The following is a 57,671-nucleotide window of genomic DNA, read 5'->3' on the forward strand; positions in this document are numbered from 1 at the left end:
ACATCGTATTGCAATCATATATTGATGCAACCATGCAATACATGAAGGATTTTGAATGTGTTTGCTTCATGGTTCTATACGAGATTACCGGGTAGTACATGTGGAGTAACAAAAAGAGAGAAAGTGAATATTAACCCCAAAAACGAAAAGGAATGAACAAACGTCCGATTCTTGTCGCCTTCAGTAACCAGAAAGGCGGTGTGGGCAAGTCCACGGTAACGATAGTACTTGCCAGTTATTTCAATTATGTAAAAGGGTTGAATGTTGCAGTTGTTGACTGTGACTATCCCCAGTTTAGCCTGGACAAACTACGGGGAAGGGATTTGAAGAACCTGGAAAAGAGCGAGTATCACCAGCGGCTTTTCTGCCGCCAGTTTGAGAACAGCACTCGCAAGGCCTATCCGATAGTCACTTCTACTCCGGAAGAGGCCGCAAAGATTCCCGGCAGGCTGGAAGGTGATTATGACCTGATATTCTTCGATCTTCCCGGTACGGTCAATTCCCGTGGAGTGTTCGAGTCCGTCATGAACATGGATTTTATTTTCACCCCCATCGTGAAAGACCGGATGGTCATGCAGAGCAGTCTTTCCTTTGTTTCGACCGTGCAGGATTTCATTGGCCAGCATCCGAATGCTCCCTTGAAAGACATACATCTGTTTTGGAACCGCATGGACAGCCGCACGTCCAAGGAGCTCTTTGTGATGTACAATACCATCATATCCCGCATGGGATTGAAGGTGTTTGAGACCGTGCTTCCTGACCTTGAGCGATTTAACAAGGAGATGACTCCTTTGTCGAGGCAGCATTTCCGCTGCACTTTGCTTCCTCCTTCTGAAATTCTCCTAAAAGACAGCAGACTGGAAGCATTTGCGCAGGAAATGGAACGTATCATTTTTCCCGGATAAAAACTATGGCAAAGAAAAGAGAAATATTCAAGGTGAATGAAGATGCCCTGAAGGACATGATGGCCAGTGAGTCCATCTCATGTGCCAAACCAGAGACAGGCAGCATTGAAAATCTACCTTCCAGAGAATCAGAAAATGAAGTGCAAGAGGTGGAAAAACGTGAGCAGAAGAAGTTACGCAAAGCGGTACACACCGACCCGAATATGGATGAAAGGCTGGACCTGTATCGGACGCAGTTTTTGGAACGAAAAAAAACTGTCCAAAAGCGGCAAACCTATATCAGTTACGAAATCTATCAAAGATTGGCCCGTGCACTTCCCATTTTTAATGCAGATATGACTATACCCGCTTTTCTGGACAATGTGCTGACGCATCATCTGGATACTTATAGTGAAGAACTTGACGAGCTATTTCGTCGCAATACCCAAAAATCATTCTGATATGGAAGAACTGATATATCTTTGTGTCCGGATTGTATGCATCGTTTATCTGCTGTACAGCGTGTATCGCTGGCGGACACGTATCGAAACCGTCTGCACCCTGCTTTATGGAAAGCCACCCGTGAAAAAAGAAAAGCCGGAAGCCTCCGGAACGGGGGCTGTAGCTTCTGAGGATGAGGTGATGGGAAGCACCCGTTACGTCTACCTGGACGAGAATGCCGGCAAGACGGCTGCCCCTTTCATGAGCCAGCCCCTTGAAAAGAACTTCATCGGGGAAGAGGAGAATGTGGAACAGGAAGAGGTAGAATGCAATCTTGCCCTTGAAAAGATGAAACTCCTGCAGCAAGAGCAGGAAGAGCTGGATGCCGGGAACCCCGATGTGGAATCCGTTTCGCCGGTCCTTTCGAGCAGGGATATGGAAACGCTGGGGGAATACCTGGCCCGCAAGGGAGAGGTCGGTGAGGAAAAGGCCCTGCAGGCAGCCCGTATTGTATTCTCCATCCAGCAGAGCAACCTGATTGACATTTTCACGTCCAATGCGGAAAACGCAAAAATGGTGGACGAACTTCTGGACAGGTATCTGGATGAAGACGGAAATCCCAAGCCGCTTCCCCCGAAAGAAAACGAAAACCCTGCGGACGGATGGCGGAAATATATCTGACCATGCGCCATCTGATGCCATCCGGTGCCATCTAATGACACACCTGTCCAACCGCTTTCCTTTACTGATATATTTGTCACCGAAATCAAATTTATGTCAAACCTCAAAAACGATTCTATCATGAGAAAAAGAATCCTCTTATCCGTATTCAGCGTGCTGTTCGCAGCCGGTCTTTTTGCACAGGGCCAGGGTCTGGCCGGCATCAACGAAGCCACCAGCCTCATGACTTCGTATTTCGACCCCGCCACCAAGCTCTGCTATGCCATCGGTGCCGTTCTCGGTCTGGTGGGCGGCATCAAGACCTACGGCAAGTTCAGCAGCGGTGATCCGGATACGTCCAAGACGGCGGCGAGCTGGTTCTTCGCCTGCATCTTCCTGATTGTGGCAGCCACCATTCTCCGCTCATTCTTCCTTTAATCCATGGAGTACCGCATCAACAAGGGCGCCGGACGCCCGATTGAGTTCAAGGGACTGAAGTCACAGTACCTGTTCATTTTTGCCGGCGGTCTTGTATCGGTCTTTCTGGTGGTGGTCATCCTCTATATGGCCGGTGTCAGTCAGTGGGTCTGCCTCACGTTCGGGGCCTTCTCCGGTTCGCTGACCGTATGGATGACCTTCCGCCTGAATGCCCGGTACGGGGAACACGGACTGATGAAGGCGCTGGCCGAAAAAAGCCATCCCCGCTACCTGACTGTCCGCCGCCGGATAAGAAGCCTATTAACCCCCAAGAAGAAAAAGAAGAAATGAGAAGCGTATTGAAAATCGCTGAGTTGGAAAGCCGCTTTCCAATCCTGGCCGTGGAGAACAACTGCATCGTCAGCAAGGATGGCGACATTACGGTGGCCTATGAAGTGGAGCTGCCCGAACTCTATACCGTGACATCCGCCGAGTACGAGGCCATGCACGGCACCTGGGTGAAGGCCATCAAGGTGCTTCCCGCCTTTTCGGTCGTGTACAAGCAGGACTGGTTCACCCGGGAAAGCTACTCTGCGGAGGGAGACGTTGCGGAAAGCTTCCTGTCCCGGAGCTATGCCGGCCATTTCAACGAGCGCCCCTATCTGCGGCACCGCTGTTTCCTATACCTGACCAAGACCACGCGTGAGCGGACCCGCCGCCGGAGCGACTTCAGCACCCTGTGCCGGGGATACATCCTCCCCAAGGAAATCACGGACTGGGATGCCGTGGTGAAGTTCCTCGAAGCCGTGGAGCAGTTCGAACGTATCATGAACGATTCCGGCCATGTCCGGATGAAACGGTTGCGAACGGAAGAACTGGTCGGTACGAAAGACGCTCCCGGGCTGTTCGAAAAGTACCTGGCCCTGGAAATGGAAGACAGACCTCCCGTATTGCAGGACATCTGCCTCGATCCCGAACGGATGAGGGTAGGTGACAAACGTCTCTGCCTGCATGTCCTTTCCGATACGGAGGACCTGCCCGCAAGCGTGGCTACGGACAGACGTTATGAGCGTCTGTCCACCGACCGCAGTGACTGCATGCTTTCGTTCGCCGCTCCTGTCGGGCTGCTGCTTTCGTGCAACCACATCTATTCCCAGTATGTGTTCATTGACGATGCCCAGGAAATCCTGCAGCAGATGGAAAAGACCTCGCGCAACATGCTGTCCCTGTCCAGGTACAGCCGGAGCAATGCCGTCAACCATGAATGGACGGAAATGTTTCTGGACGAAGCCCATACCCAAGGACTGCTTCCCGTACGCTGCCACTGCAACGTGCTGGCCTGGGCGGATGACGGGGAGGAGCTCCGGCGCATCAAGAACGATACCGGAAGCCAGCTTGCCCTGATGGGCTGCGTGTCCCGTCACAACACGGTTGACACCCCCGTACTCTACTGGTCGGGCATTCCCGGAAATGCCGGTGACTTTCCGGCCGAGGAAAGTTTCCATACCTTCCTGGAGCAGGCCGTCTGCCTGTTTGCCTCGGAGACGAACTACCGCAGCTCTCCCAGTCCGTTCGGCATCCGCATGGCAGACCGCCGGAGCGGTGTTCCGGTCCACCTGGACATCAGCGACCTGCCCATGCGGAAGGGAATCATCACCAACCGCAACAAGTTCATACTCGGACCTTCGGGAAGCGGCAAGTCCTTCTTCACGAACCACCTTGTCCGGCAATATTACGAACAAGGATCCCATATCCTGCTGGTGGATACCGGAAACAGCTACCAGGGACTCTGCAACCTGATCCACAACCGGACCCGTGGGGAGGACGGCATCTACCTGACCTATGAGGAAGACAAGCCCATCGCCTTCAATCCGTTCTATTCGGAAACCCGGCAGTATGACGTGGAAAAGCGTGAGAGCATCCAGACCCTGATACTTACGCTCTGGAAGCGTGAGGATGAAACCCCGAAACGTTCGGAAGAGGTGGCGCTCTCGGGTGCGGTCAATGCCTATATCCGCAGGATTGCCGAAGACCGGACGCTGAAACCCAATTTCAACGGCTTCTACGAATTCGTGCGGGATAATTACCGCCGGATGATTGAGGAAAAGAAAGTGCGTGAAAAGGATTTTGACATAGACGGTTTCCTGAACGTACTGGAACCCTTCTACCGGGGCGGTGACTACGATTTCCTGCTGAATTCGGAAGAGGAACTGGACCTGACCGAAAAGCGCTTCATCGTATTCGAGTTGGACAACATCAGCAGCCACAAGGTTCTTTTGCCTGTGGTCACACTCATCATCATGGAAACCTTCATCGCCAAGATGCGCCGTCTGAAAGGCATCCGCAAGATGATATTGATTGAAGAGTGTTGGAAGGCGCTGATGTCCGCCAATATGAGTGGGTATATAAGGTATTTGTTCAAGACCGTCAGAAAGTATTTCGGTGAGGCAGTGGTGGTCACGCAGGAAGTGGACGATATCATCAGTTCGCCCGTCGTGAAGGAAGCCATCATCAACAACAGCGACTGCAAGATCCTGCTGGACCAGCGGAAATACATGAACAAGTTCGACCATATCCAGAAACTCCTGGGGCTGACCGACAAGGAACGGGGGCAGATCCTGTCCATCAACCAGGCCAACCACCCCGGGCGTATCTACCGTGAAGTATGGATCGGACTGGGAGGTACCCATTCGGCCGTATATGCCACCGAGGTCAGCGAGGAGGAATACGCCATCTATACGACGGAAGAATCGGAAAAGCTGGAACTTCAGAAGCTGACGGAAGAACTGGACGGCAATCTGCAGCTGGCTGTCAGGCAGCTGGCCAACCGTAGGAAAGCCGCCAGAAACAGTAACCTGTTAAACCAAGACAACCATGAATGACCCTTTTGAAACCGACCCGCAGAAACGCAGCGAAATCGTGGAGTGCTTCTACTGGTCCCTGATGAACGGCTGGGATATTCCGCGGGATATCCGTGAACACTACGGCTTTTCCAAAGACTACGAACTGTACCGGCAGCTGGAGGACATGGATCCGGAGGAATACCGGCAGCAGAGGCGGAAAGGTTCCGTGCCCGATATCCTTGAAGTGGATGCCAGGCTGACCCGGGCCGTAGAGCAGGTCTTCGAACGCCTCTGTACCCGTCCGCCCGCTGCGTATCTGGACCGGTTGCATGAAGAATGGCTGAAACTGAAGACACTGGAAGCCGATCCCGGACATGTGGAAAACCCGTTTGTGACACCTTCTTTTCTGGTCAGGTACGGTATAGACCGGAGTGCTTCCGACACCGTCAGACAAAAGCAGGCGCAGACAGCCTGCAGGAAACTGGAGGAACGGATGGCAGGGATGACCGGCAAAAGGCAAACCCGGGAAACGGAGCCGGCTTCACGTCCGTTACGCAACCGGCAGCCTTGCCGGAAAGCCCATATACCGGTTGTCGCCAAACCGAAAGGACGCGGGAAGGGACTCTGAACAGATGGCAAAACAAGAACAACATCATGAAAAGACAAGACATGAAAAACAGACAGTTGTACAGACTGGCCGCCTGCCTGGTCGGGGCGGCAACGCTGCTGCTCCAGAGCTGCAGCGGAAACAGAAACTGTGACCGCCTTTGCGGTTCATGGAGCAGTGTGGAAGGCAAGCCCGACGTCCTTATCTATAAGGAAGGGGATGCCTACAAGGTGACGGTGTTTTCCCGAAGCGGCAGGACGAGAAAACTGAAGCCGGAAACCTACCTGCTGGTGGAAGAGGACGGGAACCTGTTCATCAACACCGGCTACCGCATCGATGTCGCCTACAACGAGGCGGCCGACATACTGACCTTCTCCCCGAATGGGGATTATGTAAGGAAGGAGGTAAAGCCATGAGAAGAGCGGTTCTCCTGCTGGGCATGGGAGCCCTGCTGCTGGCCGGAGAAGTCCGGGCGCAATGGGTGGTGACCGATCCGGGCAACCTGGCCCAGAGCATCATCAACATGTCGGACAATATCGTGCACACTTCCGCAACGGCCACCAATACCGCACAGAACTTTGCGGAAACAGTGAAGATCTACCAGCAGTACAAGAAATACTACGATGCGCTGAAATCCGTGAACAACCTGGTGAAGGATGCCCGCAAGGTCAGTGAAATCATCCTGATGGTCGGCGATGTGTCGGAAATCTATGTGACGAACTTCCGGAAGATGCTGGGCGACGAGAATTTTTCCCCGCAGGAACTGGACGCCATCGCCTTCGGGTACACCCGGCTGCTGGAAGAGAGCAACGGCGTGCTGCAGGACCTGAGACAGGTCATCAATGTCAGTACCCTCTCGATGACGGACAAGGACCGGATGGATGTGGTGGACGGCTGTCATGCCAGCATGCGCCGCTACCGCAACCTGGTGAACTATTATACGAACCGGAACATTGCCGTGAGTATCCTCCGTGCCCGGAAGAAGAACGATCTGGACCGCGTACTGGCGCTCTACGGAAGTGAAACCTCCAAATACTGGTAGCCTATGGTTTTGTTATCCGTTGATTTTTCCAATCTCCATACCATACTGGAAAGCCTGTATCAGGAGATGATGCCCTTGTGCGGGGACATGATGGCGGTAGGTAAAGGTCTGGCCGGACTCGGTGCCCTGTTCTATGTGGCCGTGCGGGTCTGGCAGTCACTCGCCCGTGCCGAACCCGTGGATGTCTATCCGCTGCTGCGTCCGTTTGCCATCGGCATCTGCATCATGCTCTTCCCGACGCTGGTGCTCGGAACGATGAATACGGTACTGAGTCCGATCGTGCAGGGAACCCACAGGATGCTGGAGGGGCAGACGATGGACATGCAGCAGTACCGGGAACAGAAGGACCGGCTGGAACGGGAAGCCATGCTGCGGAATCCGGAAACGGCCTACCTGGTGAGCGATGAGGAGTTCGACCGTCAGATAGACGAACTCGGCTGGTCTCCCGATGCCATGGCCACCCGGATGGGCATGTACATGGAAGTGGGCATGTACAGTCTGGAAAAGAGCATCCGCGACGGCTTCCGCAGCCTGCTTGAGCTGCTGTTTGCAGCCGCTTCCCTGCTGATAGACACGATCCGTACCTTCTTTCTGGTGGTTCTCTCCATCCTCGGTCCGGTGGCTTTCGCCTTCAGCGTGTGGGACGGCTTCCAATCCACGCTCAGCCAGTGGTTCACCCGTTACATATCCGTCTATCTGTGGCTCCCGGTGAGTGACCTGTTCAGCTGCATGCTGGCCAAGATACAGGTGCTGATGCTTCAGAACGACATCCTGGAGCTCCAGAACAATCCCAACTATTCGCTGGACAACTCCAATTCCGTGTATGTGATCTTCATGCTCATCGGCATCATCGGCTACTTTACCGTACCGACCGTGGCCGGCTGGATTGTACAGGCCGGTGGAGCGGGCAACTACAGCCGCAACATCAACCGTACCGCAACCAAGGCCGGAGGATTTGCCGCGGGCGCAGCCGGCTCTGCATTGGGCAACATCGGAGGACGCCTGCGTGGAAAATAACCGAAAAACAATCATGAACAGATGGAATTCAAGTCATTGACCAATATCGAAAGCAGTTTCAGACGGATACGTCTGATGCTGGCAGCCTTTGTAGCATGTTGCACGCTCGTGACCGTCTTCGCCCTGTGGCACTCCTACCGCTTTGCGGAGAAGCAGCGCGAGAAGATCTATGTGCTGGACGGCGGCAAGTCGCTCATGCTGGCCCTCTCGCAGGATCTGGCGCAAAACCGTCCGGCCGAAGCCCGGGAGCATGTGCGCAGGTTCCATGAACTCTTCTTCGGCCTGTCACCGCAGAAAGACGCCATCGAGCACAACATCAACCGTGCGCTCCAACTGGCCGACAAGAGTGCCTACCACTATTATGTGGATTTTGCCGAAAAGGGGTATTACAACCGTCTTATATCCGGCAACATCAACCAGGCGGTGCGGGTGGACAGCGTCCTCTGCGACTTTTCCGCCTACCCCTACAAGGCCCGTACCTATGCCCGGCAGATGATCATCCGGCAGAGCAACGTGACGGAGCGTTCGCTGGTCACCGAGTGCCAGCTCCAGAACACTTCCCGTTCGGATGACAACCCCAACGGATTCATCATCGAGCACCTGACCATTCTGGAAAACAAGGACCTGAGGAGTGTGGAGCGATGAGAAGGAATCCGATCAGGCAGGCAGACCTGGCACTCAGACTGTTCTGCCGCCGGCTGGGCCGGAAACAGCGAAAGATTGTCCTGGGCATCCTGTTCGTCCCGTTTGCCCTTTCCTGTATCTGTACGGCCGTTGCCCCTCTGACGGACGGCAGGAGCCGTGATACGGAATATCTGTGGATGAGACAGGACACACTCCGGAAACATTTTATTCAAACGATAACCGAAGATGCAGAAAGAAGAAATCAAGAAACAGCTGGAACGGCTGCTCAAGCCGTTCAGGATTCCGTTCCGCAGGGACGGGGAACCGCTGACTGAGGAACAGAAGCGCCGTCGTGCCCGCTTCGTGGTATATCCGCTCATAGGCCTGCTGTGTCTGGGCAGCCTTTACCTGATATTTTCTCCTTCGAAGGAGGAAGAGACCAGACAGAACCGGGGGAAAGGGTTCAATACCGAAATCCCTTCCCCCGAGGACAAGGAACTGGAAGGCAACAAGAAGGATGCTTATGAGAAGGCATTGCTGGAACAGGAAAGCCGGAAACGGAAAACCTTCTTTGATACGGCCGAATCCATGTTCCGGAACGAACAGCCGAAGGACAGTGTCCGTTTGCCGGATACCTTTCCCAAGGAACCGGATGCAGACCCGGAAAGGATGGAAGGTCCTGCCGGAGCGGTCACTTCCTCCGCCGGAGCATACCGGCAGATGAACCGTACCCTCGGGAGCATCTATGAACCGGCGGCGGATCCAGAAAAGGAGAAGCTGCTGGAAAGAATCGAAGAACTGGAACGGCAGCAGGCGGACAGACAGGAAACATCCCCGGGAATGGAAGAGAAAATGGCCCTCATGGAAAAGTCATATGAACTGGCCGCCAGGTACAACAGCCGGCAGGCAGCCCCGTCCGTCCTGCCTGCTGCAAAAGCGGAAGACCGTCCGGCCATGCCGGTCAAGCGGCTGCAGAACCAGGTGGTGTCCAGCCTTTCCGCACCCCTGACGGAAGAGGAGTTCCTTTCCGTCTATGCCGGTGAACGGAATACCGGATTCCACACCCCCGTCGGCAGGAAGACCGTGACAACCGGAAATACCATTGCCGCCTGTGTGCATGGTACGCAGACCGTATCCGACGGGCAGGCTCTCCGGCTCCGGCTTACGGAACCCATGGCCGTGGCAGACCGGTTCATCCCGAAAGGGACCGTGCTGGTCGGTGCAACCCGAATCCAGGGGGAACGGCTGGAAATCGTCATTCATACCTTGGAAGCGGGTGGCAGCATCCTTCCCGTGGAACTGGAAGTCTATGATACGGACGGGCAGCAGGGAATCCTGATTCCCCATTCGCTGGAGTATGATGCCGCACGGGAAATTGCAGCCAACATGGGCAGTTCGATGAACAGCAGCATCAACATCTCCACCGATGCCGGAGCCCAGATTGCTTCGGATGTGGGAAAAGGCGTACTGCAGGGCGTTTCGCAGTATATCACCAAAAGGATGCGTACGGTCAAGGTCACGCTCAAGGCCGGACACCGGGTGCTGCTCCATTCCCCGGAACAATAAGAAACAATGAACATCAAAACAATCGTTAAACCCAAGCACATGAAGAAGATTCTTATGGTATTTGCCCTCCTGACGGGCATGCTGGCTGCCATGGCGCAGCAGAGCAACGGAGATCTGTATGAAGGACTGACCCGGAAAATCGGTTTCAGCCGGATGATTCCACCCCACGGGCTGGAGATCACGTACGACAAGACCGTCCACGTCATTTTCCCCGCACCGGTGAGATACGTGGACCTGGGGTCACCCAACCTGATTGCCGGCAAGGCTGACGGTGCCGAGAATGTCATCCGCGTGAAAGCCACGACCCGCCATTTCCGGCAGGAGACCAACATGTCGGTCATTACCGAAGACGGAAATTTTTACACCTTCAATGTCAAGTATGCCGATGAGCCCCTGCTGCTGAATGTGGAGATGTGTGACTTCATCCATGACGGGGAATCGGTGAACCGTCCGAACAACGCCATGGAAATCTACCTGACAGAACTTGACAACGAGTCCCCCCGGCTGGTCCGGCTGATCATGAAGTCTGTCCATGAGAATGACAAGCGCCGTATCCGCCACATCGGCAGCAAGCGTTTCGGGGTCCAGTTCCTGCTGAAGGGAATGTATACCCACAGCGACCTGCTCTATTTCCATACCCAGGTGAAGAACACCTCGCACGTACCGTTCGATGTGGACTTCATTACCTTCAAGATCGTGGACAAGAAAGTGGTGAAGCGGACCGCCATGCAGGAGCAGGTGATTTATCCGTTGCGTGCCTATAATTATGTGACACGTGTAAACGGCAGGGACTCGGAATGTACGGTATTCGCCCTTCCCAAGTTTACGATACCGGACGACAAGAAACTGGTGGTCGAGATGTTTGAGAAACAAGGTGGCCGTCACCAGCGTTTTGAAGTGGTCAATGAAGACCTTGTCCGTGCAGAAATCGTCAACGAACTGAAAGTACGATGAAGAGAAAGTGGATGTGTATGTGTATGCTGGTCTGCCTGCTTGCCCTCTCCGTAGGGCAGGCTGCTGCCCAGCGCTGCCTGCCCGGGATGCAGGCCGTGGAAATGCGTGGAGGCATGGCTCCTTCAGCAGGTTATTTTGCCGGCTTGGGTGTGACCACCCATGCCAAGGGCGGCAACAGATGGGTGTTCGGTGCGGAATACCTCTACCGGAAGCATGATTACCGGATGGTCACCTTGCCGTCTGCGCAGTTTACCGCTGAAGGGGGCTATTATCTCCAACTACTATCCGATGCAGGGAAAACCCTCTTCTTTCACGCGGGAGTGTCCGCATTGGCCGGATACGAAACGCTGAACTGGTCGGAACGGACACTGTATGACGGGGCCCGGCTGAAGAACGGGGATGCCTTTGTCTATGGCGGTGCCCTGACCCTGGAAATGGAAGTTTACCTCAGTGACCGGATTGCCTTGACTGCCTCCGTGCGGGAACGCTTCCTGTGGGGCGGCAGCCTGGACCGTTGCCAGTTGCAGTGCGGTGCCGGATTCCGATTTTATCTGGATTGATGCAGGATGGAGATAGAACAGCTCAGGCAGGTGCCTTTGGTCGACCTGCTCACCCGGTTGGGGTTTGCTCCCGCTTACCGGAGAGGACAGGATGTATGGTACAGGTCTCCGCTGCGGGAAGAGCGGACTGCCTCGTTCAAGGTGAATACAGACCGGAATGTCTGGTTCGATTTTGGGCTCGGCAAAGGTGGTGACATATTCCACCTTGCCGGAGAACTGACGGGAAGTACGGACTTCAGCAGGCAGGTGGATTTTCTCTCGGGTCAATCGGAACACTTGCCGTTGGCTCCTCGGCCAAGGTCTGCCCGGCAGCCATCGGCATCCTGTTTCGAACAGGTGAAGGTAGCCGGCCTGTCCCATCCGGCCTTGAAGGATTACTTGGAGAAAAGGGCAATACCACCGTTTCTGGCCCAAACGCACTGCCGGGAAATATCCTACAGTATCCGTGGAAAGCGGTATTTTGCCATCGGCTTTGCCAACCGGAGCGGTGGCTACGAGGTACGCAATCCCGGGTTTAAGGGATGCATCTCTCCAAAGGACCTGTCCTTGGTTCCTCTTTCAGATCACAAGCAGGACAAGTGCTGCGTGTTTGAAGGAGTGATGGATTTCCTTTCAGCCTTGGTCCTGGGACTGGCAGGGAAAGAAGACTGTCTGGTCTTGAACTCCGTGTCGAATCTGGAAAGGTCGTATGCCTTGCTGGACAGCTACCGGGAAATCCGGTGCTACCTGGACAGGGATGCTGCCGGGCAGTCAGCACTGAACAAATTGCTCCAACGATACGGAAGCCGCCTTTCTGACGGATCCGGAGTCTATGAAGGAAGCAAGGATTTGAATGAACATCTGATAAAAGTGAAAGAAAACACATGAAGACAACAAGTATGAGAAACGAAAGAAGAATGGCCGGCTGGCTGGTTTTGTGGTGTATGGGATTACTGGCGATGGCGGTTTCCTCCTGTGATTCGGAGTTGGATGTGCAGCAGCAGTACCCGTTTACGGTGGAAACCATGCCGGTCCCCAAACAGCTGGCCAAGGGTGAAACGGCGGAAATACGCTGTGAAGTGAAGAGTGAAGGGGATTTTGACGGAACAGTCTATACCATCCGGTATTTTCAGTACGATGGAACGGGTTCCTTGAAACTGGAGAACGGGATGGTATTCAAACCGAATGACCGCTATCTGCTGGAAGATGCGAAATTCCGGCTGTATTATACTTCCCGGTGTGACGAAGCGCAGAATCTGGTTGTGGTGGTGGAGAACAACTGGGGAGATTGGGTGGAGATGGAATTCGATTTCAACCATGCCGACGAGGAGTCTGAGAATGAGCCGAAAAGTTCGCAGCCGGATAAAGAAGGAGGTGCATGACAAGACAGACTAAACGACGCAGTATGCTTTGGGCACTCTTTCTGACTATCCTTGCAGGAGGATTGAATGCCCAGGGAAATGCGGTCAATCCGCTTTGGGAATCGGCTGTTGAATGTATCATGAAATACGAAAGTTGGCATGGTCCGGAACATTATCCCTATGTGGCATTTGGTCATCGTATCCGTCCGGGCGAACGGTTTCCATCCCGTTTGACGAGAAAGGAAGGGGAACAGCTTTTAAGAAAGGATTTGAAGGAACTGTGTGCCCTCTTTCGCCATTTGGGAAAAGATTCATTGATCATAGCTTGCCTTGCTTATCAGGTGGGTCCATACCGGCTTCTCGGCTATGGAAAGATGCCCAAAAGTACATTGGTCAGAAAGCTGGAATCCGGTAACAGGGATATCTATGCGGACTTTGTGAAATATTGCCATTACAAAGGAAAGAAGATTCCGTCCATAGAAAGAAGAAGGAAAGAAGAATACGAACGGTTGTTCGTACCCTGAATGTAGCGCCAGCCGTGAAGCATCATGCAGTTCACGGCTGGCGCTTTACAATGTCCGGTTCAGAAGGATGGACAGGGGATAGATGAACCGGTTGTATTGTTTCAGTGCCTCCAAATCCAACGTCGCGTTTCTGTACGGATTAGATTCCTCCGAGTAGAAATAGACGTCCGTAGTATGGTTCCCGTTTTGGACAAATATGCCGTTCAAAGGAATCTCATTGACATCTTCAAAACTCTCCAAGGGAAGTTTTTCAATGGAGCCGGTTTCTCTGTTGCCAAGCGTATTGGCATAACGGTTGAAAAGAACAAATCCCTTTTGAGCATAATCAATCCGCATTCCATAGGGCCGGTTGCAATAAAAACCGATCTTGGCTTTTTCCTGTAAGTCATTCATTATACATACGGTTTTGTTTTGTTGCTGAATTCTGTTTCTGATTTTCTTTTGTTTTCTTTCCAAATTTGACTTCACACAATAATCATACGCTTCCTTACGGAATGCTTCACGTTGCCGGGTACCGGTTTTGCCGAACTCGGCATCCATGAGGTCATCTATGCTGGTCAAGGGCTTGTTTATTGTTTCCATCATGCTGTTTTGGGTTAATCACGTCTTTTTGAATTTCATACAAAGTCAAAGATTGGCTGTTTCGATGCTGTCATACTGGATCCGGACAGCCAGGATTCCTTTCAACAGGTTCATAATGATTGTTCTCATCAAAGCAATGTATGCAGGTACCCGGAAAATCGGTAATCAGCCGGTGTCTGATTGAGTCTATACCTTTGAACACGGTAAACCAGATGGACCATTGTCCGTTACAATGGGCATAGTCTATCACATCATTTTCCGTTATAGCACCTTTCAGGTAGAGTTCTTTGTATCTGGATGCTTTGTTCCATGCTTCAAAGCGATATTTCCATCGGAAGTCTTTCGGAGAAGGAGACTTGTCAGTTCCAGGGTATCTTTGAAGTTGTATCAGGTCCAACAAATTCTGGGCTTTCTTCCTTGACAGTTCCGACATATCGCCATTGACATGGACTCTCCCTGTTTCATCATAGATAAGACTATAATAAGTATTGTTCAAATGAGGCCAGTGACAATCGGCATCCACTTTTGTGCCTTTATTGCTGTTGCAGACTTTACAGCACAACAGGAAATTATCCCATTCTGTCTCAGCTCCACCTTTACTTTTAGCGGCAAGATGTTCCACATCCAGCGTGGGGATTTTTTCACATCCCTCGCAATAGGAACAAAAAGCACCGATGTTGGCACTCAAAGGGAACTTGGCATCACCATAATCAGGATAATGTTCCTTTATCCGATGTTCTATCTTTTGGTTGTTTGAATCCGTGTAACAGATCAGTTCTCCGGGTCGTTTTTTCTCAACAGGTCTCATAATTGTTTCTGCCTTGCTTTAAGTTCCGTCTTGACCAGCGCAAGATAGGCCGGGTCATCGCTGAATTCCGCTTCGATTTCGTTAAGGCGAGCCTTTAGCTCATCTCTGTCCGCACTTCCCTTATCGGTTGCTTCAAACAAGCGTGATGCAACTTCCACCATTTCATTGAAGCGTCTGCTCCGGATATCTTGCTGCAATCCCATACGTTCTGAAGTGATATCCTCCAGCCCTTCCCGGAAGGGTTCTCCAGAGGTCAGGACATTTGGGTCAAAGCTTACAAGCTGTCCTTCCTGAAGACTTTGAACAATGAAAGGGCTATGCGTGGATACGATGAACTGTATCATGGGAAAGGCATTTGTCAGATCCTGCAAGACATGTTTCTGCCAGTGCGGGTGCAAATACAGGTCTATTTCGTCAATCATGACAATTCCGGGAGTCATCTTGATTGCATGCTGTCCTAGAAAACCGTTCAGTTCAATACAGCGGTGAGCGATTTCAGCGACAATGTTGATCATGGACTGAAGTCCGTCACTCATGTAGGAAAAGTGATGACGGGATGGGGTATGTCCGGTAACGCTGACCACGGCTTCAATCTCTCCGTTGTCGAAATCTATCTCAGACAAGGCTGGAATGGCCAGCTGCAAAGCTTCAAAAAAAGCCTCTCTTGTGCCTTCAAATTCTTTCCTGTCTTTGATATTCTTGTCGTAGTGCTTCAACCACTCCATGGCTCCCTCGAAATCCACTTTGTCATGCAAGGCAAATTTGTAGGCTTTTTCAATTCGGGATGCTCTTTCTTTGACTGTAGACTTGCTTTTGGCCTGAGCATCACTGGTCCTTTTGGCTCCAAAGGAAAGGACTAACGGATAAATGGAGTTTTCTTTTTCTTCATTCCTTAAATGTTCCATACGGTGAACCGCATCTATCAGTTCACCTGCCGAAACGCGTGTATGTGTGGTGTAATTGCCTGCATATTCCCTGTACCAACGGATGGGTACAAATGACACTTCAGGACAATGCCCATCCGAAGATGTGGTTATCGGAAAATCGGCATGGATGGTTATTCTGGGCTTCTCTGTATTGGGAACATAATCTCTCAGCTCCTGGTCAAATCTCATGAATTTGTCGAGTGAACTGAAATTGCGGCGATAGTAAGTTCCACCGGGAAGCGTTTTCAGGCTCTGCAGATAAGCTCCCAAACCCACTTGAAGTGCTTTCAGCAAGGTGGTCTTACCGGCCGTGTTGTTTCCGATGACAACCGTAAGGTTTCCATTGAAAGTGACTGTCTCGTTCTGGAAACCTTTGAAATTGACTATATTGACCTCTTTGATTCTCATATGCTTTGAATGTTTTTATGCGATCCTATTGTCCCATATTAAACAAAACGGTTCAATCAACAATAAGTTCGCTTCTTTTTACATCAAGTAATTTGGAAATTTGATTGATGGTCTGCAAATCCGGCTGCGTTTTTTGCGAGCACCATTTGCTGACAGTGCAGGTTGACTTTCCCAACTGCTCTGCCAGCCATTTGCTGGTAACATGCTTTTCTGCCAAAACAGCCTTGATCCTATTCAGATTTTTATCTTTATCCATATACAAAATTAAACTTCAGCGCAAAGTTATATAATTTATTCTACATTGCATTCTGATTCATAATTTTCTTTGGATATCCGGTTTTGAATATCTGCGGTCATCAGTCCCATAAAGAAGGCGGCAGGTTCTTTTCCAGATATTCCAGTTCTTTTGCAGCATTCAACAGATGCCGTATCTGATTGTCCGCTGTATGATTGTCAGCATATTCTTCCTTGCTGATGCGTCGGATGGAAGGCAGACCGCTGAATTGCAGGGTCGGATTGACTTTCCATCCGTCCGTAAACTTGTCCGGCATGAGGCTGTCGTGACAGATGACCTCACCGACACACCCGTGAATCAGCATGTTGCATACGGTCATCATGCAGCAGGTCCGGCTGATGTCTTCACCGACCAGGTAATTGCCCGGAAAATGTACATGGTAGGCCAGCAGCAGCCTTCCGCTTCCGCAGGTCGGGTCACTGATGCGTTTGCCCGTAGTGCCTTTCTCAGTCCTTGTACATTGGACCATCAGCTCGCAGATGGAAGCCGGGGTGAAAAACTGGCCGAGATACTGCTGCCCGCTTTTTGAACAGTAGGCCATGTGAAGCTCCCCGAATGCATCGAACCAGCCGGACAGGGCAGTCTGCCGTTGCATGATGCCGACCCATTCCCGGGTCATCTCCAGGAATGCCATATTCTGCTGCCGCTTGTATTTCCAGTCCTTCAGGGGTGGAGCACCCGGTGAGAATCCGTGTATGATATACCGCAGCAGGTCATTGAACACCTGCTGGACTTCGTAGCCGCATTCTCCGGCCAACCGGCTGATGATTCGGTCGAGCGGCTTGACTTCGTTGGATAATTCAAATTTTGCCATATGCTTGTTGTTATAGGTGATTGTTTTCCGTGTATGCTTCCCGGTTCTGTACATACCGCTCCACTTGCCGGGCGACCATGTCACAGAACTTCTGTCCTTTGTCCTCCTCTCCTCTGAAATAGGCTATCATGCCCAACAGGTTCTTTTCGTAGTAGTGGACCCATTTCTCGTAGTAGTGTACACCCGGCACGGAACCGAAGGTTTCCTGAAACAGCTCCCGCGTCAGTTCTTCATCCGGATACCGGTTGTATTCCCAGAAAGCCAGTTTCAGCCATTCGTTATAGTTCAGTTTCATCAGACAAATGATTTTAATGGTGATACATATATATAAGGTAAGAGGCATACAGGTGGAGATGATGTTCCTCTCCTGTATGCCTCATGCCGCAATCCGGATGCGGTTTACGTATGGATGCTCCATCCGTGGAAACGGTCCAGGGTTACGGCAAACGACCGGTCCGGGCTGCCGTGATACAGCAGTCCGCCCACAATGCCGATTTTTCCGTCCGCATACCGTTCGCTGAATCCGAACGAATAAGGGGCTGAGTCATAATAAAGTTCGATTTCACAGCCTTGTCCGTTCTTTTCCCATTGCTGGAGACGTTCCAGGCAGTTCTGCAAAGTCCGGTCCTGGATGGAGTTGGCATACTGTACGACCTTGTCGTAATGTTCTTGTGAACAACAGATTTTCATGATGATAGAATTTTAAAAGTGAATGAATCGTTTGATATTCAGTCTATCCAGAATGTGCCGCAATGAGGGCAGCGGCATCCGGCCGGATAGTTGTTGGAGTAGCGTACGTCACGGTGACGCTTGTAGTTCATGTCTCCGAATGTGCATCGTCCGCTGCGGAAAGTCCTTTCATAAGCCTCTTCCTGTTGTTGGTATCCGGTCATCCGGCTTTTCCGGATGGAACCGTTGAAGGGCCGCATGTCCGTCTCCCACCGGGTGGCCTGGCACCAGTCGTGGCTCATGCCGCAGATCTCAACCGCATAGGAATAATGTACCTGTGAATCCACAAACAGATTCTCCCGGCAGAACGGCAGGGTGATGTCCAAGGGAATGTGTACGTGATAACCTGAACCGTTGCGGCTGTCAACGATGGCCACCACCACATTTCCGCCGAAGCGGATACGTTGGAAATCCTCCTTTTTTCCGGGACTGATGAGTCTGTCAAACCGGGCATTGAAGTAAATCCGTAGTTCTCCGCCGTATGAAGCGTTTTCAACGAGTTCTTTAACCGGTCCGTCAAATTTTCCTTTGGGAAGGCGGAGTGCACGCCGTACCTTGTAGCATGCCATGGATACCGATTCACCCCGTTCCGGGCAGCCTGTGCTGTAACCGTCTATTTCTACTCCGAGGGAATAGAACAGATTGGTGTCGCAGGAATTCCGTATCAGGTCCTTTGCCGGATTCGAATCATTCCGCTCATAGATGAGGTCACGGATCTGTTCCTCGTGTTCTTTAAACAATCCGGACAGACCCGCTTTCTCCATATTTCTGCGTGTCTCGTCCATATATTCCTCCAGATTCTCCTGTTCCTGGCTTTCATACCATTCGAAACTCTTTTCATACAGACTTTCCAGGCTGTTGGACCGGAGACATTTCTCCTGAATATCTTCATGTTCATCCAGACTGTCCCGGTAATCCACATAAAATAGGCTGATATATCTGGGCAGAAACTCCGTAATTTGCGATATAGGGTTCATAGGATTGGATATTTTAAGTTATACCATTTTGTTTTTCAGTTTTCGGCTGTCAGTTCATCTTCATATACTTCCAGCTCCAGGCCGCTCTCGACCACCCGTACCAGCCAGCGGTAAGGCAGTCTCTCGATCAGTTCAACGGCACGGTATCCCCTGTAGGGGCGTTTCAGAAATACAATGTCTCCTTCTTTCATTACAGGATAGCTTTTAAGGTGGATGAATCGGAAATGTTTTCCATGCAATTCTCTCTTTTGACCGTCCTCAGCCGCTTCAGCAGATAGAGGAAGTAGTCCCGGTCGTAGATACGGAACAGGAACTCTTCTCCGGTCTCCTTGACCTGCCCGAAGAAAGTGGCGGATTCCCGGTTGGTGGGATACTGGAAAAAGCAGCCGCCGGAAATGATGGTAAGATCTTCCTGGAACGCACGGTCCATCAGGCAGTCCGGTGTTTCATAGGTACCTTTTCCCCAACAGTACCGGTAATGGCTGTTCCGCAGGCTTTTCAGGGTATGGGCCATATCTGTCCTTGCCTGCCGGCGGTCATCCCGGTAGACAAGGTTGCACAGGAAAACCGGTGCTTTGCCGTCCACTGAAAAGGAATAAGGTGTCATATGCCAGAGGTCCGTGTCGTTATCACCGACCGGTGTATCCTTCCCTTTGAGGAGGAAAGCCTTCCGCCGTATCAGTTCCATGTGCCGGTCCACTTCCTTGTCCAGTATGGCTTGCGGTGTGCAGACGGACCGGATTCCCTTGAAGAACCGGTTTTCCCGTGTAAAGCAGAATTCGGCCAGTTCCCCGTAATAGGGCTCGGACAGGAAGAAGGAGTCCTCCCGCTTCCGTATCGGTGGAAGCACGTTCAGCCGTTCAAGATATTCCTTCTTCGTGATTTCCTCGAAGGGGGCACACAGTGCCTGCCGGTAAAGGCGCATCCGCTTTTCCATCTGGCGGGGTGACAGGGCCGTGATGTACGGATTGTCTTTCCGGATGCGCAGCTCTTCCAGCGTTTCTCCGCTACTGTCGCTGTGCAGTCCGTCTGACATGATTGTCAGGCAGACCCCGCTGAAACAGCGGGAATCTGCAATGAATCGGGTTCGGCTGTCCATGGCTACAGCGAGTTGAGGTGCAACACACGTTGGGCGGCAAGCACCGCATTCTGCGTCAGCTGGCGCTGCCAGGCCTGCTGCTTGGGAGACCACTTGAATCCGGAAGCCTTCAGCTCCTTGCGCATCCCGTCGTTGGGAATGTTTTCGAAGAGAATCTGCAGCCGGTCGGCTTCGTAGTTCCAGACCAGCGTTCCCCCTTCAAACGCCACTTCCCGTTTTTCCTTCTCCCGGATTTCTTTCAGTTTCAGCCGGTTCTGGCGGGCCACTTCCGGCAGCTGGAAGAAACGGTTGCGTGCCGTGATGACCGGCTTGCCGCTGCGGGCATTGTACTCCCGGATCAGGTCCACCGCCTTCTCAACGATTTCCACTTCACCCTTGCCGGCATAGGTGCTTACCTTGTTCAGGATGCTGCTGACGAACAGGGCACGGCTGTACCCTCTGGCTCGTCCTGCATCAATTTCATGGATGGTGTGTGCGCTGCTGGAAATGTCCCGTTTCAAGCGGTTCCATGACTCTTCCTGATGTTTTTCCAGATTGGAAACATCCTTCATTCTTTCATTTTCTTTCATGTCTCATTGATTTTTAGGTGAAACTTCCGGTTCCGTGGAACCGGTATTTGATTTGATTGTATATCCTTTTGTCCGTTCATGCATCTGTTTCATGGCAGGACAGGAATCCGTAGTCAGCCGAGTCATCCGGCACATCGTCCCATACCAGCCGGTAATCCTCGTAGATCCGGCTCCAGTCCTCTGCAGACAGGCGCGGAAAAGAGGGGGAATACAGGCTGCGGAGGTCTTCCAGCGACAGGGACGGGTGCCGGTGCAGAATGTCGTGAATCTCCTCCTCGCACTCGAAGAAGGAATCATAGAGTGCATCTGTCCCCTGATGGACATAGACGGCTGTGCAGTCCTCAATGAGATGCTCCACGAAGTCCAGACATTTCTGCAGGTCCTTCTTGACGGTGATTTCCTCGTCCGTATGGGCATTGTAATAACCGCAGCTGACATTGGCACAGCTCACTTCCAGCCCGTTCTCCTTCAGCGTGAGGACATCCGTCATCAGTCCGTTGTTCTCCGCATAGCCCCACCTTTCGGGAGCAGCCTCCCGGATGAACTCTCCGGAACACAGCTCCGTGAAGCTGATGGCCGTAATCAGGTCGGAATTCCCTTTCCGGTCGGGCTGGACGACAAACCGCACGTCGTCAAAGAACGGCATGTATGCCCGGGAACTGCCCCTGCACCCGGTTTCCTCCTCACGGAAGAACACGACCTTGAGGACATCGTATTTCCGCAGGCATTCCAGACAGATGAAGATGCCGTTCTTGTCATCGGCCCCCAGGTTCTCGAATCTCCGCTTTGACGGGGAATAGCCGAAGAGGATGCCTTTGGCTTCGACGGCCCTAAAGTCCTTTGAATGCCTGCAATGGGACACCTGGTCCAGATGGCTCACTAGGCAGGGATAGGACTCGCCGCTTCCCTTGGTTACATACAGGTTCCCGAAGCTGTCCTTTTCCAGGCTGATTTCTCCGGGAAGCCCGTTGATGTAGGAACAGAGGAAGCGGACCATCTTCTGTTCCTTTCCGCTCGGGCTGTATATGCTATACAGCTTCTTCAATAGTTGCGTATTCATGTTCTTCTTCATAAGCGTTCGTATCATCGGAATAATTCAGTGGAAGGCCGGTTTCCGGATCCAGCAGGTCGTAGTATTCATCTTCGAAACAGCCCGCCTGCCCGTTCTCCAGCAGACTTTCCACGGTATCCACATGGATGGTCTGGGACCGGTAATCTTCTTCCTGCGGGTTCCAGATATGGATGTCCGTCAGTTCGTCCGCATCTTCAAACCAGGCCTTGTCATATTCGGAGTAATGCCAGTAGTTTTCCTTGTGGCTGCTTTCGGCATCCTCCCGGCATTGTTCGCAGCAATAGTATTCTTCGGTGATTTCCGAGTAGACGGAGTGGTCTGTCAGGCAGTAGCCTTCGCACCAGTCACAGCAGACCGTATCATCGTGATGGTAATAATCACCGCAGGAGGATATGTAGTTGAAATCCTCCAGGTCGTCCACATCCACTTCGATTTCCCGTCCCTGCATGTAGCAGACCCGGGTTTCCGTGCAGTAGCGCTGGTGGTATTCATCCCATGCCTCGTCGCTTTCGTCGTCATCGCCGTTCAGGTTCCGGTCGGTCGTGTCCAGCAGGTAGTCATCTTCCGAATGCTTGTAGTTGTAGGCCTTCCTTTCATCGTAGTCGTACCACTTGAAGGAATCCTGATAGGAAAGCGTATTGTCCATGCCCAGGTCGCAGTCTATCTCAAACCGGCGGTCAAAAAGCGAACTTCCGTCAATGCCGACAAATGCGTTCGCTTCATGGCAGGACGCCCCCACGATCTTGTATCCGTCGATGCGGTTTTCCTGGATCAGCTTGTTGACCAGCATGTATTTCAGCATCTCGTCCTCACCGGTGGTATACTGGCGCTCCAGCAGCCTCCACCGTCTGTTGTCCTGGTCGGTCACTTCGGTGAACAGGACAGCCCTTGCTACAATCTTTCCTTCCTCGTCCTTGAGATAGGCCGCTTTGGCCTTCACCGAGTCCAGATAGAAGAAATGTCTGTCCTTGTCCGTCATGCAGGAGTTGAAGTCTCCCTTGCACCGGTAGCTGTCATAGATGGCCTCGAAGTTGTTGTCCACATGCAGCTCCATATTGGACGTACAGCCCAGGGTGAACGTGTACCACTGCTTGGTGAACACGTCTCCGCACAGCCAGTTCACGACACTCGGGGAAAGGACCTTTCCTACGGAGGTCTCCAGCATGACGGCTCTCAGGAACTTGGCCGACTTCATCTTGAACACCCTGCTGCGTTCCATATTGACATAGCGGATGGAACCGTAGTCACCGTCTTCACAGATACCGCGAGATTCATCCGTGCGGTACTGCCCGGACCAGTAGGTGCATCCGATCAGCTCCACCTTGTGGGGAAGCGAATCATCTCGCTTGCCGGAACTGCATACGGCATCGGTGACAGACTGCTGCAGTTGAGCCATGTCCTTGATGTCAAGCAAGGTGAAATCATTCCTTTCCCGGCAATATTTCAGCAGGGCTGCATTCTTCAGATGGCTGAGCAGGATCTTGTTCTTTCTGACCTCTGCGCCGTTGCTTCTTTTTTCCACTGCGAAAATTTCCTTGAACTCTTCGTAGTTCCTGAACCGATAGTACAACATAGGCTAAAGGGTTGTGGCGTTAATGACTGGGTTATTTCCAAATGGCGGAATTGACCGGTCCGCCTGTTCTTCCCTGCCGGTATAGGCACATCCGCTTTCCGGTACGTATTCCGGAAAACCTTTCCAAGACTGGTATCTTTTCATGATTCTTGATGGATTAAATTTGACATGACCGGCTCCTTGGAGCGCGGTATTCCTGTTTCTTACATGCCCCGTCCTGTTTTTTGCCTTGTCCAAAGCAAGGCTTGGCGAAAAAAATACCGGAACGGAGTGAGGATGATTTTTTCCTGCCAACCAGCCCGCAAGGGCCGCCTTGCCTGCGACAAGGCAAAAAGCTATCTTTGCAGGGAAGAATCAGGAATATCTGCGGATGGATACTTGAAGAACCGCTGTCTGTTTGAGGGAATAAAAAAACGGGAATAACCTTGGATGGCTACTCCCGTTGTTGAGGTGAGGGTGGTTTTTACCGTTATGGATGGGTTGGCAATGCAAATTTGTCCTGTAAGGTCTGCATTTCAAATGCGATGGTGGAATTCATGATTTTTGCATAGATTCGGGTGGTACGTATATCCGTATGCCCCAGCATCTTGGCAATGGACTCCAATGAAACCTTGTTCGCTATGGCCAAGGAAGCGAATGTATGGCGTGCGATATGTGTGGACAGTTTCTTCTTGATGTGACAGATGTCGGCTATTTCTTTCAGGTACCCGTTCATGCGCTGGTTGGAAGGGACCGGCAGCAGGAATCCCCTTTCAGAGTAGCCCGGTCTCGACTTGTATTTTTCCAGAATCAGTCGGGGGATATCCAGAAGGGGGATGTCGCACATGTTGTCCGTTTTTTCCCTGGCCTTGCGGATCCACCAACGTCCGTCGTCAGCCTGCACGATGTGTTCAGCCTTCAGGTGCTTTACATCCGTAAAGGCGAGTCCGGTGAAAGAACAGAAGATGAAAATGTCCCGTACGGTTTGCAGACGCTCGATGTCGATGTCTTTGGCAATAATGCGGCGAAGTTCAGATTCATTCAGAAAGTCCCGGTTGGTCTTGGTCTGCTTGAAATGGATGTCGGCAAACGGGTCTTCATTGATCCACTTTTTCAGAATGGCGGTCTTGGTGATTTTTTTCAGGTTCTTCAGGTATTTGACCGTAGCATTTTGGGCACATCCCTTTTGGGTCTTGATGAAATGTTCGAATTTGGTGATGAACTCATAATTGATGGATTTGAGAGGAATGTCGGCGCAGTTGTACTGTTCGCGCATGAATTCCACCAGGTAACGGACCGTCCGTTCATAACGCAGTACCGTCCCTTTTGCATATTCCTTGTCCATCAGTTCCCGGTACTCCTGATTATGCTCATTGAATGTTTCAATCAGCATTTTGGGTGAGTCATACCCTCCATAGAAGATGTTCTTGATGGTTACGGCAGTAATGGGCTTGCCGTCCGCCTCCAGTTGTCGGTGTATTTGGAAAACCCTGTTTCTAACCGTTTCAAGATAGAGGTTGATTTCCTGGTGTTTCCTGTCCTTTCCGACAGCACATCCTTTCAAGTGGTTCCATTTGTCCGGTTCCACACTCCGTTTGACTTGTACTTCAGCGCGTTTGCTGTTCACTGTAATACGCATACAGATGGGTGCCTCTCCATTTTTTAGAAGCTTGGATTTCTTGATGAAGAACAGCACCGAAAATGAGTTGTTTTGCATGGCCATACTCTTTGTTTTTGACGTTGTAAAATTACTGTTTTTAACGCGAGTTGGATTTATGCAAAATACAGATATTCAATGAAATAGAACCTAAAAAGGTGGACTTTTTTAGACCGGAAATCAAGTCCACCTTTTCGTCCACCTCGTAAATGCCGTAAAGTGCCTCAATTTGCCGTTTTGTAGAAAAGAAAAACCGCTGACAATGTTTGATTATCAGCGGTTTACGTTAAATTGCTTTTTGTTTGAGTGATCCGCCTGGGGCTCGAACCCAGGACCCCAACATTAAAAGTGTTGTGCTCTACCTGCTGAGCTAGCGAATCAATCCTTATTTGCGAATCAGTTATTTCCTGATTGCGGGTGCAAAGGTAGTGACTTTTATTTAATCTGCAAGTGTTTCGTAGAAAAAAGTTTCAATTATTTTTCCTCTTTACCGCTTGTTTCTTGATTATCAGTAATTTCGACTTCATCATATTTTATCTTTTCTTTGTTGATAATAAAGCGTTGATAATAGGAAAGCATCAAAGTGGTGAGAGGTAATGCGATGATCATTCCAAGCATCCCCATTAAAGAACCCCAAATAGAAAGAGATAAAAGGATGATGGCAGGATTCAGTCCGGTAATCTTTCCCATGATTTTGGGGACAAGGAGAGTGTCCTGTATGATTTGCACGATGGCAAAGACTGCCAATGCACATGCAATGATAATCCAAAAGTTCTGTCCGGTATCGGCAGCTTTGAGGATGGCCAGTACAATGGTAGGGAGAAAACCGATGATTTGCAGGTAAGGAACCATATTGAGAGCCCCGATGAAAAGCCCTAAGGCGATGGCCATCGGGAAATCAATAATCAGGAAACCTATGCTGAAAAGAATACCTACACAGAATGCAACCAATGCCTGACCACGGAAATATCTGTTCATACCGTCCTGCACATCGTAAACGAGGTTGGAAGCGAACTTGCGGTATTTATTCGGAAGCAGGTGAAGCCATCCTTCGGCTATGGCTTCATAATCCAGTAATATAAAGATTACATATAATAATATGATAAAGGAAGCAAGGATACTGAACAGGATATTGAGTGATTCTGCAAGCAAAGCCCACATCCTGGGTACTGTTTCCTTGATTGCGGCAAGAATATTCTCCTCACTAAGCATCTTGTTCAATGCCACCAAATCGAGATTCTCATGGACAAATTCGGAAAGCGTTTTGGGGACGTTGCTGCCGCCGCCGTTTGTGAGATAGCTTACCAATAAATCATTCATCCTGCCTATTTCAGAAATCATCGGTGGAACCAACAGATAGAACAACGCTACTCCGACAACACTAATCAGAAATAGAGCACAGAAAATGGAAAGGATACGACTTTTCATCTTCAGCTTGTACTGGAAGAACTTGACCAGCGGATAAACCATATAGGCAATCAGCCAGGCAATAAAGAAAGGCAATAGCACTCCGCTCAACCGTTCTACAAGCATTAATATCCCTACCACCATCACGCATCCGATGGCACCGCGTATAAAACTGTCGAATGTTATCTTCTTCCTTTCCATATATGTTTTCTGTTGGGTTTTATATCTTTTGTCCGTCCTCTTCCAACGCACGGAGATAGCATTGCCTGCAAAGAGGTTCGTATTCTGCCGTTTCGCCCAAAAGGACTTGCTTGTCATTCTTGACTGTACGATGTGAGAAAGATGCCAGATCTCCGCATTTTACGCAGATGGCATGTACCTTGGATACTTCATCGGCTATGGCGCAGAGTTGTGGCATCGGCCCGAAAGGATTCCCTTTGAAATCCATGTCCAATCCTGCAATAATGACGCGAACCCCGTTGTTGGCAAGCTGATTGCAAACGTCTATCAGTCCGCTGTCGAAAAATTGCGCTTCGTCGATACCTACTACATCTATCTCGGAAGTAAACAGCAGGATACTTGCCGATGAATCAATAGGAGTGGAAGCAATGGAATGACTGTCATGTGAAACGACATCTTCTTCCGAATAACGGGTGTCGATAGCCGGTTTGAATATCTCCACGCGCTGACGTGCGAACTTTGCCCGCTTCATTCTGCGAATCAGTTCTTCTGTCTTTCCCGAGAACATGGAGCCGCAGATAACTTCAATTCTACCCCTTCTTTTAGTCTCCTGTATGTGGTCTTCTGAAAATAATACCATGTGATTTCGTGCTTTCTTGATTAAATAAATGACTGCACAAAGGTAAACAATTCAATGTGCAAGAACTGTTAAAATATCCATTATTTTAAGTTATTGCATAAATTATTCCTACATTCGCACCATATTAATAATGGATGAACATGAAACAGAAGCTATTAACAGATATCGAACTGGATGTTCATGAGTTGAAGTATCTCATGGAGTCTTTTTCCAAAGAGCCGACTCAGACTCTGTCTGAACTGTTGAAGCGGAGTATTGCGCGTATGCAGGGACGTCTGGATGAACTGTCGCAGGAGGTAGATGCTGTTGAGGTGGAATCTGTTGTTGTGGAAGAAGATGAAGCAGGCGATTCTCTTATCGCAGAAGAGAAACCGGTTATAACGGAAGAAGTGCCTGTCGTCGAGGAAGAGCCTGTTATTGATAAGAAGGAAGAACCTAAATCCGCAGTGTTGGGAGAAAGCATCAAATTGGCTGCCGGCCTGCGCCATTCTATCAGCCTGAATGATTCTTTCCGTTTCTCACGCGAATTATTTAAAGGGGATACTGATTTGATGAATCGTGTGGTCGAACAGATTTCGGTAATGAGTTCTTATAAGACTGCTGTCGCCTTCCTTTCTTCGAAAATTGAAATAGACGAAGAGAAAGAAGCGGTAGTTGACTTTCTGGAGCTACTAAAGAAGTATTTTAACCAATCAGCATAAACAAAAAGAATATGGGAAAGTTGTATGTAGTACCTACGCCGGTAGGAAATCTTGAGGACATGACCTTTCGGGCTATCAAAGTCCTGAAAGAGGTCGACTTGATTCTGGCAGAGGATACGCGTACTTCCGGTATCTTGCTGAAACACTTTGAAATAAAGAATGCAATGCAATCCCACCACAAATTTAATGAACATAAAACGGTGGAAAGTGTTGTTAATAAAATAAGGGGCGGTGCATCGGTTGCGTTGATTTCGGATGCCGGAACGCCCGGGATTTCTGATCCTGGATTCCTGGTGGTTCGTGAATGTGTGCGCAATGGCATTGAGGTGCAGTGCTTGCCGGGAGCAACGGCTTTTGTTCCGGCACTCGTAGCATCGGGATTGCCGAACGAGAAATTTTGCTTCGAGGGTTTTTTGCCCCAAAAGAAAGGACGTCAGACACGACTGAAGGCATTAGCAGAAGAACGCCGTACGATGGTGTTTTATGAATCGCCCCACCGTCTGTTGAAGACGTTGACACAGTTTGCCGAATATTTCGGTGCTGAACGTCAGGCAACCGTGTCGCGCGAAATATCCAAGCTCCATGAGGAGACGGTACGCGGCAGTCTGACAGAGTTGATAGAACACTTTACCGCCACCGAACCACGGGGCGAGATTGTGATAGTATTGGCAGGAATAGACGATTAAAATAACTTCATTTAAAAACGTAAAACGTAAACGTATGAAAAAGTTAGCAGTTTTATTTGTATGCGCAGCCATGTTGGCTTCGTGTGATGGCTTTAAAGGTGGAAGCAAAGACCTGAAGGCTGAAAATGATTCTCTATTGATGGAACTGACCCAGCGCAATGCTGAACTGGATGATATGATGGGAACTTTCAATGAAGTACAGGAAGGTTTCCGTAAGATCAATGCTGCTGAAAGCCGCGTGGACTTACAACGCGGAACTATAACAGAAAATTCAGCTAGTGCCAAACAGCAGATCGCTTCTGACATCGAATTCATCTCTAAGCAGATGGAAGAAAACAAAGCACAGATCGCTAAATTGCAGGCTCAGTTAAAGAATAGCAGTTACAATTCTGCACAAATGAAAAAAGCTGTTGCCGCTTTGACTGCCGAACTGAACGCTAAACAACAGCGTATCGAGGAGCTTCAGACAGAACTGGCTTCCAAGAATATCCGTATTCAGGAACTGGACGCTGCTGTCAGCGACTTGTCCGCAGCTAAAGAAACATTGGTTGCAGAAAACGAAGCTAAAGCAAAAACCGTTGCCGAACAGGAAAAGAGCTTGAACGCTGCCTGGTTTGTATTCGGAACAAAATCTGAATTGAAAGCTCAGAAGATTCTTCAGAGCGGAGATGTTCTGAAGAGCGCTGATTTCAACAAGGATTATTTCACTCAAATCGATATCCGTACGACGAAAGAAATCAAATTGTACTCTAAACGTGCTGAGTTGCTGACTACTCATCCGTCCGGTTCTTATGAATTGGTAAAAGATGACAAAGGTCAACTGACATTGAAGATTACTAATCCTAATGAATTCTGGAGTGTATCCAGATACTTGGTGATTCAGGTAAAATAAGGTAGGATTCCTTTTTTGAATTGCCAATGTGCTGATTCCTGAATTCGAGAAATTAGCACATTGGCTTTTTTATTTCTTATATACACCCATAGCTACTGATGAAATATAAAAATCTGTTTTTTGATCTTGACGACACTATCTGGGCTTTCTCCCGCAATGCCCGCGATACCTTTGAAGAGGTATATCAGAAATATGCATTCGACCGTTACTTTGATTCGTTCGACCATTATTATATGCTTTATCAGAAACGAAACACAGAACTTTGGATTGAATATGGCGAAGGGAAGGTGACGAAAGATGAACTGAACCGTCAGCGTTTCTTTTATCCTTTGCAGGCGGTAGGAGTGAATGATGAGGATTTGGCTGAAAAGTTCTCGAAAGATTTCTTTGCTGTTATTCCTACAAAAAGCGGTCTGATGCCTTATGCCAGAGAGGTGTTGGAGTATCTTGCCCCTAAATATAATCTGTATATCCTTTCCAATGGCTTTCGTGAATTGCAATCGCATAAGATGCGTTCGGCGGGTGTGGATGGTTATTTCAAGAAGGTGATTCTTTCGGAAGATCTCGGAGTGTTGAAGCCCCGACCTGAAATCTTTAATTTTGCCCTGTCTGCCACTCAATCCGAGATGCGCGAATCGTTGATGATTGGCGATAGCTGGGAAGCGGATATCACCGGAGCGCATGGGATAGGGATGCATCAAGCCTTCTACAACGTGACGGAACGGACTACTTTCCCTTTTCTTCCTACTTATCACATCCATTCTCTGAAAGAATTAATGAATTTATTATAAGTTTTCTGGATTAAGTCGTATTTTTGTTGCGTTTAATAAATGCATAAAAATGCGATATAATCATGGATAGTACACTTCTGCCTTTTGCTTTACTTTGCTTCACCTCGTTTTTTACGTTGACCAACCCTTTGGGGACAATGCCCGTCTTTCTGACGATGACTCATGGAATGACGGAGAAAGAGCGTCAGTCGATTGTCCGTCGCGCCACTATTGTGTCGTTTATCACAATAATGGTTTTCGTCTTTGCCGGCCAGTTCCTTTTTAAGTTCTTCGGTATCTCTACTAACGGATTCCGTATTGCCGGGGGAGTGATTATCTTCAAGATAGGCTTCGATATGCTTCAAGCCCGCTATACACCGATGAAGCTGAAAGATGAGGAAATCAAAACGTATGCGGATGATATTTCTATTACTCCGCTCGGTATACCTATGTTGTGTGGCCCCGGAGCGATTGCTAACGCTATTGTATTGATGCAGGATGCACATTCCTATGAAATGAAGGGGATATTGATAGGCACTATTGCCCTGATTTATCTATTGACTTTCTTCATTCTTCGTGCTTCTACGAAGTTGGTGAATGTCCTGGGTGAGACGGGAAATAATGTGATGATGCGTCTGATGGGATTGATCTTGATGGTGATTGCGGTGGAATGTTTCGTGAGCGGGGCGAAGCCGATATTGGTGGATATTGTGAGAGAGGGGATGGGTGATATTCTCAAATAAAACAAAATGAAGATATAACTTTGGTAATTTTTAAATTCTATATATAGAGAAAACTTCTGTTTTATTATAGAAAAACCGACAGTTTGATTTTAATAATATCAAACTGTCGGTTACATTATGTTTTTTTATAAATGTTCTATTTTAGAATATGTCAATAGTTCGTTGATATAATCATTTGATAATCACCGAAGCTACCTTCATCAACAGTCAGAGGTCCATTCAATGTTATTGTACCTTTACATGCGTCAATAGTACCAGTGGCTTGATAGGCGACATTATTGTAACCACCAACCCATGCAACACTTCCATGAGCAACAATTTGTTTGCTTACTTTTACAGTGTGAGTACTTGTGTCAATTGTTAATTTTAGAATACCATCAGGCTCTACGCCTTCAGCAACTCCATGTATCTCCAGTTCTGTATCTGATGTTTTAACGATTTCTGCCCGATAAGACTCTGCATAAAAGTCATTTAATACTACAGGGCCTACAAATTCTTCAAGATCCAATTGACATGCAACCGGATATCTGACGTTGTATGAATAGGCTCTTCCATCAACCTCCCATCCGGTGAAGAGCTTGTTGTTGAAGTCTGAATATTCATTCCAGCCATATACAACGTAACCGTCCTTTAGAACCGCATTGGTTGTGAAATAAACAATTTCTCCTAGTGTAGGAGCTTCTTTCCCGAATTGCTGATACACGTTGGCCATATCTATTGATATATCTTTAGGGAATTCTTTAATGTTATCTATGATGACTTTGGAAGTTGTTTTGCCGTTCACATCAGTGAAAACACATAAGAGTTGCGCATAGTCAAGCATGGAATAATCTCCTTGCTGTTTGGGAATAGATACAGAAACTTTATAATTGCCGTCTGTTATTCCGGCAGAAAGTACCCCATCAGAGTCGGGTGCACGAACAATGTCAATGACTACTCCTTTTTTTACCTGGTCTATAGGATAAGGGAGGTCTCTATCGCAACTGACTGTCAGCAATGCCCAAAGGGCAGTTGCTATGAATAATTGTATATATCTCATATTCGTTTTTATTTTCATCATTAATAGTTTATTTATCCCAGAATAAAATAGGATTGCTCAAATTTCTTCCTTCGTTAGTAACGTTAGGGTTACGTGTCACTTCCGAACTTGGATACCACATTGCTCTCGGAAAAGCATTGATACCTTTTAGTGGAATATTTACCGGCCCTAGTTCCGGATCTTGACTGGTTTTATAAGGAGATTGAGCATACGTTGCATTCTGAGGCAATAGGGTAGGATATCCGGTACGACGTATATCGGTATATGCTTCAACTGGATTAAAGAAGTTGGCAATCCATTTTTGAGTCATGACAATGCATAATTTTTCTTCATTATTGGCAGCAGTGTCATACTTTCCTAATACTTTTTCCACAAAAGTCTCAATGGATTCATTGCTTATGGCAGGTACATTTGCATCAGAAGCCTTCGCTACTGAATTGACGTGATTTATAGAACGTTTAATACCTTCTTCAAGAGCCTCCTTTGCATCTCCGTTTGCATTTCCTGTTAAATATAATTCAGCTAAAAGGAAAGGGACTGAATAGGCTTGCAACATCTTTTCGGGTGCCACGCCATTACCGACTTTTGCATCACATTTTCCGCCATTACCATTATCGTATTTTCCTCCACATGGATAAATGCCGATAAAAGTAGAAGTTTCCCGCTGGTCATTACTTGCTCCGGAAGCATTGGATGCAAAGAATATGGAAACAAAAGCACCGTCACGGTAATCTGTAGCATTCTGTGCCTTATCCCCCGCTTTTATTTGGTTTACCCAATAGTATGGGATACGTGGGTCTGTGATGCCTACGAATGGGTTGTTTGTTACATTTAAATTCTTTCCACTCATTGTTTCGTAAATCCAGGGACTGATGTAATAAGTGCTTTGACCACCGAGATATTCATCTACATAAGCTTGGTGACGTTCGTCCGGCGTATCTTTGGCGGTATGTTTGAATTCGAAATCCTCTCCGTCATTCATGAATTTGTTCTCGGAAAGCAGGTTGGATAACTTTGTATTCCAGTCTGTTATCTCATCTTTAGCTTTTCTTGATTGTACCAATAACTTTAATTTTAAGGTGTTACCCATTCTTACCCATTTCTCAATGTTGCCTTTATATATCAAATCATCGTTTGCTGGTTTCAATAAATTAGCAGCATTGGGATCTTGCAGATTGCCTATGGCTTCATCTATGAGTGCAAATAATGAATTGTAAATATCTTGGCTACGGTCTAATTTGGGAGCATAATTACCTTCTATATCAAATTCAGTGTATGGAATATCTCCCCAAAGATCAACGAGATTGGTAAATGCATAAGCTTTCATTAATTTGCCTATTCCCGCATAAATCATGTTATTTCCTTCTTCTGCAGCTCTGATAACAGCGTTTGTGTTTTTCAGACCATAAGCGTAACCCTGTAACCAGGTGTTTCCCAAGGTGGAAGTGGCATTAGTTATGCCATAGTTGTCAACTTCACGGGAGCTCAGATGAAAAACATAAGAAGGTAATGAAGAACCGATGTAACTACCGGCTGCAAAAGACATGGCTATGTCATATTCAGCCCCGGTTAACACTTTATTCAGTTCTGCACTTGTTGGCTTGTTCGGATTGTCATTAATATCGAGATATTTCGAACAACTCGTGCTGACAAGCAGTGTTGCTGTTAAAGCATATAATAATTTGATAATTTTCATACTTTATTTTTATTAGAATGTGAGTTTGAGATTAAAGCCGTAACGTCTTGTGTTAGGGGCTGAGGTGTAATCAATTCCTTGTACGTTGCCGCCACCATAACTGCTTGCTGTTGGATCGTAATTAGAATATTTAGGAACGTTGGGAGCAAAATACCAAAGGTTGCGGGCTACAAATGATATAGTTGCCGAACCGATAAAAGTTTTTGCCAACCAGGATTTAGGAAGTTGGTACCCAATGCTTAACTCTCTTAAGCGGAAAGTCGTAGCATCATAAACAGATGCTTCATCTACCCCGTTGGTTGCAAATGTAGACACACTGGTACCCGGCGAGAACCATAAGTCAAGTTCCTTCATTTGAACATTGTTGGGGATTTTATTTCCATTTCCGTCTAGCAACGGTTTTTTCGTGGAAGGATCAGCCAAGTATCCGGGCAAGATACGGGAACCATAACGGTCTTCTGTGTCTTTGGTAACACCACGTCCCAATAAGTCAGGAATGTATGAAGTCCAGACGCAACCACCAATTTGTGCATCGAACATGAATGACAATGAGAAACCTTTGTAGGTAAATGTATTGTTCAAGCTAAGTTTGCAATCTGGAGCAGGATCTCCTAAGTCGCCTTCTTCATCTGCTATGAGATAAGCCCCGGAGTTTGGATCCACCAGATAATTGCCCTCTTCATCACGCGCAAAAACTTGTCCTACCAGCATTCCATAAGGTTTGCCTACTTCAAGAACGGCTTTTGGTGTTGCAAAACCTGTATTTAAAGAAACTCGTTCTACTCCTTCTGCCAATTCTTTTACTTCACTTCGGTTTTGGGTATAAGTAAAGTACATATCCCATTTGAAATCTTTATTTAAAATAGGTATAACATTCAATCCTATTTCAATACCATGGTTATTCATTTTACCAAAGTTGGTATAATAGCTCCCGTACCCGGTAGAGTATGGAAGGCTTAATGGAGCGATTTGATTAGTGGAGTTACGATTGTACCAAGTGAAATCAACATTTACACGGCTTTTTAAGAATTGTAATTCAGCTCCAAATTCAACCTCTGATGTAAATTCCGGTTTTAAATCGGGGTCAAACATGGAAGATGGTAATGATAATATTGGTTGGCCGTTAAAGGGTTGCCCCAAAGTAAATGTACCATTTTTATAGTATGCGCCCGCATCATTACCAACTTTAGCCCAACTTAATCGCACTTTACCGAATTTGATAATATCTTCATTTATATGAAATGCATCTGTAAATACAAACGAACCTGCAATTGACGGATAGAAGAAACTACGATGATTTTTGGGTAGCGTGGATGAAAAGTCATTACGTCCTGTGATATTCAAGAATGCATAATTCTTGTAATCCAATGTAACATCTCCAAATAATGCCCATAAACGGGTTCTTGTATATTCTTCTTCCGATGTTTGTGATTCTGTATTATTTATATTGTAAACTCCCGGAGACATAATGTTCATACCCTTTGTCAGAGTTTCGTTAGCGGTGAATTGATTCACATTATGTCCCAAAGTCGCTTTCAGCCCAAAATCTTTATGAACCGGAATATTGAAACGTAACAGTAAAGTTGATTCTATTTCTTGTGTATCATAAGTAGAAACAAGAATACGTCCTTTTCCACCCAAAGCTCTTGAACCTAAATTTAAAACCTCCTTACGATCCATTTTATAATCATTGATACCAACGCGATAGTCAACTGAAAGCCATTTTGTAATATCATAACCCATATTTACATTTGCTATAGTTCTATCCATTTGAGTGTTGATCGTATTATACTTCCAGGACCAAATTGGATTATCTGCCTGATCGCCCACAAAGAATAAAGATTTATGGTCAGGTGTTTCATAAGGTAGTGACATATCCCAGTTACGTCCAAGGATTAAAGCACGTGCAAATGAAGAGGCGCCAATACCGCTGGATTGATTGTTACCGAACATCGGACCATTTTGCTCGTTTCTTGAAAAAGAGACATTTCCTCCGATACGTACTCCGTTAGCTAAAGTCTGGTTTCCACCGACACTGATAGAATAACGACTAAAGTCAGCATAAGGTATGTAACTATCTTGATCCATTTTGGATAAAGTTGCAGTAAAGTTACCGGTTTCGGTATATCTGTTGAAGTTTAATGAAAGATCATATATTCCTCCCAGCTCGAACAGATCTTTGACATTGTTTTTATATGCTTTATAAGGTATAGTTTGGGGAAGATTCGGATAGGCTTTTCCATAAGCATTAGCAGCATATATACTCAAAGGCACCTCTGTTACATCTGTAAAAGCCGCTCCCCAAGAACCGTTTGCACCCCCTGGAATAAAATCATTACCTGTACCGAAAGAATTTTGATATTCAGGCAAACCTGCTATTTGTTCGATCGTGTAGGATGCATTTAAGGTGATTTCCATACCTTTTCCAGCTTTTTTCTTACTTTTTGAACCTGTTTTTGTTGTGATAAGCACTACACCATTGGCAGCACGTGAACCGTACAGGGCGGCTGCTGCTGCACCTTTTAATACGTTCATTGATTCAATATCGTTCGGGTCAAGTGTGGAAATACCACTACCGTAAGCACCACCGGCATCGGTAGCTTGATTTGAAGAAGCAACTTCCGTGTTACTATAGGGAACACCATCAACTATATATAATGGTTGATTGTTTCCTAAAAACGATGAGTTGCCTCGAATGGTCATACGTGTGGCCGAACCGGCAGCACCAGAGGGTGAATTAATCGAAACACCGGGTATTTTTCCATCTAAAGAACGTATTAAGTCCGGTTCTGCTTTTTGGATAGCTTCATCTGCATCAACCTTGGATACAGAATATCCTAATGAACGTTCTGCTCGTTGAATTCCGACTGCAGTAACTACAATCTCATCAAGTTTTTGAGAATCAGACTTTAAAATAATCTTTAATACTGGCTTTATAGCCACTTCCTGAGTCTGCATACCAATGTACGAAATCTGCAAAGTCTTTGCAGAACTTGGTACATTCGATAAATTAAAATTACCATCTACATCTGTGATTGTACCTTGGGTGGTACCTTTTACTAACACAGAAGCGCCAACAACCGGCTGCCCATCTTCTTCAGAAATCACAACGCCTGTGACCTTCTGAGTCTGAGCAGTTACCAGGCTTATGCCCACAAAAAGGCATGCCAATAACAGCATCAATTTTCTTTTCATAAATTCTCTCTTAAAGTTTAACTTTACATTAATTGTTTCTTTACTCTAACAATTTGCAAATATATTAATAAATATGAAACTAACAATTATTTTAATAAAAAAAGGTTGCAAATCTAACATATTGTTATTTTTGTGGCTATTTTTATGCTAATAAACACCTTTTTATAGCATTAAAATAGCCACTTTTAAAAGTGTATAGTGATATTTTGTTTGAACAAAATGTACCTTTTAAGATTTCTTTTAGTCATTTTCCGTCACATTTCCCCTTTAATAAAGCTGCTTTTTGCTTTTTACGTAAGAATAGTAACAAAAAAGTGGCATTTAATTTAAAGTTTTGTGAATACTCAATGATTAAAAGAATATTTTTTTTAGAGATATTAATGCAAATTCATCTCTGATGTAGCACAGAACTGCGTTTAATTTGTTCTATTATTAATTAAAAAGGAAAAGTATGGAAAAGATTAGTTACAATCTTGTGTTTAACAGAAAAAAGAAATTGAATAAGAAGGGGATGGCATTGGTGCAGGTGGAAGCTTATCTCAACAGGAGAAAAATGTATTTCTCTACTAAAATATATCTCAAGGTCGACCAATGGGACACTAAGCGGAAAATGGTAAAAAGCCACCCTAACGCTGATGTCCTCAACCGCATGTTATATGAATATATAGCTGCGATTGAGCAAACCGAACTTGGACTGTGGCAACAAGGGAAATCGATTTCACTAGATTTATTAAAAGAGTCTATTGATAGACCTGTAAGTAATGGAAGGTCATTTCTGAGTTTCTATAGAGAAGAAGTTTCCAATTCTTCATTGAAAGAAAGTACCAAGCAGAATCATCTTTCTACGCTTGAACTACTTCGGGAGTTCAAGAAAGAGATATCGTTTACGGACTTGACATTCGAATTTGTTTCTTCATTTGACAATTACATGCAATCCAGAGGATACCACCTTAATACCATAGCCAAACATATGAAACACCTGAAACGGTATGTCAATGTTGCTATAAACAAGGAATATATGGATGTACAGAAATACGCTTTCAGAAAATATAAGATTAAAAGCGTGGAGGGCAATCATACACATTTGTCACCAGAAGAGCTGCATAAATTTGAAGACTTACAGTTGACTGGGAGATTTATGAAATTACAAAAGACAAAAGATGCCTTTTTATTTTGTTGCTACGCAGGGCTGCGATATTCCGATTTTATAAATCTGAACCCTGCGAATATTGTCGAATTTCATCAGGAAACCTGGCTTATATATAAATCTGTAAAAACCGGAATCGAAGTACGTCTGCCATTATACCTATTATTTGAGGGCAAAGGAATTGGTATATTGCAACGCTACAAGGAAGAATTGAATAGTTTTTTCAAGCTAAAAGATAATTCTAATATCAATAAAGAGTTGAATGTATTAGCAAACTTGGCGGGTATTGACAAACGGGTATCTTTTCATACTGCACGTCATACAAATGCTACCTTATTATTATATAGCGGTGCAAATATAACCACTGTACAAAAATTATTAGGTCACAAAAGCGTGAAAACCACTCAGGTATATGCAAATATAATGGACATTACAGTTGTGCGTGATCTTGAAAAGGCGGCTTTGTTGAAGGGGAAGAACGGATATAAGAATTAGATTGAAAAATTCCATTTCCAAATTTATTGTTTTATAGCCACGGGTACTCAATTCATAGGTTAACCGTATTAAAATCTTACTTTTGTGTGGTTTTGAACTTAACTGTTACATAATGAAAAAAATATCTATCATACTATCATTCATTTTTATATTATGTTAGTTATCAAGAGAATAAGTATGATAGATGTGTTTTAAAAAAGGTATCTATCATTCTTATACCATCAAAAACAGGGTATCTCTCATTAATAAAATAGCCGAATAAAGGTCGGACAGGCGTAAGATAGCTTGTTTTTGTAGCAATAAATCCATATAAATCTGACCATCATGGCTTAATAATTCCACTTGAATGGCGATAAGTTTATAGCCCACAAGTGCAGGCTGTTCGTCACACATACGTGGGCTATACGGTTTACAGGTGCGGGCTGTACAGCCTACATATGTGGGCTATAAAAAGATTACCGTTCCTAATGGATTATTAAGCCGACAAATGCGGATTACCATTCTGTAAAATAGACATCCCTGTGGCGTTATATGGGTATTTTTCCCTGATACTACACTAAAATAGAGCAGTATTGGTATGATAGATACCCGTTTTTTATGAAGAAAGTATGATAGATATCGGATTTTAAAAGTATCTATCATACTTATCATCTTGATAACTAACATAATATAAAAATGAATGATAGTATGATAGATGTTTTTTCATTATATAGTAGTTCAAATCGTATAGTTATCAGTTGACTCATTTCCACACCTAGTTATATTCATCTAATTATAGATAATTATAACAATTAATAGCAACAAAATGGTTACCTATCACAAAACGGTAACAAGTAACGTTTAATATTCTTCTGAATATAAATGATATTTGCTTGATAATCAGGCAAATAAATCGCTTATTCGGGTGGAAATACAGTAGAATAAATCATTAACTCAAGATTTCCAATAAATACTAAAACGCTTATTATCTGTACTTTACATTTGATGCATATTTATGCCAAACAGATATCATATTATCTGTTTGTCGCTCATTATAAAGAGGTTACGATAATATTTAGTTCTGCAAAGACTTTGCAGATTTCGTATATTGGAATGCAGACTCAGGAAGTGGCTATAAAACCTACTCTGAAAGTTGTGTTAAAGTCTGATGCACAGCAAATTGATGAAGTGATGGTTGTAGCTTATGGTACTGCAAAAAAAGCGTCATTTACAGGTGCGGCTTCTACCGTTAAAGGAGACAAAGTTTTGAAGGATATTCCGGTGACTTCTTTTGAAGAAGCTCTTTCTGGAACAACTCCGGGACTGACTATTAATTCCACTAGCGGACAGCCGGGGGCAGGATTGCAGATTCGTGTTCGGGGTACCGGTTCTATGAACGCATCTAATGAACCGTTATATGTTATTGATGGTGTACCGGTTGTGTCGGGTGATATAGCGATATCTGCTGTGACGGATGATTCAAAAGCATTTAATGTAATGTCATCCATTAATCCGAGCGATATTGAGAATATTACGGTGCTAAAAGATGCTGCCGCTGCGTCATTGTACGGTTCACGTGCTGCCAATGGTGTTATTTTGATAACAACCAAGCATGGGAAAGCAGGTAAGACCCGGGTTAATTTTAAGGCAAATTGGGGATTTTCTGATTGGGCCATGAAAAACCGTAAAAGCGTGAATGGACAGCAACGTCACGAACTGACGTATGAAGCGTGCTATAATGAAGCTACCATTTATGGTATTCCTGATGATGATGGTAACTATACAGGACCGGCTTCTGAAGCAGAAGCAAAAGCTTATGCACAGGAAATGGCCGATTTCTATGCTGATGACAAATATGATGTTGATTGGGAAGATGCTTTCTTCCGTAAACATGGTTCCAGTCAGAATTATGAGTTTTCAGCACAAGGTGGAGATGAACGTAACTCATTTTTTGCTTCATTAGCATATAAAAAAGAGGAAGGTAAATCAAGAACATCTTCATTGGATGGATTTATGGGACGTATTAATGCAGTTCACCGTTCTGCAAATAATAAATGGCAAATGGGAGCTAATATTTCTATGTCGAGACAAAGTTCATCTGTTTCGAGTGAGGGTACCGCTTATGCTAATCCTTTCTTCCTGATTAATTATGTGTGTACTCCGAATATGCCGATTTATGATGATGAAGGCAATTATTATACGCATCCGTTCCTGCAGCAGATATTTACTCACACTCATCCGGTAGAAGATATTAATCTGGATAAGAATGAATCGAAGGTATTCAGGAGTTTCAATAACTTGTGGGCTTCATACCAGTTTATTGAGGGGCTGACTCTGAAACAAAGTATCAGCTATGATTATGTGAACAATAACTCTATAACTTATTGGCCGTTAAACTCTAACAATGGAACGCTGACCGGTGGGTTAAGAGCTAATTATCCGATGCAACAGCAAAATAGCTATTCATCTACTACTTTGAATTATGTGAAGACATTCGGACAAAAGCATAATTTGGATGCATTGATCGGTTGGGACGTGGACGACCGTCGTACTGAGTATGTTTTTGCTACCTCTTCGGGATATCCTCACGATAAGCTTCCTGAATCAATAAATGCGGCTACTCCTGAGGAAGGTTCTGCGTATTATACGGAAGATCATTTACTTTCTTTGCTGTCGCGTGTTAATTATGATTATGATAATAAGTATTATGCATCGGTAAACTTCCGTAGAGATGGTAGCTCACGTTTGGGGGCTAATAACCGTTGGGCTAATTTCTGGTCTGTATCGGCAGCCTGGAGGTTGACGCAGGAAGATTTCATGAAAGGTATCACGCAGATTAATGACTTGAAAGTAAGAGCTTCTTATGGTATAAACGGAACACTGCCTAGAGACTTGTATGGACATTTGAGTTTGTATGGATACGGTTATAATTATCAAAGTATTGCAGGTTCTGCACCTAAATCAGTTCCTAATCCTGACTTGTCATGGGAAAAGAATAAGAACTTCAATATTGGTTTTGACGCATCTCTTTTTGACCGTTTGAATATCAGCTTTGATTATTACAGCCGCAGGACTAGTGATTTGTTGCAGAATGTGCCGACTTCAATGGCTGTTGGTTTCAAGACGATGTTGAAAAACGTAGGAGAGATGACCAACAGGGGAGTGGAGCTTGATATTAATGTTGATGTATTTAAACATACACAAGTAAAATGGAATACAGGTCTGGCACTTTCGCACAACTCAAATAAAGTGTCTAAACTGTATGAAGGGAAAGATATTATAGACGGTACCAGCATTATTCGTGAAGGTGAATCATATTATTCATGGTGGAGTCGTGAATGGGCGGGCGTTGACCCTGCAACCGGTGAGGAACAATGGGTTTTGAATACCAAGAATGCAGATGGAAGCCTTAATAAAGAGTTGACAAAAAATCCGGCTCAGGCTCAGAGAGTAGTTATTGGCAAACCGGATCCGAAGCTGACCGGTGGCTGGAGAAACTCAGTATCATGGAAAGGTCTGGAACTGAATTTGTTATTTAACTTTTCATTGGGTGGAAAGATTTTTGATACAATGAGAACAAGCTTTACTGACACTGACGGTTATGTGGTTTATTACAATTCTTCTGTTGACCAGCTTGACAGATGGCAGAAACCGGGTGATGTAACGAGTGTGCCGAGACGTATCAATAACTATGAATATGGAAATTACGGAAGCTCCCGTTTTATGAAAGATCTGAATTACTTGCGTTTGAAGAGTATGAGTTTGTCATATACTCTTCCGGCACAGTTGACACGCCGTGCACAAATGGAGAATGTACGTTTGTTTATTTCCGGAAGCAATCTTCTGACATGGACCTCTTACAAAAATGTGGACCCGGAACAGCCGATTAATGGCATTCCTACTTTTGCTTTCCCAAATCTGAAAAGTGTGACATTGGGTATTGAAATCGGATTTTAATAAGAAAAACAGAATATGATGAAAACAATCAATATATATAAAAAAATAGGGGGAGTCCTTTTTACCGGTTTGATTATGCTGTCGTCCTGCAGCGATTATCTGACGACTTTGCCTACTAATTCTTTGGTGAGTGATGGTGCTATAAGTACACCTGAAGATACAAAAACTGCGTTGAACGGAGCGTATGCCGGATTGATTAGCGCAAGAACGGATGATGTCACTTATTATTATTACGGAATGGATTTTCTGGCTCGTGCTGAAGTTGGAGGTGATGACACTCAGACAAATAAAGTAGGTGACCGTACAGAGAATTACTACCGTTTTACATACCGTCAGAATAATGCTCCACAAGATTTGTGGTATCCTCCCTATGCGGTTATTAATCGGGTGAATGTACTTTTGGACGCCATTGATAAAGGTGAAGTGCCAATGAACGATGTTGTAAAGAACTCAAAAGGGGAAGCGTTGGCTATTAGGGCGTTAGCACATTTTAATCTGCTTATCACTTATGGCGCCCCATACTTGAAAGATAATGGAGCTTCATTAGGAGTGCCTGTTGTAAAAACGGTATTGACTGCCACTGACCTTCCAAGCCGTTCCACGGTAGCGGAGGGATATCAGGCTGTGCTGGATGATTTGTCGGATGCGTTAGGATTGATTAGCGAGGAGAAAAACTATGGTCATTTTAACAGATGGGGTGTGAAGGCTTTACTGGCACGTGTAAATCTATATAAAGGTGACTATGATGCTGCTTATTCATATGCTAAGGATGTGGTGGAGAATGGTCCGTATTCGTTGATTGATAATGCTGATTATCTGACGGTATGGGGGCAGGAAGAAAATAATGAATCTATATTTGATTTAGCGTTGTCATCAACTTCTTATTCCGGTGACCGTGAATTATGGGGGGCAGTTGTCAGTCCGAGTGAATATGGAGCGGTTGTTGCTACAAAAGCATTTGTAGATCTTTTGAATGAAGATCCGGATGATGTGCGTCTCGGTTTGTTGGTTGCTGATAAAAATGGGACAGAGCGTACTATAAACAAGTATCCGGGACGTGGTTCGGTTACAATTAATAATGTCCGTGTTTTACGTTTGTCGGATATTTATTTGATAGGCGCTGAGGCTGCTTTGAAGAAAGCGTCACCTGACCAGGATTTAGCGGATGAATATCTGTATCAGATTAGACATCGTGCCAATCCGAATGTTACAAAAATTGACGCTACATTAGATTTGATAGCTAAAGAACGTCGTAAGGAATTGGTATTGGAAGGACATCGTTTGTATGATGTATTGCGTCAAGGAGCGGAAATCACCCGTCAAGGAGGTTCACATTTCTTGAATGGCAATGATTTGATAACGGTAAAATGGAGTGATTATCGGACTGTGATGCCTATTCCCCAGGCAGAAATAGATGCTAATCCAAATATATTGCAGAATCCGGAATATAACTAAAACTTTATTGGGTTGAGGAGTGTTTTCTCCTTAGGAATGGAGCTTGTGATTGATGAAAAATGAAGGAACTCAATCACAAGCTCCATATTTTTTGTTATATTTGCGCCCACATTATTATATATAAGAGTAAAGAATGAAAGAATTTGTAATATCCGAAGCCAAAGTAGAGACAGCAGTACTTGTCGGACTCATCACGCAGACGCAGGATGAGCGTAAGACGAACGAGTATCTGGACGAACTGGCGTTCCTTGCCGAGACGGCTGGGGCGGAAGTAGTGAAACGATTTACACAGAAGTTGCCGACAGCCCATTCGGTGACCTATGTAGGAAAAGGAAAACTGGAGGAAATCAGACAATATATCCGTAACGAAGAGGAAGAAGAACGTGAAGTGGGAATGGTCATCTTTGACGATGAGCTTTCCGCAAAACAACTTCGTAATATAGAAGCCGAACTGAAAGTGAAGATACTGGACCGTACTTCGCTGATTCTCGATATATTTGCCATGCGTGCCCAGACTGCCAACGCGAAGACGCAGGTGGAACTGGCACAGTACAAATACATGTTGCCACGTCTGCAAAGACTCTGGACTCACTTGGAACGACAGGGTGGTGGTTCAGGTGCCGGTGGCGGTAAAGGTTCAGTGGGACTCCGTGGTCCGGGTGAAACACAGCTCGAAATGGACCGCCGTATCATCTTGAACCGTATGTCATTGCTGAAAGAACGCCTGGCGGAAATTGACAAGCAAAAAGCTACCCAGCGTAAGAACCGCGGACGTATGATACGTGTCGCACTGGTTGGTTACACCAATGTCGGTAAGTCGACCATAATGAACCTGCTGGCAAAGAGCGAAGTGTTTGCGGAAAACAAACTGTTCGCTACATTGGATACCACCGTACGTAAGGTGATTATTGAGAATCTTCCGTTCCTGTTGTCAGATACGGTAGGATTCATCCGTAAGTTGCCTACCGACTTGGTTGAATCATTTAAATCTACTCTGGATGAAGTTCGCGAAGCGGACTTGTTAGTGCACGTGGTAGATATCTCACACCCCGGATTTGAAGAACAGATTGAGGTGGTGAACAAGACGCTGGCCGAAATTGACGGTGCCGGCAAACCCATGATACTTGTATTTAATAAAATAGACGCCTACACCTACGTGGAGAAAGCGCCGGACGACCTTACCCCCCGAACTAAGGAAAACTTGACACTCGAAGAACTGATGAAGACGTGGATGGCAAAGATGGAAGACAACTGCCTTTTTATTTCCGCCCGCGAACGAATCAATATGGACGAACTGAAAGATGTAGTTTACCGACGAGTGAAAGAATTGCATGTTCAGAAATATCCCTATAACGATTTTCTTTATCAGACCTACGAAGAGGAAGAATAATTAATCAATGTGCTGCTTTGCTGATTGGGGGAAGCGGCACATTACTATATTTATTTATATGAAAGACTATCGTAGATTGACTGAAGATGAGGTGCTTCAGTTAAAGAGCCAGTCGTGTCTGGCCGATGATTGGGGAAATGTTCTGGTAGCCGATGGATTTAATTGTGAGTATGTCCATCACACCCGTTTTTCGGGAGAAGTGAAGCTAGGGGTATTTGAAGCTGAATTCACACTGCGGGGCGGTATTAAGAAACATTCGGGATTGCGTCATGTGACGCTGCACAATGTGACGGTAGGGGATAACTGCTGTATTGAGAATATCCAGAATTACATTGCCAATTATGAGATTGGCAGTGATACCTTTATTGAAAATGTAGACATCATCCTGGTGGATGGGTTGACTACTTTCGGTAATGGGGTGGAAGTGGCGGTTCTTAATGAAACCGGAGGACGTGAGGTCTTGATTAATGACAAACTGTCCGCACATCAGGCGTATATACTTGCGCTGTACCGCCATCGTCCCGAACTGATCAGCCGCATGAAATCCATTGCGGATTATTATTCCAACAAACATGCATCTGCTGTTGGCAGTATTGGTGAGCATGTGATGATTCTCAATACAGGCTCCATCAGGAATGTCCGGATTGGCGATTATTGCCATATCTGCGGAACCTGCCGTCTGACTAACGGTAGTGTGAATAGTAACGTGACGGCTCCCGTACATATCGGACACGGAGTGATTTGTGATGATTTTATAATCTCTTCCGGTTCGCAAGTGGATGACGGCACGATGTTAAGCCGTTGCTTCGTCGGGCAGTCTTGTAAATTGGGGCATAACTATTCCGCTTCCGATTCCTTGTTCTTTAGTAACTGCCAGGGAGAGAACGGAGAAGCTTGCGCCATTTTCGCGGGTCCTTTCACCGTGACACATCACAAATCGACTTTGCTGATTGCCGGTATGTTCTCGTTTATGAATGCAGGCTCAGGGTCTAATCAAAGTAACCATATGTATAAGCTGGGTCCGATTCACCAGGGGACGATGGAAAGGGGAGCGAAAACGACTTCCGATTCATACATCCTGTGGCCGGCACGTGTCGGAGCTTTCTCTCTCGTGATGGGACGCCATGTCAATCATGCAGATACATCCAATCTTCCTTTCTCTTACCTGATAGAGCAACGGAATACGACTTATCTGGTTCCGGGCGTTAATCTGAGAAGTGTCGGTACAATCCGTGATGCCCAGAAATGGCCGAAACGTGACAAGCGGCAAGATCCGAACCGGCTGGATTATATCAATTACAACCTTTTGAGTCCCTATACCATTCAGAAGATGTTCAAAGGGCGTTCTATCCTGAAAGAATTGAGACGGGTATCCGGTGTGACATCCGAAATCTATTCTTATCAAAGTGCCAAAATCAAAAACTCTTCTTTGAATAACGGTATCCGCTTTTATGAAATAGCTATTCATAAATTCCTGGGCAACTCAATCATCAAGCGGTTGGAAGGTATCAACTTCCAAAGTAATGAAGAAATCCGCCAACGTCTGAAACCGGATACGGAAATCGGAATCGGTGAATGGGTGGACGTGTCCGGGCTGATTGCTCCCAAAAGCGAGATAGACCGTCTGCTGGATGGCATTGAGAATGGTACCATCAATCGTTTGAAGTCAATCAATGCCTGTTTTGCAGAAATGCACGAGAACTATTACACCTACGAATGGACGTGGGCTTACAATAAGATTCAGGAATTTTATGGCTTGAATCCGGAGACTATTACGGCGCAAGATGTGATCCGTATCGTAAAATCCTGGCAGGAAGCTGTTGTAGGACTGGATAAGATGGTATATGAAGATGCAAAGAAAGAATTCTCCCTGTCTTCCATGACCGGATTCGGTGCCGATGGCTCTCACGACGAGATGAAGCAGGACTTTGAACAAGTGCGTGGTGATTTCGAGAGTAATACATTCGTGACGGCTGTGTTGAAACATATTGAAGAAAAAACAGCTCTCGGAAATGAACTGATTAAACGTATCGAAGGCATACAAGAGTAAGCAAACCATAACCTATGAAACGATAGACGGCGGGCGGTGTGCAACTAAAGCACAACTTGTCCGCCATTTTTGTTTCAACGCCGGATTTCTCCGTTATTCATTCTTAATTCTTCATTCCTCATTCACCATTCTTCATTCTTAATTACTACCTTTGCCACACTAACTAACATTACGTAATAAAATAAGAGACTTATGGCAACACCTCCGTTTAAGTATCAGCCCATGTTTGAAAAGGGGAAAGATACAACTGAGTATTATCTGCTTACAAAAGACTACGTGTCGGTAAGCGAGTTTGAAGGAAATCCTATCCTGAAAATTGAGAAAGAAGGTTTGACTGCGATGGCTAACGCAGCTTTTCGTGATGTATCATTCATGCTCCGCCGTTCGCACAACGAACAAGTTGCTAAGATTCTGAGTGATCCCGAAGCCAGCGAAAACGACAAGTATGTGGCATTGACTTTCTTGCGTAATGCGGAAGTTGCTTCAAAGGGGATACTTCCTTTCTGTCAGGATACGGGTACTGCCATCATCCACGGTGAGAAAGGCCAGCAGGTATGGACCGGTTATTCTGACGAAGAAGCTCTCTCGCTGGGTGTCTATAAGACATATACTGAAGAGAACCTGCGTTACTCTCAGAATGCGCCTCTGAATATGTATGATGAGGTAAATACAAAATGCAACCTTCCCGCACAGATTGATATCGAAGCTACCGAAGGCATGGAATATGAGTTCCTTTGCGTAACGAAAGGCGGTGGTTCTGCCAACAAAACTTATCTGTATCAGGAAACGAAAGCTATCCTGAATCCGGGTACATTGGTTCCATTCCTCGTTGAGAAAATGAAAACTCTGGGAACAGCCGCTTGTCCTCCCTATCATATCGCTTTCGTTATCGGTGGTACTTCTGCTGAAAAGAATCTGTTGACAGTGAAGCTGGCTTCTACTCATTTCTATGATAACCTGCCGACAACAGGAAACGAATACGGTCGTGCATTCCGTGATGTCGAACTGGAAAAAGAAGTATTGGCTGAAGCTCACAAGATTGGTCTTGGTGCGCAATTCGGCGGTAAATATCTGGCTCACGATGTCCGTATAATCCGTCTGCCTCGTCACGGCGCCTCTTGTCCGGTAGGTCTGGGCGTATCCTGCTCTGCCGACCGTAACATCAAATGTAAAATCAACAAGGAAGGTATCTGGATTGAGAAACTGGATTCAAATCCGGGAGAACTTATTCCGGTGGAACTGCGTAAGGCAGGCGAAGGCGATGTTGTAAAGATCGACCTGAACCGTCCGATGGCTGAAATCCTGAAAGAATTGACTAAATATCCGGTATCGACCCGTCTGTCACTGAATGGAACGATTATCGTAGGTCGTGACATCGCACACGCCAAACTGAAAGAACGTCTGGATCGTGGTGAAGACCTGCCGCAATATGTCAAAGATCATCCTATTTACTATGCAGGTCCGGCAAAAACACCGGAAGGCATGGCTTGCGGCTCAATGGGTCCGACTACAGCAGGACGTATGGATTCCTATGTAGAGTTATTCCAAAGTCATGGCGGCAGCATGGTTATGCTGGCAAAAGGTAACCGCAGTCAGCAGGTAACGGATGCCTGCAAGAAATATGGTGGTTTCTATTTGGGTTCTATCGGCGGTCCGGCTGCTATTCTTGCTCAGAATAACATCAAGAGCATTGAATGTGTGGAATATCCGGAACTGGGTATGGAAGCTATCTGGAAGATTGAAGTAGAAAACTTCCCTGCATTCATCCTGGTAGATGATAAGGGCAACGACTTCTTCAAACAGTTGAAACCCTGGAATTGCACTAAATAAACAGACAATAAGTTCATTTATATAAAACTATTTATTTAAGGGATACCTGTCAATTTTCCGTATGGGTATCCCTTTTTTACTAACTTTTCCTTTCTGCTTACTACTAATTACTATTATGAAACCATCGACAATTGAACTGACTAATCAGAAGAACCAGCATATTGTATGGCTGGATGTTGTACGCCTTATCGCAATGTTTACAGTTGTTTGCTGCCATTGCACCGATCCTTTTAATTTTTATCCGGGCACTGCTCCCAATATCGGGGAAATCAAGTTATGGGGAGCTATCTATGGATCTGTTCTCCGTCCCTGTGTACCCTTGTTTGTGATGATAACGGGTGCATTGCTTTTACCTGTCCGGGGGGATGCTTCCACTTTTTATAAGAAACGTATTACCCGTGTCCTGTATCCGTTCTTAATCTGGTCTGTTATCTACAATCTTTTTCCTTGGATAACGGGCGTATTGGGGTTGGAGCCTAAGGTTATTCTTGATTTCTTTCCTTATGCCGGCGAGGAAGTGATGCAGCAATCCTTTTCGGTGGCTGTGCAGTATATCCTGGCAATTCCTTTCAACTTCTCAGTATTGGCAGTGCATATGTGGTATATTTATCTGCTTATCGGGCTTTATCTTTATTTGCCCATATTCTCGGCATGGGTGGAAAAGGCTTCGCAGCGTGCTAAACTGATGTTTCTGCTGGCTTGGGGCGTGACCTTGCTTCTGCCTTATTATTATCAGTTCGTTTCTCCTTACCTGTGGGGCTCTTGCTCATGGAATTCTTTCGGAATGTTGTATGCATTTGCCGGATTCAACGGATATTTATTATTAGGGCATTATCTGAAAGACCTCGACTGGAGTTTAAAGAAAACATTGTTAATCGGTATTCCGATGTTTGCAGTTGGTTATGTTGTGACGTTCTTCGGTTTCCGTCATATGACGGCTTTGCCGGATTGTACTGATGAAATGTTGGAGCTTTTCTTTACTTACTGCTCTCTAAATGTGGTTATGATGACCATTCCTGTATTTCTGTTGGCTAAAAAAGTCAATGTCCGTTCGGAGAGAATACGGAAAGCATTAGCAGATTTGACCGTGTGTGGTTTCGGAGTCTATATGATACATTATTTCTTTACCGGTCCGTCTGTGGTATTAATGAGGGCTCTTAATGTACCTATTCCTTTGCAGATTCCGATTGCCGCAATAGTTGCGTTTGCTGCTTCCTGGTTGATAGTACATTGGGTGAACCGCATTGGTAAACCTGCAAAATACATAATGGGATAACAAAATGCATAATGGGATAAAAGTCCAAAGGCTTTTTTGAGGACATAAGAACAAAAGAACATATTTCTTCCGATACTGATATTCTTAAAATATGGAACGTGGAGTATATGTTCTTTTGTTCTTATGTCTTTTCTATTCTTCCAGATACTTTGTAATCTTTCCGCTAATCTGCAATAACGAAATCTCACAAAGTTTGGTATTATATTCTGCGGAGAGGATACGTTCTTCCGCATCTAATAAACTCTTTTGTGCTTCGCGTACTTCAAAGCCGGATAAATCTCCCTGAATATAACGATCCATGGCAATATCATGGTTGTCTTTGGCAGTTATAAGATTCTGTCGTTCCAGATTCAATAACTGGAGATTGTTGCGGTATGCCTGCCATAAATTACTGAGGTCGGAGCGGAGTGCCAACTCAAGGTTCTGTCGTTCCAAGCGCCGGTTCTTAAAGGCAAGAGTCGCGTTCCGCTTTTCGCGGCGGCGGTTTCCATCGAATATATTAAATCCGATAGTTACTCCAGCATTGAAACCTAAATTGCCTCTTCTGCTTGTGGCGTTAACGTCATATTTATTAAAGGTATATCCGTATCCGGTATTCAATTTGAGATAGGGATAGTTGCGTGAGTTTATCTTTTTATAATCCAGTTGTGCCAATGTCGTATTCTGGTCAGCTTTTAGTAAAGACGCATTTGTTGTCAATGTAGCATTCCATAAATCTTCGAACTTCAGGTTGCTGTGTACGTCAATGGTGGAATCTTTGATGATAATAACTTGATTGACATTATTATTAGCCATCAATTCATTCAACTGGATGCGTGAAGAGTGCAGCAATTCCTGTTGTTTTATGTATTGGGCGCTATCTGCATTGAAGTCCACCTTTGCCTGCTGATAATCCAGTCCTGAGAACTTACCGACAAGGTGGCTTGCTTCTGCGATACGCAAGCGCTCTTTGGAGAGAGACATTGCATAATGGAAGTTTTTTAGGCGAATCTTCTGCTGAATAAAGTTGTAGTACTCCGATGTCAGGTCGGCAATAAAGTCCTCGATAGCGATACGGGTGTTGGTTTCTCCCTGTCGCTCCAATTCTTTCAACTGCTTGTAAGTCGTACTGATATTGAATCCGTCAAAGATAGTCCAGTTGAGGTTGAGTCCGACATTGACTGTCTGGTCATATACTCCATTGGTTTTCGTTATCTCTCCGGTTTCACGGGCTTTACTTTCAATATTATCCAGATTGCCGGTATATCCGGCAGAAAAGTCCAGCGTCGGCAGATAGCCTGCGTTTCCCAATGTCGCGTTGTTCTTGCTGATTTGCTCTTCGTTATGGACGATACGTAAAGAGTAATTGTTCTGCAATCCTTCTTCCAGGCACTCTTTTAAGGTGAGTACTTGTTGCGCCTTCGCAGTAGAAACTGATAAGAAGGCACATGCGGTAACTATATATGTGATGCGTTTCATGCAAATTCCTTTCTGTTTCATTCGGTTATCTTTTTGACTCGGTTAGTTGAAATATAACTGTAAATAGCCGGTACAATGTACATGGTGAGCAAAGTAGAAACTACCATGCCACCTACTACTGCCGTACCCATGGCGATACGCTGATTGGCACCTTCTCCGGTGGCAAAAGCCAGTGGGATAAGTCCCAGAACCGTAGAAGCACTTGTCATCAGAATCGGGCGGAGACGTTGCAAAGCTGAATCCTTGATTGCGCTCATCTTGTCTTCTCCGGCTTCCTGTTTCTGATTGGCGAATTCCACAATCAGGATACCATTCTTGGCCACCAGCCCGATAAGCATAATGATACCGATCTGGCTGAAAATATTCATTGTAATATCTCCGAAATACATAAATACTAATGCTCCGGCAATAGCCAGCGGCACTGTCAGCATGATAATCAACGGGTCTTTGAAACTCTCGAACTGCGCAGCCAGAATCAAGTAAATCAGAAGAATAGCCAGGATAAAGGCAAACATCAAACTGGAAGAACTTTCGCGATATTCCTTGGAGTCGCCCGACAAGGCGGTACGGAACGTATCATCCAATGTTTCCTTGGCTATCTTATCCATTTCATCCAGTCCTTGTCCGATTGTTTTTCCATCCGCCAGTCCTGCTGAGATAGTGGCTGATACAAAACGATTATAACGGTATAGTTTAGGCGGAGCAATACCACTTTCCAGTTCAATCAGGTTATCCAATTGAATCATGTCACCATTGCTGCTACGCACATAAATCGCTTTCAAGTCGGCCGGTTTATTTCTTTGCTGACGGTTGATTTCACCGAGGATTTCGTACTGCTTTCCGTTCATATAGAAATATCCCATGCGCTGACCGCTCAATCCGTATTGCAAGGTCTGGGCGATGTTCTTTGTACTTACCCCCATGATACTCGCCTTGTCGCGGTTAATCTGGATACGGGCTTCCGGCTTGCTGAACTTCAAGTCAACGTCCGCCATCTGGAAGACCGGGTTTTCGTACACTTTCGCCATGAATTTAGGCAGTACCTCTTCCAACTTTTCCAAGTTGGTAGCTTGAAGTACATACTGGACAGGCATACTTCCACGACGTCCGCCGAAGGAAGATTGCTGTTGCACGAACGAACGCGCCATCGTCTTCTTCTGTACCGCTTTCGATATTTTTTCGGCAACATCCATCTGTGTATAGTTACGGTCTTTCATGTCCTTCAGCGTGATACGCACGTTTCCACTACCACTGGACACACGGGCGGTAACCGCTTCCGCATCCGGCAGGATGGAGTCGACAAGCTGATTGATGTCTTCGGTGTAATCACGTATATATTCATAAGTGACACCCTCTGCGCCTCTCGTATTGATAGTGATTTGCGAACGGTCTTCCAAAGGTGCCATTTCGGAAGGAACCGCATTCCACAGGATACCAATCAGGCAAATCGTGATGAAAGTGAATGGAAGCGCAATCCATCGTTTATTCAGGAAAGCGGCAAGTGAACGGCTGTACAGGCGGTTCATACCTTCAAAGAATGGTTCGGTCTTTGAGTAAAACCAACCTTGTTTTTCCCGTTTGATAAGCAGTTTGGTCGCCAGCATCGGCGTGAAAGTCAATGCGGCAAATGAAGAGATGATGACCGAACCGGAGATTACAATGCTGAACTCCCGGAACAGACGTCCCGTCATACCGTCCATAAAGACGATGGGGAAGAATACGGCAACCAGGGTGATAGTCGTTGAGATGACGGCGAAGAAGATTTCTTTGGCTCCTTCGATACCCGCCTCTTTCGGACTCATTCCCTTTTCGATACGGATATAGATATTCTCCGTCATAACGATGGCATCATCTACTACCAATCCCACGGATAGCACGATGGCAAGCATGGATAGTACATTGATAGAGAAACCTGCCAGATACATGACGAAGAATGCACCGATGAGGGAGACAGGAATCACGATACATGGTACCAGTGTCACACGCCAGTCGCGCAAGAACAAGAAAATGATGATAATAACGAGTACGAAAGCTTCATACACGGTAGACTTTACCTCGTTGATGGATGCACGGATAAACTTGGTATTATCAAAACCGTAGTTGTAGTGCACATCTTCCGGCAAGTCTTTCTTCATCTGTTCCATACGTTGATATACAGCGTCCGCAATCTCAATATGGTTGGCTCCCGGCTGTGGAATAACTACGACACCTACCATCGGCACACCGTTCATTTTCATGTAACTTTTGATGTCGGCAGGCCCCAGTTCGGCACGTCCGATGTCACTGAAACGCACGATGCGGTTGTTCTCTTCCTTGATAATCAAGTCGTTAAACTCGTCTGCAGTGTGCATCAATCCTAAGGTACGGATTGTCAACTCGGTAGTATTTCCTTCGATACTACCTGACGGGAGCTCGACATTCTCATTATCCACTGCATTTTTCACGTCGATAGGACTGATACCATAGCCGGCCATTTTTGCCGGGTCAAGCCAGAGACGCATGGAGTAACGCTTTTCTCCCCAAATGGATACGCTACTTACATCAGAGATGGTCTGTAATTGTTCCTTAACCGTCAAATCCGCGATTTCACTTAATTCCAACAGGGTGCGTTTGTCGCTTTGCAGAGCTACCATCAGGATAGGCATAGCGTCCGCGTCTGCTTTCGACACGGTAGGCGGGTCACAGTCACGGGGCAGGTAACGTTGTGCGCGTGAAACCTTGTCGCGTACGTCATTTGCCGCCGTTTCCAAATCGACGGACAATTCAAACTCTACTGTAATACGGCTCTGTCCTTGTTGGCTGACACTGGACAGAGAACGGATACCGGGAATACCATTGATATTCTGTTCCAACGGTTCCGTAATCTGGTTTTCGATAACGTCGGCATTGGCTCCCGGATAGGAACAACTGACGGAAATAATCGGATTATCCACTGACGGATATTCACGGACACCCAGGTAGTTGTATCCGATAAATCCGAAAAGCAGGATAATGATTGTCAGTACGGTGGCTAATACCGGTCGGCGTATGCTTAATTCAGATATATTCATAGGGCACTGGTATTAGTCAATTTTGTCAAGTGTCACGGCAAGTCCGGTGCGGAGTTGCAATGTTCCTGAGGTGATAATGGTGTCCCCCATGTGCAATCCTCTTGTCACCTGTACTTCGGATGCGGTGCGGATTCCGGTAGTGATTTCCACCGGTTCGGCTTTTCCTGATTTGTACAAGTAGACTTTGTCTTTACCCATTTCCGGCACAATCGCTTCCGTAGGGATGGCGATTGCATTCTCTATCTCGTCTTTTTTTATCAATACGCTTGCATAGCGGCCGGGGAGCAGGATATGGTTGACATTCGGATAGAGTGCACGGGCGGTAAACTGGTGCAGATTAGGGTCGATAGCTGATTCGACAGCATACACCTGTGCACCGAACGCATCCAGATTGCCTTCAACGTTAAAGTTTAAGTTAGTCCCTTTTCTAATCTGTTTGGCATAACGTTCCGGCACGGAAAATTCAACTTTGAGGGGAGAGATTTTTGTCAGTTTGGCAACAACCGTAGTAGGAGAGGCGTAGGTACCGATACTGACTTGGCGAAGCCCGATAACGCCGTCAAACGGAGCACGAAGCTCGGTCAATTCGATATTAGCCTTAATGATTTCTATGTCGGCATTAAGAGTTGCCAGGTCGGTCTTGACTTGTTCGTAGGCTTCCTTACTGACAGCATCCCGTTTCAATAGTGCGTCTTGGCGGAACACACGGTCTTCTGCCAATTTCAATTGTGAAACAAGACGTTGTAATTGTGCCTGCAACTGCCGGTCGTTTACTTTGGCAAGCAACTGGCCCTTCTTTACCGATGTTCCTTCCTCGAAATTGATTTCGACAATCTTTCCGGAAGTTTCGAAAGACAAATCTACTTCTTCGTCAGGCAGAAGTACCCCCGTAGTCGTAAATTCATCTGTCAGGGATTGTGGCTTTATGACTTTGGCGTTCACATTCAGAATCTGTCTTCCCTTTTTCTTATTACCGCTCATTACTTTGTCGGCAGCGGTTAGTTCGTCGTTCTTTTTGGGTAATTGTGAGTAGATTCCACCACCGATGATACCGGCACCAACAAGAATAATGATGCCCCATTTAGTTTTCTTATTCATGGTTTAGTATAGTATATAGCATGTTTACATTACATCTTTAGAAAATTAGACATCTTCTAACAGGTAAGGTTTAATAAGGATTGTAGTAAAAAAAGTTAATCGGCCGAAGGCGGGAAGAGAATTAGTAGGCAGACCGATACTTGCCTTCTTCTTTATCTTCCAGCATATTCAGATAAGAGGTGTAGCGTGATTCACTGATTAAATGTTCTTCTACCGCCTTGCGTACAGCGCATCCCGGTTCGTGGCGATGAGTGCAGTTATTGTATTTGCAGTCAGCGGAAATCTTGAATATTTCGGGAAAATAATGTCCGATTTCTTCCTCTTCCATATCGAATGTGCCGAAACCTTTGATACCCGGGGTGTCAATGATATATCCATCCCCGTCTACGGGAAACATTTCGGAGAAAGTAGTGGTATGCATTCCTTTGTTGTGATAAGAGGAAATCTCACCGGTCTTGGCTTCTATTCCCGGCAGTATGGCGTTGATGAGTGTGGACTTTCCTACTCCCGAATGGCCGGAAAATAGTGTGATTTTGCCTTCCAGGTCTTTTTTTATTTCGTTTACACCGTCACCGTTCTTGGCGGAAACCTTAAAACAGGGGTAACCGATATGTGTATATAAATTAATGAGTGCGTCCAGATAGCGGAGTTCGTCTTCGTTGTAAGCATCTACTTTGTTGAATACCAGTTTGACAGGAATCCGGTAAGCTTCTGCCGATGCAAGAAAACGGTCGATGAAGATAGTGGATGTTTCGGGATAGTTGACGGTTACCACCAACATACATTGGTCGAGGTTGGCAGCAAGGATGTGGGACTGTTTAGAAAGATTGGAAGAACGACGGATAATGTAGTTCTTCCTATCTTCTATTTCGTTGATGAAAGCAGTGCCTTCCTGATTAAGTATAATCTGAACACGGTCGCCTACCGCTACCGGATTGGTACTGCGAATACCTTTGAGCCGGAAATTACCTTTGATCTTACATTCGATAAATTGCCCGTCATCGGTCTTTACCTGATACCAGCTACCTGTGTTTTTGATTACTAATCCCTTCATAAATTGAGAATTGAGAACTTCGCTCAAAACCTTATTTGATTTTTAATATTAAAGTATAGTCTCAATTTTCAATTTAAACAGTCATGATTTCTTTGTCCTTTTCAGCCAGCATATCATCAATCTGTTTGATATACTTATCATGGATTTTTTGCAGTTTGGCTTCCGCATTCTTCTGCTCGTCTTCTGCCAATCCGTCTTTTACAGCTTTTTTCAATGCGTCATTACCGTCACGGCGGGCGTTGCGTACGCTGACTTTAGCTGTTTCACCTTCGGCCTTGCATTGTTTGGCCAATTGCTTACGACGTTCTTCCGTCAAAGGAGGGATACCGATACGGATTATTTCACCATTGTTTTCGGGCATAATGCCGAGGTCGGAGTCGATAATTGCTTTTTCGATGACACGGAACATGCTTTTATCCCAGGGTTTGATGGTGATACTGCGTGCATCGGGAGTGGTCACAGCTGCTACATTGCTGATAGGAACCATGCTTCCGTAAGAGTCTACACGGATACCGT

At 46.1% G+C, this 57,671-nt stretch carries 55 protein-coding genes, 1 tRNA gene and 1 pseudogene (1 of these 57 running past the window's edge); 31 read left to right on the forward strand and 26 right to left on the reverse strand.

The genetic code is table 11. The features are described 5' to 3' along the window. Nucleotides 1-152: 152 nt before the first annotated feature. The 18 genes from AB5443_RS14835 (at nt 153) to AB5443_RS14920 (ending at nt 13,479) form a co-directional block, all read left to right on the forward strand. Nucleotides 153-905 carry a ParA family protein gene (locus AB5443_RS14835; protein WP_368113330.1) on the forward strand — a complete coding sequence of 251 codons (753 nt, stop codon included), beginning with the start codon at nt 153-155 and terminating at the stop codon, nt 903-905. Nucleotides 906-910: 5 nt separating this feature from the next. Further along, nucleotides 911-1,345 carry a DUF3408 domain-containing protein gene (locus AB5443_RS14840; RefSeq protein ID WP_149935852.1) on the forward strand — a complete coding sequence of 145 codons (435 nt, stop codon included), beginning with the start codon at nt 911-913 and terminating at the stop codon, nt 1,343-1,345. A gap of 1 nt (nt 1,346) precedes the next feature. Further along, nucleotides 1,347-2,006 carry a DUF4122 family protein gene (locus AB5443_RS14845; protein ID WP_333493032.1) on the forward strand — a complete coding sequence of 220 codons (660 nt, stop codon included), beginning with the start codon at nt 1,347-1,349 and terminating at the stop codon, nt 2,004-2,006. Between the two features lie 93 nt (nt 2,007-2,099). Continuing rightward, entirely contained in the window at nt 2,100-2,423 is a 324-nt protein-coding gene (locus AB5443_RS14850) for a DUF4134 domain-containing protein (RefSeq protein ID WP_368113329.1), read from the forward strand. Nucleotides 2,424-2,426: 3 nt separating this feature from the next. Continuing rightward, complete coding sequence (locus AB5443_RS14855) at nt 2,427-2,753, forward strand: DUF4133 domain-containing protein (RefSeq protein ID WP_009127070.1); 327 nt, start codon at nt 2,427-2,429, stop codon at nt 2,751-2,753. Beyond that, complete coding sequence (locus AB5443_RS14860; protein ID WP_368113328.1) at nt 2,750-5,284, forward strand: TraG family conjugative transposon ATPase; 2,535 nt, start codon at nt 2,750-2,752, stop codon at nt 5,282-5,284. Before AB5443_RS14855 ends, AB5443_RS14860 begins: the two co-directional genes overlap by 4 nt. A 145-nt stretch (nt 5,285-5,429) precedes the next feature. Next, entirely contained in the window at nt 5,430-5,873 is a 444-nt protein-coding gene (locus AB5443_RS14865; protein ID WP_333491618.1) for a hypothetical protein, read from the forward strand. 41 nt (nt 5,874-5,914) lie between these two features. Next, the gene (locus tag AB5443_RS14870; protein WP_039969960.1) at nt 5,915-6,268 is read left to right on the forward strand and encodes a DUF3876 domain-containing protein; all 354 of its coding nucleotides are present in this window, start codon (nt 5,915-5,917) and stop codon (nt 6,266-6,268) included. Beyond that, the gene (locus AB5443_RS14875; RefSeq protein WP_117963558.1) at nt 6,265-6,894 is read left to right on the forward strand and encodes a DUF4141 domain-containing protein; all 630 of its coding nucleotides are present in this window, start codon (nt 6,265-6,267) and stop codon (nt 6,892-6,894) included. The genes AB5443_RS14870 and AB5443_RS14875 overlap by 4 nt, the downstream gene beginning before the upstream one ends. A gap of 3 nt (nt 6,895-6,897) precedes the next feature. Continuing rightward, entirely contained in the window at nt 6,898-7,911 is a 1,014-nt protein-coding gene (traJ, locus tag AB5443_RS14880; protein WP_009127077.1) for a conjugative transposon protein TraJ, read from the forward strand. A 21-nt stretch (nt 7,912-7,932) separates the two neighbouring features. Further along, a complete protein-coding gene (traK, locus tag AB5443_RS14885; RefSeq protein ID WP_009127078.1) occupies nt 7,933-8,556 on the forward strand; it encodes a conjugative transposon protein TraK in 624 nt (207 codons plus the stop codon). Beyond that, nucleotides 8,553-8,870, forward strand: a complete 318-nt coding sequence (locus tag AB5443_RS14890) for a hypothetical protein (RefSeq protein ID WP_368113327.1) — start codon at nt 8,553-8,555, stop codon at nt 8,868-8,870. Before traK ends, AB5443_RS14890 begins: the two co-directional genes overlap by 4 nt. Beyond that, nucleotides 8,782-10,101 carry a conjugative transposon protein TraM gene (gene traM / locus AB5443_RS14895; protein WP_368113326.1) on the forward strand — a complete coding sequence of 440 codons (1,320 nt, stop codon included), beginning with the start codon at nt 8,782-8,784 and terminating at the stop codon, nt 10,099-10,101. Before AB5443_RS14890 ends, traM begins: the two co-directional genes overlap by 89 nt. 39 nt (nt 10,102-10,140) lie before the next feature. Next, nucleotides 10,141-11,055, forward strand: coding sequence for a conjugative transposon protein TraN (gene traN, locus AB5443_RS14900; RefSeq protein WP_368113325.1), 915 nt, complete (start codon nt 10,141-10,143; stop codon nt 11,053-11,055). Continuing rightward, nucleotides 11,052-11,615, forward strand: coding sequence for a conjugal transfer protein TraO (locus AB5443_RS14905; RefSeq protein WP_259024952.1), 564 nt, complete (start codon nt 11,052-11,054; stop codon nt 11,613-11,615). Before traN ends, AB5443_RS14905 begins: the two co-directional genes overlap by 4 nt. Before the next feature lie 6 nt (nt 11,616-11,621). Then, nucleotides 11,622-12,482, forward strand: a complete 861-nt coding sequence (locus AB5443_RS14910; protein ID WP_117963560.1) for a toprim domain-containing protein — start codon at nt 11,622-11,624, stop codon at nt 12,480-12,482. After that, entirely contained in the window at nt 12,479-12,976 is a 498-nt protein-coding gene (locus tag AB5443_RS14915; protein ID WP_368113324.1) for a DUF3872 domain-containing protein, read from the forward strand. Before AB5443_RS14910 ends, AB5443_RS14915 begins: the two co-directional genes overlap by 4 nt. A gap of 23 nt (nt 12,977-12,999) precedes the next feature. Further along, nucleotides 13,000-13,479: a glycoside hydrolase gene (locus AB5443_RS14920; protein ID WP_333490381.1), complete on the forward strand. Its 480-nt coding sequence runs from the start codon at nt 13,000-13,002 to the stop codon at nt 13,477-13,479. A gap of 45 nt (nt 13,480-13,524) precedes the next feature. Here the strand turns inward: AB5443_RS14920 and AB5443_RS14925 are convergent, their stop codons facing one another. From AB5443_RS14925 to AB5443_RS14985, 13 genes and pseudogenes are all read right to left on the reverse strand, one after another. Continuing rightward, nucleotides 13,525-13,872: a hypothetical protein gene (locus AB5443_RS14925; RefSeq protein WP_117748011.1), complete on the reverse strand. Its 348-nt coding sequence runs from the start codon at nt 13,870-13,872 to the stop codon at nt 13,525-13,527. Between the two features lie 259 nt (nt 13,873-14,131). Beyond that, nucleotides 14,132-14,869, reverse strand: a complete 738-nt coding sequence (locus tag AB5443_RS14930; RefSeq protein ID WP_270376355.1) for an HNH endonuclease — start codon at nt 14,867-14,869, stop codon at nt 14,132-14,134. Next, nucleotides 14,866-16,203 carry an AAA family ATPase gene (locus AB5443_RS14935; protein WP_368113323.1) on the reverse strand — a complete coding sequence of 446 codons (1,338 nt, stop codon included), beginning with the start codon at nt 16,201-16,203 and terminating at the stop codon, nt 14,866-14,868. Before AB5443_RS14935 ends, AB5443_RS14930 begins: the two co-directional genes overlap by 4 nt. Nucleotides 16,204-16,255: 52 nt before the next feature. After that, nucleotides 16,256-16,459 (reverse strand): helix-turn-helix transcriptional regulator, encoded by a 204-nt coding sequence (locus AB5443_RS14940; RefSeq protein ID WP_009127089.1) that lies wholly within the window; start codon nt 16,457-16,459, stop codon nt 16,256-16,258. A 100-nt stretch (nt 16,460-16,559) separates the two neighbouring features. Then, nucleotides 16,560-17,312, reverse strand: coding sequence for an N-6 DNA methylase (locus AB5443_RS14945; protein ID WP_009127090.1), 753 nt, complete (start codon nt 17,310-17,312; stop codon nt 16,560-16,562). 10 nt (nt 17,313-17,322) lie between these two features. Continuing rightward, nucleotides 17,323-17,607: a hypothetical protein gene (locus AB5443_RS14950; protein ID WP_237470275.1), complete on the reverse strand. Its 285-nt coding sequence runs from the start codon at nt 17,605-17,607 to the stop codon at nt 17,323-17,325. Between the two features lie 104 nt (nt 17,608-17,711). Next, nucleotides 17,712-18,002, reverse strand: a complete 291-nt coding sequence (locus AB5443_RS14955) for a DUF4120 family protein (protein WP_368113322.1) — start codon at nt 18,000-18,002, stop codon at nt 17,712-17,714. A gap of 38 nt (nt 18,003-18,040) precedes the next feature. After that, complete coding sequence (locus tag AB5443_RS14960) at nt 18,041-19,018, reverse strand: hypothetical protein (RefSeq protein ID WP_368113321.1); 978 nt, start codon at nt 19,016-19,018, stop codon at nt 18,041-18,043. A 35-nt stretch (nt 19,019-19,053) separates the two neighbouring features. Continuing rightward, on the reverse strand, nt 19,054-19,209 hold the full coding sequence (locus AB5443_RS14965) for a hypothetical protein (protein ID WP_009127094.1): 156 nt from the start codon (nt 19,207-19,209) through the stop codon (nt 19,054-19,056). Next, nucleotides 19,209-20,117: a hypothetical protein gene (locus AB5443_RS14970; RefSeq protein ID WP_368119616.1), complete on the reverse strand. Its 909-nt coding sequence runs from the start codon at nt 20,115-20,117 to the stop codon at nt 19,209-19,211. The genes AB5443_RS14965 and AB5443_RS14970 overlap by 1 nt, the downstream gene beginning before the upstream one ends. A 2-nt stretch (nt 20,118-20,119) precedes the next feature. Beyond that, nucleotides 20,120-20,671 (reverse strand): annotated as a pseudogene (locus AB5443_RS14975) (hypothetical protein); the annotation flags it as partial. Between the two features lie 91 nt (nt 20,672-20,762). After that, nucleotides 20,763-21,746 (reverse strand): hypothetical protein, encoded by a 984-nt coding sequence (locus AB5443_RS14980; RefSeq protein WP_117748013.1) that lies wholly within the window; start codon nt 21,744-21,746, stop codon nt 20,763-20,765. Continuing rightward, the gene (locus AB5443_RS14985; RefSeq protein WP_368113320.1) at nt 21,715-22,548 is read right to left on the reverse strand and encodes a hypothetical protein; all 834 of its coding nucleotides are present in this window, start codon (nt 22,546-22,548) and stop codon (nt 21,715-21,717) included. Before AB5443_RS14985 ends, AB5443_RS14980 begins: the two co-directional genes overlap by 32 nt. Here AB5443_RS14985 and AB5443_RS14990 point away from each other — a divergent pair. Beyond that, nucleotides 22,480-23,385, forward strand: coding sequence for a hypothetical protein (locus AB5443_RS14990; RefSeq protein WP_368113319.1), 906 nt, complete (start codon nt 22,480-22,482; stop codon nt 23,383-23,385). The genes AB5443_RS14985 and AB5443_RS14990 overlap by 69 nt on opposite strands. 415 nt (nt 23,386-23,800) lie before the next feature. Here AB5443_RS14990 and AB5443_RS14995 read toward each other — a convergent pair whose 3' ends face one another. The 4 genes from AB5443_RS14995 to AB5443_RS15010 form a co-directional block, all read right to left on the reverse strand. Further along, the gene (locus AB5443_RS14995) at nt 23,801-25,033 is read right to left on the reverse strand and encodes a site-specific integrase (protein ID WP_009127101.1); all 1,233 of its coding nucleotides are present in this window, start codon (nt 25,031-25,033) and stop codon (nt 23,801-23,803) included. A gap of 241 nt (nt 25,034-25,274) precedes the next feature. After that, nucleotides 25,275-25,347 (reverse strand) — tRNA-Lys (locus AB5443_RS15000). A 94-nt stretch (nt 25,348-25,441) separates the two neighbouring features. Further along, entirely contained in the window at nt 25,442-26,575 is a 1,134-nt protein-coding gene (locus tag AB5443_RS15005; protein ID WP_022140378.1) for an AI-2E family transporter, read from the reverse strand. 19 nt (nt 26,576-26,594) lie between these two features. Continuing rightward, nucleotides 26,595-27,194 carry a thymidine kinase gene (locus AB5443_RS15010; RefSeq protein ID WP_277134362.1) on the reverse strand — a complete coding sequence of 200 codons (600 nt, stop codon included), beginning with the start codon at nt 27,192-27,194 and terminating at the stop codon, nt 26,595-26,597. A gap of 140 nt (nt 27,195-27,334) precedes the next feature. Between AB5443_RS15010 and AB5443_RS15015 the strand changes: the two genes are divergently transcribed. From AB5443_RS15015 to AB5443_RS15035, 5 genes are all read left to right on the forward strand, one after another. Next, nucleotides 27,335-27,895, forward strand: coding sequence for a hypothetical protein (locus tag AB5443_RS15015; protein ID WP_022140376.1), 561 nt, complete (start codon nt 27,335-27,337; stop codon nt 27,893-27,895). Between the two features lie 11 nt (nt 27,896-27,906). Then, entirely contained in the window at nt 27,907-28,581 is a 675-nt protein-coding gene (gene rsmI / locus AB5443_RS15020) for a 16S rRNA (cytidine(1402)-2'-O)-methyltransferase (RefSeq protein ID WP_022140375.1), read from the forward strand. Nucleotides 28,582-28,615: 34 nt separating this feature from the next. Beyond that, nucleotides 28,616-29,473: a hypothetical protein gene (locus tag AB5443_RS15025; RefSeq protein WP_073344035.1), complete on the forward strand. Its 858-nt coding sequence runs from the start codon at nt 28,616-28,618 to the stop codon at nt 29,471-29,473. A gap of 98 nt (nt 29,474-29,571) precedes the next feature. After that, a complete protein-coding gene (locus AB5443_RS15030) occupies nt 29,572-30,264 on the forward strand; it encodes a YjjG family noncanonical pyrimidine nucleotidase (RefSeq protein ID WP_277134358.1) in 693 nt (230 codons plus the stop codon). A 62-nt stretch (nt 30,265-30,326) separates the two neighbouring features. Then, nucleotides 30,327-30,986 (forward strand): MarC family protein, encoded by a 660-nt coding sequence (locus AB5443_RS15035; RefSeq protein WP_277134356.1) that lies wholly within the window; start codon nt 30,327-30,329, stop codon nt 30,984-30,986. Nucleotides 30,987-31,137: 151 nt separating this feature from the next. On the opposite strand, the gene AB5443_RS15040 is transcribed toward AB5443_RS15035, so the two are convergent. Genes AB5443_RS15040 through AB5443_RS15050 form a run of 3 tightly spaced genes read right to left on the reverse strand, consistent with a single transcriptional unit; the run spans nt 31,138 to nt 36,916 of the window. Further along, nucleotides 31,138-32,025: a hypothetical protein gene (locus AB5443_RS15040; protein ID WP_231590165.1), complete on the reverse strand. Its 888-nt coding sequence runs from the start codon at nt 32,023-32,025 to the stop codon at nt 31,138-31,140. Between the two features lie 28 nt (nt 32,026-32,053). Beyond that, entirely contained in the window at nt 32,054-33,721 is a 1,668-nt protein-coding gene (locus tag AB5443_RS15045) for a SusD/RagB family nutrient-binding outer membrane lipoprotein (RefSeq protein WP_277134352.1), read from the reverse strand. Nucleotides 33,722-33,733: 12 nt separating this feature from the next. Beyond that, the gene (locus AB5443_RS15050; protein ID WP_283139958.1) at nt 33,734-36,916 is read right to left on the reverse strand and encodes a SusC/RagA family TonB-linked outer membrane protein; all 3,183 of its coding nucleotides are present in this window, start codon (nt 36,914-36,916) and stop codon (nt 33,734-33,736) included. 451 nt (nt 36,917-37,367) lie between these two features. Here AB5443_RS15050 and AB5443_RS15055 point away from each other — a divergent pair, with 451 nt between their 5' ends. Then, complete coding sequence (locus AB5443_RS15055; RefSeq protein WP_022140366.1) at nt 37,368-38,558, forward strand: site-specific integrase; 1,191 nt, start codon at nt 37,368-37,370, stop codon at nt 38,556-38,558. A gap of 213 nt (nt 38,559-38,771) precedes the next feature. On the opposite strand, the gene AB5443_RS15060 is transcribed toward AB5443_RS15055, so the two are convergent. Beyond that, a complete protein-coding gene (locus AB5443_RS15060; protein ID WP_277134350.1) occupies nt 38,772-38,951 on the reverse strand; it encodes a hypothetical protein in 180 nt (59 codons plus the stop codon). Nucleotides 38,952-39,608: 657 nt separating this feature from the next. Between AB5443_RS15060 and AB5443_RS15065 the strand changes: the two genes are divergently transcribed. From AB5443_RS15065 to AB5443_RS15090, 6 genes are all read left to right on the forward strand, one after another. Beyond that, a complete protein-coding gene (locus AB5443_RS15065; RefSeq protein WP_283139959.1) occupies nt 39,609-42,494 on the forward strand; it encodes a TonB-dependent receptor in 2,886 nt (961 codons plus the stop codon). Nucleotides 42,495-42,509: 15 nt separating this feature from the next. After that, nucleotides 42,510-43,949, forward strand: coding sequence for a RagB/SusD family nutrient uptake outer membrane protein (locus AB5443_RS15070; protein WP_277134346.1), 1,440 nt, complete (start codon nt 42,510-42,512; stop codon nt 43,947-43,949). Between the two features lie 133 nt (nt 43,950-44,082). Then, nucleotides 44,083-45,339: a GTPase HflX gene (hflX, locus tag AB5443_RS15075; protein ID WP_044655140.1), complete on the forward strand. Its 1,257-nt coding sequence runs from the start codon at nt 44,083-44,085 to the stop codon at nt 45,337-45,339. 58 nt (nt 45,340-45,397) lie between these two features. Beyond that, nucleotides 45,398-47,389, forward strand: coding sequence for a DUF4954 family protein (locus AB5443_RS15080; protein WP_277134343.1), 1,992 nt, complete (start codon nt 45,398-45,400; stop codon nt 47,387-47,389). A gap of 192 nt (nt 47,390-47,581) precedes the next feature. After that, nucleotides 47,582-49,219, forward strand: a complete 1,638-nt coding sequence (locus tag AB5443_RS15085) for a fumarate hydratase (protein WP_022140361.1) — start codon at nt 47,582-47,584, stop codon at nt 49,217-49,219. Nucleotides 49,220-49,334: 115 nt separating this feature from the next. After that, nucleotides 49,335-50,495, forward strand: a complete 1,161-nt coding sequence (locus AB5443_RS15090) for an acyltransferase (RefSeq protein WP_368113317.1) — start codon at nt 49,335-49,337, stop codon at nt 50,493-50,495. Nucleotides 50,496-50,627: 132 nt separating this feature from the next. On the opposite strand, the gene AB5443_RS15095 is transcribed toward AB5443_RS15090, so the two are convergent. The 5 genes from AB5443_RS15095 to frr all read right to left on the reverse strand — a co-directional run. Further along, on the reverse strand, nt 50,628-51,974 hold the full coding sequence (locus tag AB5443_RS15095) for a TolC family protein (protein ID WP_082073486.1): 1,347 nt from the start codon (nt 51,972-51,974) through the stop codon (nt 50,628-50,630). Continuing rightward, nucleotides 51,971-55,003, reverse strand: a complete 3,033-nt coding sequence (locus AB5443_RS15100) for an efflux RND transporter permease subunit (protein WP_022140358.1) — start codon at nt 55,001-55,003, stop codon at nt 51,971-51,973. The genes AB5443_RS15095 and AB5443_RS15100 overlap by 4 nt, the downstream gene beginning before the upstream one ends. A 12-nt stretch (nt 55,004-55,015) precedes the next feature. Beyond that, nucleotides 55,016-56,101 (reverse strand): efflux RND transporter periplasmic adaptor subunit, encoded by a 1,086-nt coding sequence (locus AB5443_RS15105; protein WP_022140357.1) that lies wholly within the window; start codon nt 56,099-56,101, stop codon nt 55,016-55,018. A gap of 121 nt (nt 56,102-56,222) precedes the next feature. Then, nucleotides 56,223-57,155, reverse strand: a complete 933-nt coding sequence (rsgA, locus tag AB5443_RS15110) for a ribosome small subunit-dependent GTPase A (RefSeq protein ID WP_073344799.1) — start codon at nt 57,153-57,155, stop codon at nt 56,223-56,225. Nucleotides 57,156-57,228: 73 nt separating this feature from the next. Further along, on the reverse strand, nt 57,229-57,671 hold the 3' portion of the coding sequence (gene frr / locus AB5443_RS15115; protein ID WP_044656385.1) for a ribosome recycling factor. 118 nt of this gene lie beyond the right edge of the window; 443 of the gene's 561 nt are visible here — the last part of the coding sequence; the start codon falls outside the window, past its right edge; the stop codon is at nt 57,229-57,231.

It is taken from the genome of Bacteroides sp. RTP21281st1_H5_RTP21281_210402, from assembly GCF_040918965.1.
Classification (GTDB): Bacteria; Bacteroidota; Bacteroidia; order Bacteroidales; family Bacteroidaceae; genus Bacteroides; species Bacteroides congonensis.

Bases quoted from the DNA above. Each gene is read 5' to 3' on its own strand.
- AB5443_RS14835 (WP_368113330.1), top strand. From the start codon at position 153: ATGAACAAACGTCCGATTCTTGTCGCCTTCAGTAACCAGAAAGGCGGT.
- AB5443_RS14840 (WP_149935852.1), top strand. From the start codon at position 911: ATGGCAAAGAAAAGAGAAATATTCAAGGTGAATGAAGATGCCCTGAAG.
- AB5443_RS14845 (WP_333493032.1), top strand. From the start codon at position 1,347: ATGGAAGAACTGATATATCTTTGTGTCCGGATTGTATGCATCGTTTAT.
- AB5443_RS14850 (WP_368113329.1), top strand. From the start codon at position 2,100: ATGTCAAACCTCAAAAACGATTCTATCATGAGAAAAAGAATCCTCTTA.
- AB5443_RS14855 (WP_009127070.1), top strand. From the start codon at position 2,427: ATGGAGTACCGCATCAACAAGGGCGCCGGACGCCCGATTGAGTTCAAG.
- AB5443_RS14860 (WP_368113328.1), top strand. From the start codon at position 2,750: ATGAGAAGCGTATTGAAAATCGCTGAGTTGGAAAGCCGCTTTCCAATC.
- AB5443_RS14865 (WP_333491618.1), top strand. From the start codon at position 5,430: ATGGATCCGGAGGAATACCGGCAGCAGAGGCGGAAAGGTTCCGTGCCC.
- AB5443_RS14870 (WP_039969960.1), top strand. From the start codon at position 5,915: ATGAAAAACAGACAGTTGTACAGACTGGCCGCCTGCCTGGTCGGGGCG.
- AB5443_RS14875 (WP_117963558.1), top strand. From the start codon at position 6,265: ATGAGAAGAGCGGTTCTCCTGCTGGGCATGGGAGCCCTGCTGCTGGCC.
- traJ (WP_009127077.1), top strand. From the start codon at position 6,898: ATGGTTTTGTTATCCGTTGATTTTTCCAATCTCCATACCATACTGGAA.
- traK (WP_009127078.1), top strand. From the start codon at position 7,933: ATGGAATTCAAGTCATTGACCAATATCGAAAGCAGTTTCAGACGGATA.
- AB5443_RS14890 (WP_368113327.1), top strand. From the start codon at position 8,553: ATGAGAAGGAATCCGATCAGGCAGGCAGACCTGGCACTCAGACTGTTC.
- traM (WP_368113326.1), top strand. From the start codon at position 8,782: ATGCAGAAAGAAGAAATCAAGAAACAGCTGGAACGGCTGCTCAAGCCG.
- traN (WP_368113325.1), top strand. From the start codon at position 10,141: ATGAAGAAGATTCTTATGGTATTTGCCCTCCTGACGGGCATGCTGGCT.
- AB5443_RS14905 (WP_259024952.1), top strand. From the start codon at position 11,052: ATGAAGAGAAAGTGGATGTGTATGTGTATGCTGGTCTGCCTGCTTGCC.
- AB5443_RS14910 (WP_117963560.1), top strand. From the start codon at position 11,622: ATGGAGATAGAACAGCTCAGGCAGGTGCCTTTGGTCGACCTGCTCACC.
- AB5443_RS14915 (WP_368113324.1), top strand. From the start codon at position 12,479: ATGAAGACAACAAGTATGAGAAACGAAAGAAGAATGGCCGGCTGGCTG.
- AB5443_RS14920 (WP_333490381.1), top strand. From the start codon at position 13,000: ATGCTTTGGGCACTCTTTCTGACTATCCTTGCAGGAGGATTGAATGCC.
- AB5443_RS14925 (WP_117748011.1), bottom strand. From the start codon at position 13,872: ATGAATGACTTACAGGAAAAAGCCAAGATCGGTTTTTATTGCAACCGG.
- AB5443_RS14930 (WP_270376355.1), bottom strand. From the start codon at position 14,869: ATGAGACCTGTTGAGAAAAAACGACCCGGAGAACTGATCTGTTACACG.
- AB5443_RS14935 (WP_368113323.1), bottom strand. From the start codon at position 16,203: ATGAGAATCAAAGAGGTCAATATAGTCAATTTCAAAGGTTTCCAGAAC.
- AB5443_RS14940 (WP_009127089.1), bottom strand. From the start codon at position 16,459: ATGGATAAAGATAAAAATCTGAATAGGATCAAGGCTGTTTTGGCAGAA.
- AB5443_RS14945 (WP_009127090.1), bottom strand. From the start codon at position 17,312: ATGGCAAAATTTGAATTATCCAACGAAGTCAAGCCGCTCGACCGAATC.
- AB5443_RS14950 (WP_237470275.1), bottom strand. From the start codon at position 17,607: ATGAAACTGAACTATAACGAATGGCTGAAACTGGCTTTCTGGGAATAC.
- AB5443_RS14955 (WP_368113322.1), bottom strand. From the start codon at position 18,002: ATGAAAATCTGTTGTTCACAAGAACATTACGACAAGGTCGTACAGTAT.
- AB5443_RS14960 (WP_368113321.1), bottom strand. From the start codon at position 19,018: ATGAACCCTATATCGCAAATTACGGAGTTTCTGCCCAGATATATCAGC.
- AB5443_RS14965 (WP_009127094.1), bottom strand. From the start codon at position 19,209: ATGAAAGAAGGAGACATTGTATTTCTGAAACGCCCCTACAGGGGATAC.
- AB5443_RS14970 (WP_368119616.1), bottom strand. From the start codon at position 20,117: ATGGACAGCCGAACCCGATTCATTGCAGATTCCCGCTGTTTCAGCGGG.
- AB5443_RS14980 (WP_117748013.1), bottom strand. From the start codon at position 21,746: ATGAATACGCAACTATTGAAGAAGCTGTATAGCATATACAGCCCGAGC.
- AB5443_RS14990 (WP_368113319.1), top strand. From the start codon at position 22,480: ATGGCAGGACGCCCCCACGATCTTGTATCCGTCGATGCGGTTTTCCTG.
- AB5443_RS14985 (WP_368113320.1), bottom strand. From the start codon at position 22,548: ATGCTGGTCAACAAGCTGATCCAGGAAAACCGCATCGACGGATACAAG.
- AB5443_RS14995 (WP_009127101.1), bottom strand. From the start codon at position 25,033: ATGGCCATGCAAAACAACTCATTTTCGGTGCTGTTCTTCATCAAGAAA.
- AB5443_RS15005 (WP_022140378.1), bottom strand. From the start codon at position 26,575: ATGGAAAGGAAGAAGATAACATTCGACAGTTTTATACGCGGTGCCATC.
- AB5443_RS15010 (WP_277134362.1), bottom strand. From the start codon at position 27,194: ATGGTATTATTTTCAGAAGACCACATACAGGAGACTAAAAGAAGGGGT.
- AB5443_RS15015 (WP_022140376.1), top strand. From the start codon at position 27,335: ATGAAACAGAAGCTATTAACAGATATCGAACTGGATGTTCATGAGTTG.
- rsmI (WP_022140375.1), top strand. From the start codon at position 27,907: ATGGGAAAGTTGTATGTAGTACCTACGCCGGTAGGAAATCTTGAGGAC.
- AB5443_RS15025 (WP_073344035.1), top strand. From the start codon at position 28,616: ATGAAAAAGTTAGCAGTTTTATTTGTATGCGCAGCCATGTTGGCTTCG.
- AB5443_RS15030 (WP_277134358.1), top strand. From the start codon at position 29,572: ATGAAATATAAAAATCTGTTTTTTGATCTTGACGACACTATCTGGGCT.
- AB5443_RS15035 (WP_277134356.1), top strand. From the start codon at position 30,327: ATGGATAGTACACTTCTGCCTTTTGCTTTACTTTGCTTCACCTCGTTT.
- AB5443_RS15040 (WP_231590165.1), bottom strand. From the start codon at position 32,025: ATGAGATATATACAATTATTCATAGCAACTGCCCTTTGGGCATTGCTG.
- AB5443_RS15045 (WP_277134352.1), bottom strand. From the start codon at position 33,721: ATGAAAATTATCAAATTATTATATGCTTTAACAGCAACACTGCTTGTC.
- AB5443_RS15050 (WP_283139958.1), bottom strand. From the start codon at position 36,916: ATGAAAAGAAAATTGATGCTGTTATTGGCATGCCTTTTTGTGGGCATA.
- AB5443_RS15055 (WP_022140366.1), top strand. From the start codon at position 37,368: ATGGAAAAGATTAGTTACAATCTTGTGTTTAACAGAAAAAAGAAATTG.
- AB5443_RS15060 (WP_277134350.1), bottom strand. From the start codon at position 38,951: ATGTGTGACGAACAGCCTGCACTTGTGGGCTATAAACTTATCGCCATT.
- AB5443_RS15070 (WP_277134346.1), top strand. From the start codon at position 42,510: ATGATGAAAACAATCAATATATATAAAAAAATAGGGGGAGTCCTTTTT.
- hflX (WP_044655140.1), top strand. From the start codon at position 44,083: ATGAAAGAATTTGTAATATCCGAAGCCAAAGTAGAGACAGCAGTACTT.
- AB5443_RS15080 (WP_277134343.1), top strand. From the start codon at position 45,398: ATGAAAGACTATCGTAGATTGACTGAAGATGAGGTGCTTCAGTTAAAG.
- AB5443_RS15085 (WP_022140361.1), top strand. From the start codon at position 47,582: ATGGCAACACCTCCGTTTAAGTATCAGCCCATGTTTGAAAAGGGGAAA.
- AB5443_RS15090 (WP_368113317.1), top strand. From the start codon at position 49,335: ATGAAACCATCGACAATTGAACTGACTAATCAGAAGAACCAGCATATT.
- AB5443_RS15095 (WP_082073486.1), bottom strand. From the start codon at position 51,974: ATGAAACAGAAAGGAATTTGCATGAAACGCATCACATATATAGTTACC.
- AB5443_RS15100 (WP_022140358.1), bottom strand. From the start codon at position 55,003: ATGAATATATCTGAATTAAGCATACGCCGACCGGTATTAGCCACCGTA.
- AB5443_RS15105 (WP_022140357.1), bottom strand. From the start codon at position 56,101: ATGAATAAGAAAACTAAATGGGGCATCATTATTCTTGTTGGTGCCGGT.
- rsgA (WP_073344799.1), bottom strand. From the start codon at position 57,155: ATGAAGGGATTAGTAATCAAAAACACAGGTAGCTGGTATCAGGTAAAG.